Source organism: Streptomyces abyssomicinicus (assembly GCF_008974245.1).
Taxonomy (GTDB): domain Bacteria; phylum Actinomycetota; class Actinomycetes; order Streptomycetales; family Streptomycetaceae; genus Streptomyces; species Streptomyces abyssomicinicus.
This window is the reverse complement of record NZ_BBZI01000005.1, coordinates 789,501-847,171: the sequence shown is the minus strand read 5'-3', so window position 1 is coordinate 847,171 and position 57,671 is coordinate 789,501. Positions and strand designations below refer to the sequence as shown.

Sequence of the window (57,671 nt, the reverse complement as noted above, 5' to 3'; positions counted from 1 at the left end):
GGCCCCGCGGGTGCGGTCCGTCAGCCGGCGGGCCGCACCACCATGGCGGATCCGCCGCCGCGGCGTACGGTCTCGGCCGCCGCGGTCCAGCGGCCGTCGGGCAGCCGGTGCACGCCGGTGGCGGCGCCGATCTCCGGGTTGCGGCTGAACACGTGGCCGAGGGCCTCGAGCCGCCCGCGCAGCGCGCTGTCGTACAGGCCGGGTTCCAGTTCGGTGCGGGCCGCGTTGCGCTGGCTGGCGCGGGGCGCGGCGATGGCGTCGACCAGCGGCAGGCCCCGGTCGACCACGCCGGTGAGGGTCTGCAGCACCGTGGTGATGATGGTCGCGCCGCCCGGTGAGCCGAGTGCCAGTACCGGCCTGCCCTTGCCGTCGAGCACGATCGTCGGGGACATCGAGGACCGCGGCCGCTTCCCCGGACCGGGCAGGTTCGGGTCGTGGACGGCCGGGTTCGCGGGGGCGAAGGAGAAGTCGGTCAGCTCGTTGTTGAGCAGGAAGCCGCGGCCCGGGACGGTGATGCCGCTGCCGCCGGTCTGCTCGATGGTGAGCGTGTAGGCGACGACGTTGCCCCACTTGTCGGCGACCGTCAGGTGGGTGGTGCTCTCTCCCTCGTAGGTGGTCGGCGCCGCCTCGCCGCCGCTCGCGCAGGCCTGCGGATCGCGCGGGTCGCCGGGGGCGACGGGGCTGGTGAGCACCGCGTCGTCCTTGATCAGGCAGGCGCGGGAGTCCGCGAACTCCTGGGAGAGCAGTTCCTCGGTGGGCACGTCCTCGAAGGCGGGGTCGCCGACCCAGCGGCCGCGGTCGGCGAAGGCGATCCGGCTCGCCTCGACGAAGCGGTGGAGGTACTGCTCCTCGGTCGCCCTGGAGAGGTCGGTGCTCTCCAGGATGTTGAGGGCCTCGCCGACGGTGGTGCCGCCGGAGGACGACGGGGCCATGCCGTAGACCTTCAGGCCCCGGTAGCGGACCTCGGTGGGCGCCTGCGCCCTGACCCGGTACCGCGCGAGGTCACGCCCGGTCAGGTCGCCGGGCCGTGCCCGGTGGGCCGAACCGGGGTCCACCGGCGGGTGGTTGACCGTCTCGACGATGTCCTCGGCGATCGGCCCGCGGTACATGACGCCGGCGCCCTCCCGGGCCATCCGGGCGTAGGTGCGGGCCAGGTCCGGGTTCTTCAGCGTCGAGCCGACCACGGGGAGCTGTCCGCCGGGGAGGAACAGGTCCACGGTGTCGGGGAAGTTGCGGAACCGGGCCTCGTTGGCGGCGGTCTGCGCGCGGAAGGTCTCGTCGACGGTGAAGCCGTCGCGGGCCAGCCGTTCGGCGGGCGCCAGCACGGATCCGAGCCGCTTGCTGCCCCACTTGTCCAGGACGGTCTGCCAGGTGGCGGGGGTGCCGGGGGTGCCGACGCTCAGGCCGCTGGTGACGGCCTCGGCGAACGGGATCGGCTTGCCGTCCTCCAGGAACAGGTCGCTGCCGGCGCTCAGCGGCGCGGTCTCGCGGCCGTCGACGGTCTGCACGGTACGCGTCCGCGCGTCGTAGTGGACGAAGTAGCCGCCTCCGCCGACACCGGCCGAGTAGGGCTCGGTGACGCCGAGCGCGGCGGCGGTGGCGACGGCCGCGTCGACCGCGTTGCCGCCCTTCCTCAGGATCTCCAGCCCGGCCGCGGTCGCGTCCGCGTCGACGCTGGAGACGGCCCCGCCGTACCCGGTGGCGACCGGCGTCTTGACGGGGGTCTCACCGGGGCGGCCGGCCGGCGAGCCCTGCGCCGGGGCGGCGACGGTGAGGGTGGAGAGCAGGGCGGCCGTAACGGCCAGGACCGCCGGCCTCGTCGCCCGGCGCCCTGCCGGCGCCCGGGTCGTGTTCCGTGTGACGGGCAGGGGTGTGGCGGAATGACGCACCTTTACCTCCGGTCATCGGTAATCGCCGCAGCCTAGCCCAAATTGCCGTGCACATTTCAGAGGCGCGCTCGAACGCCGAGGCGGGCGTCGACCAGGAGTTCACCACAGAACGGCTGGAGTTTCGGCGGAGGGACGGACGAGCGGGGCCGCAGCACGCACGGGGCCACGCCGACGGTTCCGGACATCCTCACGGACGGCGGCACTCCGCATGCCGGGACACCCCTGCGGCCTGCCGCTCGTCCGTCCTGGCGCCGCGCCGGGCCGGTGACCAGTGGGCGCGGCCCGGGCGGTGCGGCCCGGGCATCCGCGAGCGCGTTCCCGCCCGTATCGGGAAAACGCTTACTACGTTCCCCGAAGGCCCGTTCGCGCGGGCGCGGGCGGTGTGGCCGGAATGAATCACCGGCCCGTGAGGCGTCCTTGTCGGCCACTGATGATCATGTGAAGGTTCGTAAGGTTTTCGGCCATGCCGGGCCAGGACGGTCGTCGCGGCCACGGGGAGGGAGGCGTACCTGGCCGCGGCCGGCACGGCGGCGGAGCCCGTGGTCCGTCGTCAGGCCGCCGACGTCCCGCCCGCAGCCGCCTCTGGACTCCTCACCGGCATCCGCCCGAGCCGACGCCGCCCGCACCGCAGTGGAGAAGGAGATTCATGGACGCCACCGCTCTAGCGTCATCCGCATCCGACGTCCTGCGCGACGCCCTGTCCGGCAGGGCACTGACGTTCTGGCAGGACCATACACCCCTGCAGCAGTTGGTGTCCCTGGGGCTGCTCCGCAGAACCGCCGGCGGCTTCGTCCCGGTCGCCGAACGCATAGCCCACCACGCGGTCGCCGACGCGCTCTCCCACGACCTGGAGGAGCGGGCGCTCGCCATCCTCTCGCTGGTGCGCTCGCAGCCCGACCCGCCGGGGCCGGCGACCGTGTCCTCCCAGGCCGTGCTGCGCGAGATCGCCCGGGCCCGGCGGGACGTGCTCATCGCGCTGCCGGGCGCCGTCCCCCCGGACCCCTACCTGCAGAACCTGGCGGAGGTCAGCAGGGCCGTCCTGGCCCGCCGCGCCCGGGTGAAGGTCCTCTGCCAGCATCCGGCCCGTTACAACGAGTCGGTCAAGAGCTTCGTCCGGCGGATCGACGCCCCGGGCGGCGAGATCCGCACGCTCGACGACTTCTTCAACCAGCTCGTGGTGGTCGACGGCCAGGCCGCCTTCCTGCTGACGCCCGATCTCCGGACGAGGAACACCGTGGTCACCGACCCGGTGACCGTCTCGTTCCTGGTGGACCTGTACGAGCGTCACTGGACCCGCGCGGCGGGCCACCCCTTCCGTCCGACGCACGCGGCACGCGCCGCCGGGGACGTCAGCACGCCGTTCCGGAAGGCGCTGATCCAGATGCTGATCGACGGGCACCCGGACAAGCACATCTCCAAGAAGCTGGGGCTCTCGCAGCGCAGCACGGCGGAACACGTGGCCCGTCTGAAGGCCGAGCTGGGGGCGAAGAACCGCACGGAGATGGGCTATCTGCTCGCCAAGAGGGAGCTGGGGGCGTCCTTCCCGCCCGCCGAGGCGCTCGGTCCTCCCGTGCGGCTTCCGGCCTGAGGTGACCTGCCGGCGGGCGCCCGCGCCCGCCGGGGCCCGGCCGCCCGGCCGGCTCACCGGCCGTGCCAGGACCGCCAGAGGGCGGCGTAGGTGCCGCCCCGCGCGATCAGCCGGTCGTGTCCGCCGTACTCGGTGATGCGGCCGTCCTCGACGACGGCGACCAGGTCGGCGTCGCGGGCGGTGTTCAGGCGGTGGGCGATGGCCACCACGGTCCTGCCCTCCAGCACCGCGGCGAGCGAGCGCTCCAGCTCCCGGGCGGCCTGCGGGTCGAGCAGCGACGTGGCCTCGTCGAGGACGAGGGTGTGCGGGTCTGCCAGGACGAGGCGGGCGAGGGCGATCTGCTGGGCCCGGGCGGGGACGGGGGTGAGGCCGCCGGCGCCGAGTTCGGTGTCCAGTCCCCCCGGCAGGGCGCGCGCCCAGTCCGCCGCGCCCACGGCGTGGAGCGCGTCCCACAGGGCGTCGTCCGCCGCCGCGGGGCGGGCGAGCAGGAGGTTGTCGCGCAGGGTGCCGACGAACAGGTGGTGCTCCTGGCTGACCGCCACCACGTGTTCCCTGATCCGCTCGGCCGGCATCTCCGCCAGCCGGGCGCCGCCGAGCGTGACCTCGCCCGTCCTCGGGGTGTGGATCCCCGCCAGCAGCCGGCCCAGGGTCGACTTGCCGGCCCCCGAGGGGCCCACCAGCGCGACGCGCGTGCCGGGCCGGATCCGCAGCGACACCTCGTGCAGCACGTCCCTGCCCGGCGTGTAGCCGAAGCGGACCCGTTCGGCGGCCATCTCCCGTCCGCGGGGCGCCAGGCCGCCGGGGCCCTGGCCGGCCTCGATCTCGTGGACCCCGATCAGCCGGGCGAGCGACACCTGGGCCACCTGGAGGTCCGCGTACCAGCGCAGGATCATGTCGACGGGGTTGACCAGCATCTGCACCAGCAGTGCCCCGGTGGTCAGTTCGCCGACGGTGAGCCGGCCCCGCAGGGTCAGCCAGCCGCCGATCAGCAGGACGAGGGTGAGGATCAGGGTGTGGGTGGCGTGGACCGCGAGGAAGAACACGGTGCGCAGCCACATCGTGTACCGCTGCCAGCCCGTCCAGACCCGCAGGCGCCCGTCGGACCGTGCCACCCGGCGGCTTCCGAGCCGGTGGGCCTCGATGGTCCGGCCGGCGTCGATCGACTCCGCCAGCGTTCCGCACACGTCGGCGTATCCCGCGGTCTCCGAGCGGTAGGCGCCGGGCGCCAGGCGGAAGTACCAGCGGCAGGCGACCAGCAGCAGCGGGAGGACGAGCAGCGTCACCAGCGCGAACACCGGTGACGTCACCGCCAGTCCGCCGAGCAGCAGACCGGCCCACATCACCGAGATGACCAGCTGGGGCACGGCCTCGCGCATGGCGCCGGACAGCCGGTCGACGTCGGTGGTGACCCGGGACAGCAGCTCCCCGGTGCCGGCGCCCTCCAGCACCTCCGGGGGCAGTCCCACGGCGCGCACCAGGAATTCCTCCCGCAGCTCGGCCAGCATGCGCTCGCCGAGGACCGCCCCCCGCAGGCGCACCTGCCAGGTGAACAGCCCCTGGACCGCCACCGCGGCAAGGAACAGGCCGACGGTGGGCGCGAGGTCCACCTCGCGCCCCGCCGCGACGGACCCGACCGTGCGGCCGAGCAGGAAGGGACCCGCCATGGAGGCGCCGACGGCCACCGCGTTCACGGCGACCAGCAGGGCGAACTCCCTGCGGTGGCGCCGCAGCAGCGTGCCGATGTGGCGCCGGACGGCCGCTGGGGAGGCGACGGGCAGGGACGTCGCCCGCCGGGAGGCCGCCGGGTCGTCGTGCGGGGGACGGACGCCTCTCACGCCGGTTCCTCCAGTTCCCTCTCGCCGGCGGTGCGGCGGGGCCGCTCGTCCGCCGTCCGGCCGACCGCCGCCCGGTAGGCGGGTTCGGTGCGCAGCAGTTCGCGGTGGGTTCCGGCGGCGACGGCCGTCGCGCCGGCCAGGTACACCACGCGGTCGGCGCGGTCCAGCAGCAGCGGGCTGGAGGTGAGCACCACGGTGGTACGGCCCTTCCTGAGTTCCCTGAGGCCGTCGGCGATCCGGGCCTCGGTGTGGGAGTCGACGGCGCTGGTCGGCTCGTCCAGCACCAGGACGCCGGGGTCGGCCACGAGGGAGCGGGCCAGTGCCAGGCGCTGGCGCTGGCCTCCGGAGAGCGACCGGCCGCGTTCGGTGACGGCCGCGGCCATCGGGTCGTCACGGGGGCCGGGCAGGTCGCGGCGGGGCGCGGGCAGGGACTTGCGCAGGGCCTCCAGGACGTCCGCGCACTGCGCCGCCTCGAGTGCCCGGCGCGCCGTCACGGCTCCGGAACGGGGCACGTCCAGCAGTTCGGCGAGGGTGCCCGACAGCAGCGTCGTCTCCTTGTCCTGGACGAGCACCGCCGTGCGGGCGTCGTCGAGGCGGAGCGCGTCGAGGGGGACGCCGGCCAGGAGGGCGGGCGGCTCCCCGGCGGCGCGGGCGACCGGGTCGTGCCCGCCGAGCCGGTCGGCCAGGCGCCCGGCGGCGTCGGGGTCGCCGCACACCACGGCGGTCAGCAGGCCCGCGGGGGCCAGCGTCCCGGTGACCGGGTCGAACAGATCGCCGTCCGGCAGTACGTCGTACCCGGGGGCCGCCGGCTCGGACTGCCGCCGCATGGCGAGGAGCCGGGCGGCCCGGCGCGCGGAGGGGCGGGAGAACGACCAGGCCATGGCCATCTCCTCGAAGCTCCTGAGCGGTGTGACGAGGAAGGCGGCGAAGCCGTAGCAGGCGATCAGCTCACCGACGGGCATGCTCCCGTCGAGTGCGAGACGCGCCCCGCGCCAGACGACGGCGGTCAGGAAGAGGCCCGGCAGCACCACCTGCACGGCGGCGATCAGCGCCCACATGCGCGCGCTGTGCACGGCGGCACCGCGCACCTCCTGGGAGGCGTGGCGGTAGCGCCGCAGGAACAGCTCCTCGCCCCCGATGCCGCGCAGCACCCGCAGGCCGGCGACGGTGTCGGAGACCAGGACGGTGGCCCGGCCCGCCCTGGCCCGCTGCACGTCGGCGCGCCGGGTCGCGTACGGCAGCAGCGGCAGCGAGGACAGCGTCATCAGCGGGCATCCGACGGCCACGATCCACGCCATCTCCGGCTGCGTGACGGCCATCGTGACCGCCACCCCCGTGACCGCGGCCAGGGCCGAGGAGAAGCGGGCCGTGGTCTCCACGAACCACCCGATCTTCTCCACGTCGTTGGTGCTCACGGTCGCCACCTCGCCCGCCGCCACCCGCCGCCCGAGCACCGTGCCGAGTTCGGCGGCCTTGCGGGAGAGCAGCTGCTGGAGACGGGTGGCGGCGGTGATCCAGTTGGTGACGGCGGCGCGTTGCAGCATCGTGTCGGCGACGGCGGCCACCGCTCCCGTCACGACGAGCCATCCGGCGGCCGCGGCGAGCGCGCCCGTCGACCGGTCGGCCACCGCCTGGACGGCGCGTCCCACCGCCACGGGCAGCGCCGCCAGGGACGCGAGGTGGAGCAGGCCCCACAGTCCGGCCGCGAGCTGTCCGCGCCACTGACGCCTCTCCAGCCACAGGAGGAGACGCGGACCGGACCGGACGTCGGGGACGCCGGGATCGGCATGGGGCAGTGCGCGCAGCGACATGGCATCCCGATGGGTCTCGAGGGCGGGCGGGGCACGGGGGTGACGGGGCACGAGGGGTGACGGGCCGGGCTGTGTCCACCCTGCCTCCTCGGCGTGTCCTTCCACGGCGGTCGGCAGGAAGTTGCACCGCAGCTTTGTGGGGGGTCCCTGCCCGGGCGCCGTCCCGCATTCTTGCCACGAGCCGTGGAGCGCCGCTCCTCGGCGTGTCCGCCCCCGCTGGGATGCCCTACCGACAGGAGCCTTCCGTGCACAGTGTCCACGTCCCCCTGGAATCCGTCGTCACCACCACCGGCACCCCGCCGGCCCACGCGTCGCCGCAGACCACGGTCGCGTTCAGCGCGGACGGGAAGAGCTACGCCACCGGCAGCTACGACGGCAGGGTCGTCGTCTGGGAGCGCGACACCCGCAGGATCCGATGGGTGCGCCATCACCAACGGCTGGTCAACACGGTCCGCTTCTCCCCGTCGGGCGAGCTGCTGGCCAGCGCCGGGGCGGACAAGGTCTGCCGGGTGTGGCGGACCGCCGACGGCGGTCTGGTCAACGTGCTCTCCCGGCAGCCCGACGACGTCAACGCGGTGGCCTGGATCGACGAGAACCGCCTGGTGACGGTGTCGCAGGACGGGACCGGCCGGGTGTGGGACATCGCGACGGGAACGCTCGCGGAGGTCACCCTCACCCATGCCGACCACTGCATGTCGGTCGACGCCGGTGGACCGGACGCGCTGGCGACCTGCGGCGAGGACGCCAGGATCCGCATCTGGTCCGGTGACGGCACGCTGGTGCGCACCCTGGACCAGAGCGGTCACGCCGAGATGTGCCGCTGGTCGCCCGACGGCGAACTGCTCGCCGCCGCCTGCGACGACGGCTACGTCCACATCCTGCGCCCGGACGGCGAGCTGGTGTCCAAGCTCGGCCCCTACGACGCGGCGGTCAAGTCGGTCGCGTGGTCCCCGGGCGGCGAACGGGTCGCGGTCGGCGCGTACGACAGCACGGTGCGCATCTGGAACCGTGCCGACGGCCGGGAGCTGTCGCGGTGGTACGGGCCGCACCTGTGGCCGCGCTCGCTCGACTGGTCGCCGGACGGCGCGTCGCTGATCGTCGGCACGATCAGCTCCGCCGCCGAGCTGCTCACGGTGCCCGAGCAGGCGCCGGACGAGGCCGGCCTCACCTTCGAGGTGACGCCCACCTCGACCACGGCGGGGGTCAACCACCTGGTGACGGCGGGCGCCCTGCTGGCCTCCGGCGGGGACGACGGCCGGGTGTCCGTCTGGGCCGCGGCCGACGGCGCGGGCGCTCCGCTCCGGGTGCCCGTGGGCGACGGCAGCCTGGTCAACGCGGTCTCGCTCACGGCCTCGGGCGACCTGTGCGCCTACGGCACGTTCCGCGGCCGGGTCGGTGTCCTCTCCCTCTCCGACGCCGACCGGGACGACCGGGAGCTGGCCGCCGAGGAGTTCGGCCACCCGGTCAACCGGGTCGGCTGGTCCGCCGACGGCACCCGGCTCGCGGTCGCCGACTACAGCGGCGCCCTGGGCATCCACCGGTGGGACGGCACACGCCTGACCCCGGTGCTCAGGTACCACGGCCACGACGGGTCCATCAAGGACTTCAGCTGGCTCGGCGACGACCGCCTGGTCACCGTCTCCACCGACCGCACCGCGCACCTGATCACCGCGGACGGGGAGCTGATCCGCTCCTTCACCGGTCACGGCGAACTCGTCAACTCGGGCTCGGTCACCACCGTCGGCTCCACCCACGTGCTCGCCACCGCCTCACGGGACCGCACGATCCGCCTGTACGACCTGGAGTCGGGCGCGCTGCTCGGTGTGCTCACCGGGCACGACGAGTCGGTCAAGGCCGTGGCGTGGCAGCCGGGCGGCGCGCCCGTCCTGCTCAGCGGCGGCTACGACTTCACCGCGCGGCTGTGGACCGTCGATCCCGGGACCTGGCAGGCGCGGTCGGTGGAGACGCTGGCCGGCCACACCAACGCCGTCAGCACCGTCGCCTGGCTCGGGGACACCCCGGTGACCGGCGGCTGGGACAACCGTGTGCTGCTGTGGGGGTCCGGACCCGACGGCGGCCGGACGCCCCGCACGCCGGCCGGTGTCCCGCAGCTCACCGCGCCGGACGGGGTGCGCCCGTGACGGCCCGGGCCGGGGCGGCGGTCGAGCCGCAGGCGCCGGGGCTCACGGCCGCGGGCGGGGGCGACCGCGCCACCGCCGCCGCGGGACTGCGCGTGGTGGGCCGGGCCGCGGTACGCCGCCGCGTCGCCCTCCCCCGGCAGTCCCTGCCGGGGACGCGCCCCGCCGAGTTGGTCACCTTCGACGGCCTCGTCGACGGGCGTGAACACGTCGCGCTGGTGTGGCGGCCGGACACGGCGAGGCCGCTGGTGCGCATCCACTCCGAGTGCCTGACCGGCGACGTGTTCGGCTCGGCCCGCTGCGACTGCGGTCCGCAGCTCTCGGAGACGCTCGGCCTGATGGAGCGAAGGGGTGGCGTGCTGCTCTACCTCAGGCAGGAGGGGCGGGGGATCGGGCTCTACAACAAGATCGACGCCTACGCGCTCCAGGAGGCCGGGGCGGACACGGTGGACGCCAACGTGCGGCTGGGCTTCCCCGCCGACGGCCGCTCCTACGAGGTGGCCGGCCAGATGCTGGACGCCCTCGGCCACCGCGACGTCGCGCTGGTGACGAACAACGCCGAGAAGGTCAAGGGCCTGCGGGCCTGCGGGATCGAGGTGTCGGAGCAGGTGCCCACCGGGGTGTTCGTCCGCCCCGAGAACGTCGACTACCTGGAGACGAAACGGATCAGGATGGGGCACGCCATCACGGTGGACCGCCCTACGTCCTCGATCGCGCCGAGTGCCTGAGGAGAGGACCGCAGTGCTCAAGCAGTTCGGGATGGCAGGGACGGACCTGGCGCGCCGCGCCGCCGACAGCGTCGTCCTGCTCGCCGACGACGCGGCGGGCGACGCCAACCGTTTCTACATGCACCGCGCCAGGCCCGGGCTGACCGCCGTGGCCGGCCTGCTCGACCCCGGGCCGGACGCGGCGGTCACCGACGCCACCCGCGCGCTGCGCGGTGCGCCCCGTGACGCGGGGGCCCACCGGCGGCTGCGGGAGGCCGTCGCCCGCGCCCTGGAGGCCGGCCCGGCGTTCCGCGACGCCCTGGAACGGGCCGTCGGCGAGGTCAACGCCACCTCGCGCATCGGCTACCACCTGGGCGACGACCACACGGGCCACCCGGAGCCGGCCGGCCCCCGGCGGGCCGTGCCGCCCCGGGACGGCGCGCCGGGCACGGCGGGGGGCGCCGTCGTCCAGGTGGTCATCCCCTTCCGGGACACCAGTGCCACCGGGGAACGCCTCGGCAACCTGCTGGCGTGTCTGGACGCGCTGCGCGACCAGTCGGCGCCGTCGGCGGACTACGCGGTGACCGTCATCGAGTGCGACACCGAGCAGCGGTGGCGGGCGAAGATCGAACCGCGCGCCGACGAGTACCTCCACGCGTACAAGGCGGGTCCCTTCAACCGGTCCTGGGCCGTCAACGCGGCGGTGGTCAACTCCGTCTCGGGCGCCTCCTTCGTCTGCGTGCTGGACGCGGACGCCCTGGTGGACCGGCACTTCGTCGAGCGCAACGCCCGGCGGTTCTCCGGCCCGTCGGTGGGGGCGTTCCTGCCCTTCACCGACCTGCTCTACCTCGACACGTGGTCCACCCGCTGGGCGGTCGAACAGCGGCTGTCGCACGGTGCGGCGAGCGTCGACCTCGGCCGGGTGCGCGGCTTCCTGGTCCACCGGGCCTCGGGCATGTGCGTGTGGCTGCGCCGCGAGGTGTTCGACGCCGTCGCCGGTTACGACGAGCGGTACGAGGGCTGGGGCGGCGAGGACCTGGACCTCGTCCTGCGGCTGCAGCGCGCGACCGCGTTCCGCTACTTCGACGACCCGCTGCTCCACATGGAGCACCCGGTGACCCCGGGGATCGTCGACGCCCAGGGCAACACCACCGGGGTGCATCCGCCGATGCTCACCTGGCGGCCCGAGGCGCCGATCGGCAGCCTCACCGCCTTCGGCCCTCCCCCCGTCCGTTGACGAACGTCCGGATCACCCGGTCAGCAGGGAAGTGATCATGCGTCTGTCCTTGGTAGCGGTCATCGGCGCGGTGGAGGACGAACTCCTCCGCGAGTTCGCCGCGCACTACACGAAGCTCGGAGTGGGCGAGTTCTTCGTCGGCTTCCACTTTCCCGACCACGTGCCCGAGGAGGAACGGGAGCGCACGCTCGGCACCTGGCGGCGCCTGGCGGGCCCGCCGGCGCTCGTGAGCACCGGCCCCTGGCACGAGCACCTGCACGGCGAACTGCGCGACCGGCTGCGGGCCGCCGCGGGCGAGGGGTGGCACCTGATCGCCGACTCCGACGAGTTCCACGCCTACCCGCTGTCCCTGGAGGAGACCGTCGCGCGCGCGGAGGCCGCCGGGCATCCGCTGGTCAACGGCGTCCTGCTGGACCGGCTGGCCGCCGACGGCGGGCTGGCGGGCGCCGGGGACGCCCCGGACCTGGACACGCGCTATCCCGTGGGCGGCTTCCTCACCGCCCGGCTCACGCGGGGCAATCCGCGCAAGGTCGTCCTGGCGCGGTCCGACGTCCAGCTGGCCCTGGGCAGCCACTACTCGCCCACGGTCAGGATCGACGTGGACGAGGTCCGGGACATCCCGGTGGTGCACCACTTCAAGTGGCGGCCTCCCGTGCTGGACGACCTCCGGCGCCGCATCGAGATGCACCGCAGCGGTGCGTGGACGGAGGTGACCGACACCCTCCCCGAGGAGGCCGAGAGGTACCTCGACCACCTTCTCGCCCACGGCGGCCGGGTCGACGGCGACGCGCTGGGCATCGCGTTCCGGCCGGTGTCGCTGGCCCGCGTGCCCGACTGGTGGGAGGCGGAGGCCCGGCAGATCCTGCGCGAGCGGATGGCGTCGGCGCCCCGTGGCTGAGCCGCCGGGTGCGGCCCGGACGGCGGGGGCGCGTTCACGCGGAGCGCGCCTCCCCCGCCTCATTCCGGTCCGCCCGTGCGACCCCTGTGTTCTGACGGACGTACGAAAGGTTTGTTGTGCCGCGGGAGATACGCGCCTTCGACAGCAGGCGTCCGATGCTGAGCGTCGTGGTGCCCTGTTACAACGAGAGGGAAGTGCTCGCCCACACCCATGCCCGCCTCACCGAGGTCCTGGGCGCGCTGGAGGAGTTCGACTGCGAGCAGATCTTCGTGGACGACGGGAGTTCGGACGGCACCTGGGAGGTCGTCAAGGCGCTCGCCAAGGACTCGGACGGGGTCCGCGCCCTGCGGCTGGGCCGCAACTTCGGCCACCAGGCGGCCTGCCTGGCCGGCCTCCGGGACGCCGCGGGTGACGCCGTCGTCGTCATCGACGCCGACCTCCAGGACCCGCCGGAGCTGATCGCGGAGATGGCCGCCCTGTGGCGCGACGGCTGGTCCGTCGTCTCCGCACGGCGGCGCAGCCGGGCGGGCGAGAGCGTCTTCAAGAAGGCCAGCGCCTACGCGTTCTACCGGCTGGTGTCCGCGCTCTCCGAGCAGCCGCCCGCGCTGGACACCGGCGACTTCCGCCTGCTGGACCGCGCGCTGGTCCGGCTGCTGGCCGAGTCCCGCGACCGGAACCTGTACCTGCGCGGCGCGGTGAGCTGGTTCGGTTTCCCCGAGACGCACATCGACTACGACCGGGCCCCGCGGCACGCGGGGACCTCGCAGTACACCCTGCGCAAGATGCTCGCCCTGTCCCGGCGGGGCCTGCTGTCCGACTCCGCGGTCCCGCTGCGCCTGACCACCTACCTGGGCACCGCAGTGCTGGTCGGCGGCGCGGCCACGGCCGCCTTCCGGCGCGACCTCGGGGTCCTGACCGGATCCGCCGCCTTCGGCTCCCAGGCGCTCGCGCTGGGCATCGTCGGCGAGTACCTGCACGCGGTCTTCCGGCAGGTGCAGGGCCGCCCGGACTACACCGTCGCGGAGCGTCTCGGCCCGCTGTCCCCGTCCCATCCCGAAGAGGAGCGTGTGAACCTGTGAGCACGGAAGCAGCCGAAGCGGCGGGCAGCGCCGCCGGCCCGGTGGACGTCGTCGTGGTCGGCGCCGGTTTCACCGGCCTGTCCGCGGCGCTCGAACTCGCCTCGCGGGGGCGCAGCGTGCGCGTCCTGGAGAGCGAGCCGGTCATCGGCGGGCTCGCCGCGAGCTTCGACACCGGGGACGGCGTACGGCTGGAGCGGTTCTACCACCACTGGTTCTCCTCCGACGAGGAGATGCTCCGGCTGTGCGAACTCCTCGGCATCTCCGACCTGTTGGAGGCCCACGAGACGCGCACGGGCGTGTACTTCGCCAATTCCGTCTACCGCCTCTCCGCCCCGCTGGACCTGCTGCGCTTCGCGCCGCTGCCGTTCGCCGACCGGATCCGCCTGGGGCTGCTGGCCCTTCGGGCCCGGCGGGTGCGGCACTGGCGTGAGCTGGAGTCGCTCACCGCCGAGGAGTGGCTGGTGTCGCTGGGCGGCCGGCGGGTGTACGAGGTGGTCTGGCGGCCGCTGCTGGAGGGCAAGTTCGGGAAGTACGCGGAGCACGTCGGCGCGACCTGGATGTGGACCAAGCTGCATCTGCGCGGCGGCAGCCGCACCCGTTCCGGCAAGGAGACGCTGTACTACGTCAGGGGCGGCTGCGAGGCCCTGCTCACCGCGCTGGGCAGGCACCTGGAATCCCTGGGCGTGGAGATCGTCACCGGTGCGAGGGTCGCGGCGGTGCACGCCGGCGACGCGGGGGTGACCGGGGTGACGGCCGACGGCGTGTTCCACCCGGCCGGCCAGGTCCTTCTGACCACCGCGCCCTCCCTGGCGGCCTCGCTGCTCGGCGAGGAGGCGGACCACCCGGCGGTGGCGGGAGTGCGCCGGAGCTGGTCGGGCGTCGACTACCTGGGCAACGTCTGCCTGGTGCTGGAGAACGACCGTCGGCTGTCGGACACCTACTGGCTCAACGTCAACGACCCGGACTTCCCCTACGTCGGCGTCATCGAGCACACCAACCTCGACCACCCCGACCGCTACGACGGCAAGCACGTCGTGTACCTGTCGAAGTACCTGCCCACCGACGCGGAGCTGTACCGGATGTCCGACGAGGAGGTCTTCGAGTACAGCCTGCCCCACGTCAAGCGCATGTTCCCCGCCTTCGACCGCCACTGGGTGCAGCGCTTCCACGTGTGGCGCGCCGAGTACGCCCAGCCGGTGATCACCCCGGACTACTCCCGGACGATGCCGCCGGTGGAGTCCGGGGTGCCGGGCCTGTACCTGGCGGGCATGGCCCAGGTGTTCCCCGAGGACCGCGGCACCAACTACGCCGTGCGCGACGGACGCCGGGCCGGGCGCCTGATCGCCGACCGTCTGCGCGCGAGGGCCGGGAGGGACCATGGCTGACCTGATCGGGCTGGACCAGGCGGAGGCGATGACCACCGAGGAGGTGCACGACCTGTACCGCCGGTTCGTCAGCCGCAGCCAGGTGTCGCTCATCGGTTCCTTCGGCTTCGGCCGGGACCTGGTCGACCACGCCGAGGGGGCCTGGATCCATCTGCGGGACGGCCGCCGGGTGCTGGACTTCACCGGCGGGGTCGGTGTCCTCAGCCACGGCCACAACCATCCGCGTGTCCTCGCCGCGCGGCGGCGCTTCCAGGAGGCGCGCCGCATGGAGGTCCACAAGAACTACTTCTCGCCCTACGTGGCCGCGCTGAGCCACAACCTCGCCCAGCTGCTGCCCGGCGACCTGAACATCAGCTACTTCCCCAACTCCGGCGCGGAGGCCGTGGAGGGGGCGGTGAAGCTGGCCTACAAGTACCACCGGGGCCGGCGGGGCACCGTCCTGCACACGGACATCGCCTTCCACGGCAAACTTCTGGGCGCGGGCAGCCTCACCGCCTCGCCCGAGGTGCACTTCCCCTACCCGCGGATCCCCGGCACCGACGCGTTCGCCTACGACGACCTGGAGTCCTTCCGGCTGGCCCTGGAGCGGCACACCGACTCCGCCGGCGACTGCGACGTGTACGCCGTCGTCCTCGAGCCGTTCAGTGCCTCCAGTCTGCGCGAGTGCTCGGGCGCGTTCCTGCGCGAGGTGCGCCGCGTGTGCACCGAACTCGACATCGTGCTGATCTTCGACGAGGTGTACACCGGCTGGGGGAAGACCGGGGCGCTGTTCCACTTCATGCACCACCGCGGGCTCGTGCCCGACGTCGTGACCACCTCCAAGTCCTTCGGCGGCGGCAAGTCCTCGATCTCCGGCTACATCGCGCGCGAACCGGTCTTCCGCGCCGCCTACGACAACCTGTCCGACGCCACCCTGCACAGCACGACGTACTACGGGTTCGGCGAGGAGACCGCGACCGCGCTGGAGGCCGTGGCGGTCGCCGTCGAGGAGGACTTCCCCGCCCGCGCCCGCGAACTCGGCGAGCGACTGGAGAAGGGGCTCGCCGGTGTGGCCGCCCGGCATCCGCGCCTGGTGCGCGAGGTCAAGGGGCGCGGCGCCCTGCACGGGGTGTTCCTCACCCCCGGGCCCGCCCTCCCGGCCGGGCTGCGCGAACGGCTGCCCTCGGCGATGGCCCGGGACCCGCAGGCGGTGTCGAAGCTGCTGACCGGCGCCGTGATCGCCGCCCTGTACCGGGACCACGGGATCCTCACGTTCTTCGGCTCCAACCGGCTGATCGCCCTGATCGTCTCGCCGCCCCTGGTGACCGAGCCCGACGAGGCCGATCTGTTCGTCGACGCCCTCGACGAGGTGCTGAGCCGGGGCGCCACCCGGCTCCTGGCCGGATTCGTGCGGGAGAAGGTGGCGGGATGAGGCTCACCGAGCGCGACCTGTACCGGTCCGGGCTGCCGGCCTGCTGGGCCGCCGCGTACGGGGTGCTGGGCCCCGCGCCCGCCCTGCGGCAGGCGGTGCGGCACACGGTGGGCACCCTGAACCGGATGCCGGCCGGCTACCGGTGGGCGACGGCCGTGGCCCTGCGGCTGTTCCCGGCCGCCTTCCGCGCCGTCACCCGTTCGGGGCCGCACACCGCGCCGCCCGGCACGGCGCGGCGGGGACTGGCCCGGCTGCGCGGTCTGCCCGGTTACGCGGAGCTGCTGCGCGCGCTGACGGCACTGGCCCTGTACGGCGCGCTGGACTCCGGCCCCTCGCGGACCGGCCTCGCGCGGACCGGGGAGGCCGTGACGTGAGAGCCCTCACGCGGCCTGCCCGGGGCGTCCGGGAGGTCGACTGCGACGCGCTGGTGGTCGGGTCCGGCGCGGGCGGCAGCGTGGCCGCCCTCGAACTGGCCCGCGCGGGGCGGTCGGTGACCGTCCTGGAGGAGGGTCCCCGGGTCTCCACCGCCGACCTCGCCGGGAGGAGCCCGGCCGAGTCGATGCGCCGCCTGTACCGCAACGGCGGCGCCACGGCGGTGCTGGGCACCCCGGCCATCGCCTACGGCGAGGCCAGCGTGGTCGGGGGGACCACCGTGGTCAACGGCGGTCTGCTGTGGGAACCCTCGGCGACGGTGCTGAACCGCTGGGCGGCCCTGTCCGGGTACGGCGGTTACCGCGAGCCGGTCGTCGGCGCGCGCTTCGCGGAGGTCGCCCGTCGCCTCGGCATGATCGTGCAGGAGCACGGTGACGGCAACGAGGACTCCCGGCTGCTGGCCCGGGCGGCCGAGTCCCTCGGCTGGCGCTGGCAGCACCCGCAACGGGTGGTGCGCGGCTGCCTGCACCGCAACCAGTGCGCCACCGGCTGTCCGAGCGGCGCCAAGCAGAGCATGGCGCTGAGCTATCTGCCGCAGGCCGAACTGCACGGGGCCCGTATCAGCCCGGGTGTGCGGGCGGAGCGCATCGTCCACGACCGGGGCGTGGTCCGCGCCGTCGAGGCGACGGACACCGAGGGGCGGCGCACGCGGTACCGGCCCCGCAGCGTCTTCGTCGCCGCGGGACCCATCGGCACGCCGGTGCTGCTGCGCCGCAGCGGCATCCACCGGCGCGTGGCCGGGCGGCGGCTGGAGCTGCACCTGAACCTGCGGACCGTCGCCCGGTTCCCGCGGGTCGTGGACGCCGTCCGAGGCACCATGTTCACCGCCCAGGTCCAGGAGCACTCGGCGCTGGGCATCCTCGTCATGCCGTCCAACCTGACGCCCGGCGGTCTCGGCGCCGCGCTCGCGGGCCGGGCCCCGCACGAGGTCGACGAACTCCTCTCCGCCCGGGCCCACCTGGGCATGTTCACCACGCAGGTGCGGATGCAGGGTGCCGCCCGGATCACCACGCTGGCCGGGCGGGCCCCGTTGCTGCGGCACGGCATGACCCCCGCCGACCACCACACGCTGCGGCTGGCCTTCCGCAGGACCGCCCGGCTGCTGTTCGCCGCGGGGGCGGTGGAGCTGCTGCCGCCGACCAGTTCCGCCGGGCCGCTGCGCTCGGAGGCGGACGTGGCGGCCTACTGCGAGCGGGTCCGCTCCGCCGACTGGGAACTGGTGTCGGTGCACGGCATGGCGAGCTGCCCGATGGCGCTGCCGGAGCGCGGCGGGGTCTGCGACGAGACGGGCCGGCCGCACGGCTTCTCCAACCTGCACCTGTGCGACGCCAGCGTCCTGCCGGGCGCCCCGGGCATCAGCCCGCAGGGAACGATCATGTCCTTCGCCCATGAGATCGTCAGCCGTCACCTGGAGGCGACATGACCGACCCGTCCACGGCCGCGCACCCCGCCGCGCCGCCGGCGAAGCCGGACGCCCCGTTGTTCAGCCCGTCCGCCGTGGTCGCCTCCTGTGTGGCCTTCGTGCTCATCGGCGCGCTCCAGGCGCTGTACGGTCCCGCCATCCCCGCCTTCCGCGACCGGTTCGGGCTGTCCCCGGGGGCGGCCGGACTGGGACTGAGCGCGCACTTCGTCGGCGGGGTGGCCGGCGTGCTGCTGTTCGACCGCCTCCTCGGCAGGATCGGCAACCGCCGGATCCTCGGCTCCTCGTACCTGCTGATGGCCGTCGGCGCGGCGGGCTTCGCGCTGGCGCCGAGCTGGCCGGCGGGCCTGGCCGCGGCGCTGCTGGCCGGCCTGGGCTTCGGCGGCATCGACTACGGGCTCAACCAGTTGTTCGCCGTCGGTTTCGGGCACCGCTCGACCGCCATGCTGAACATCCTCAACGCGCACTTCGGCGTGGGGGCGATCCTCGGCCCCGCGCTGGTCGGCCTGGCCGGCGCGGACCGCTACCCGGCGGTCTTCGTCGGCTTCGCGCTCGCCAACCTGCCGCTCCTGCTGTGCCTGAAGGGCGTCCGCGACCAGGCGCCGCCGCCGGCCGCCGACGACGACGGCCGGGGGCGGCGGACACCGGTGGTGGCACGCAGCCTCGGTTCGGTGCTCGCCGTGTTCGTCGCGCTCTACGTCCTGCACGTGGGTATCGAGGCCGGCGTCGGCGGCTGGGAGCCCACGCATCTGGAGACGGTCGGGTACGGGGCCGGGGTCGCCGCCACCGCCACCTCCGTCTACTGGCTGATGATGACGGTGGGCCGTTTCCTGGTCGCGCCGGTCGCGCTGCGCTTCTCCCCGCAGGCCATCATCACGGTGTCCTGCGCGGGCATGACGGTGTGCCTGCTGCTGGCGAGCGTGCCGGCGCTCGCCCCGTACGCCTACGCCGGTGTCGGGCTGTTCATCGCGCCGATCTTCCCGACCGGTCTGCCCTGGCTGCACAGGGCCGCACCGCGGGCCCGGCGGGCCGGGGCGCTCGTCATCGCCGCCTCCATGGGCGGCGGTATCGTGGCGGGCCCGGCGCTGGGCAAGGCGATCGAGTGGTCCGGGGTCCGCGTGGTGCCGCTGCTGCTGGGCGCGGTCTCGGCACTGTGCCTGGCGGCCACGCTCTGGCTGGTCCGGGCCACGCGTGCCCCGGACGCGCCGCGCCCGGACGCCCGGCCGCCGGCCCGCCCGTCCACCCGCCCCGAACCGAAAGCCGGACCGCTCCCATGACCATGTCCCTGCGCCTCGAACTGTTCGTCGAGGACCTCGACGCGTTCGTCGGCTTCTACACCACCGTCCTCGGCTTCTCCCTGACCGAGGACCGCCGTTCGCGGCCCGAGCCGTACGCGGCCGTCGCCCGGGACGGCGTCCGGATCGGCGCCGCTCCCCAGTGGGCCGACGTGGACCGGGCGGCCCGCCGGGTGCCCACGGGGTTGGAGATCGTCCTGGAGGTGGACGACGTGCGGGCGGAGTACGAGCGGGTGGTCGCCACGGGTCACCCGGTCGCCGAACACCTCGAGGGCCGGCCGTGGGGCCTGACCGACTTCCGCCTCCACGACGCCGACGGCCACTACCTGCGGGTCACGGAGCGCGGTCAGGACCCGTCGTCCGGGGCGTCCTAGGGGGTCCGGGAGCCGGATGACGATTTGCCGTGCACATTTCAGAGGGGCGGTCGAACGCCCGAGGGGTGCCCGATAGGCTGCGCGCCCATGAATACCGTCGCACTGTTCATCGCTCTCTCCGTGGCCGCCCTGTGCGCGGGCGCGGCACTGGGCTGGCTGCTCCGCGGCCGCCTCGCCGACCGCCGGCTCCGCCGCAAGCAGGCCTTCTTCGGGCTGCCCGACAACGCGGAGTCGCTGCTGGTCGTCAACCGTGACCCGGGCGCCGGCCCGGAGCTCACCGTGGTGCGGCACGACGCCTTCGCGCTGCTGGAGCTGGCCGGGGTCGTCAAGGAGTGCAACGCCCACGCCCAGCTGGTGGCGCACGACGCGGCGCAGCAGAGCTTCGGCGAGCGCACCGAGTTCTGCGTGGGCGGCCCCGGCGCCAACCGGCGGCTGGCTGCGCACCTGCACTCGCTGCTGCCGGGCGTGCGGATCAACACCGAGCCGGACGCGGGCCCGGACCGCGGGGCGTACCAGATCGGTTCCGAGCGGTACCGGATGGAGCCCGGCACGGAGGAGTACGTGCTGCTGGCCCGGCTGACGGCGGGCCAGGGCAGAGCGGCGCGTCCGGTGTTCCTCTTCTGCGGACAGCGCGCCATCACCAACCAGGCGGCCACCCGCTACCTCGCCCGCAACCACGAGAAGCTGGCGCGCAAGTACGACGGCGGGTCGTTCGTCCTGCTGCTCAAGGTGGTCAACTCGGCGGCCTACGGCGCGGACGTGGTCGAACTGGTGGGCGATGTGACCAAGGCGGCGCAGTCGGCACCTCCGGTGAAGCCGCTCCAGACGCAGCCCAAGCACCGGGCGGGTTCCTGAGGCGGAGCCGCTCCGCACGGGGCCGGTGCCGGGCGGCCGGGCCCGGGCCCGGCCGGCCCGCAGCTGACCTTCTCCCCGTCCGGGACCGACCGTCCTGCGGACGGTCCGCCACCGCGCGAGCAGTGATCTCCGGCTGCTGCCGGGCGGATCCAGGGGAGCCCTGTGAGCCGCCGCTCCCTACGGCCTGTCGGCCGTGGGCGGGGCCTCGCCCGGCAGCAGCGGTCCCGGTCCGGCCGGGGCCACGTCGATGGCCTCGGTCTTGGGATTGCGCCGCTGGCGCCGGGCGACCCACCCGGCGAACCAGGAGAGCAACATGCACATCCCGATGTAGATCGGCGAAATCACCATGACCACGGGGATGAAAGGCAAATCATAGTCAAGGTTCGACGCGATGAGTTTCCCGGCATGGAGAAACTCCTCGTAGGTGATCAGGAAGCCCAGTGAGGTGTCCTTCAGGGCGACCACCAGCTGACTGATGATCGAGGGCAGCATGGCCCGCGCCGCCTGGGGCGCGAGGACGTAGGTCATCACCTGGGTCTTGCGCATGCCGAGCGCGTAGGCGGCCTCCCGCTGGCCGCGGTCCACCGAGTTGACGCCCGAGCGGAAGACCTCGGCCAGCACCGAGCCGTTGTACAGGGTGAGGCCCGCGACCAGGGCGGGCAGCGGCTGCACCTCGAGCGCCACGAAGACGAAGAAGATCATCACCAGCACGGGCATCGCCCGGAAGAACTCCACCACCAGGGTGGAGACCCAGCGCAGGACCCGGTGCTCGGAGAGCCGTCCGACGGCGAGCAGGCAGCCCAGCACGAGCGAGAGGACCGCGGCGATCGCGAACGCCTTGAGGGTGTTGCCGAGCCCTCGCAGCAGCAGTTCCTGGATGCCCTTGTACTGGAACGGCGCCCACTTGGCTGCCTCGAACTGACCCGTGTCCACCAGCAGGTACACCAGCCAGCCGAGCAGCGCCACGATCACCAGGGAGGCCCCCACGCCGTAGAGGCGGTGGCGGGCGCGGGCCTTCGGGCCGGGGATGTCGTAGAGGGCGGTGGTCGTGGGCGCGTTCGCGGTCATCGGGGCACTCCCCACTTGCGCTCCAGCACGTTGAAGACCGCGCTGATGGCGAGGGTGATGATCAGGTAGCCGACGGCGATCCAGACGAAGGTCCAGATCACGTCGTAGCCGAGTTCGCCCAGCGTCTTGTAGGTGCCGAGCAGTTCGGTGACGCTGAAGGCGCCCGCGATGGCGGAGTTCTTGGCCAGCGCGATCAGGGTGGAGCCGATCGGCGGGATGACGGTGCGGAAGGCCTGCGGCAGCACCACGTTCGACAGGGTCTGGCTGAACGTCATGCCGAGGCTGCGGGCCGCCTCGCCCTGCCCGCGCGGCACCGTGTTGATGCCCGAGCGCAGCGCCTCGCAGATGAAGGCCGAGGTGTAGCAGCCGAGGGCGAGCACCGCGAACACGTTGAAGGGCAGCACCAGGCCGAAGCGCGGCAGGCCCAGCAGGACGGCGAAGAACAGCAGGGTCAACGGCGTGTTGCGCAGCACCGTCACCCAGACCGTGCCGATGACTCTCAGCGATCCGACCGGGGCGACCCGGAAGGAGGCCATCACGAAGCCCAGCGCCAGGGCGAGCAGGGAGGCGAAGAAGGTGAGCTCGACGGTGCCGAGGAACCCTTCGCCGTAGACGGAGAAGTTGTCGGTCAGTACGTTCACGTCAGGTTCCGGTCCTCGCTCAGCCCGCCGGGTAACGGTCGATGGGAGGGGGTTCGGGCGCCGGCACCCCGGACAGGCCGAGAGTGGCCTCGTAGGCCCGCTGCCAGTCGCCGTTCCTCTCCCGCTCCTCCAGGGCGTCGTCCAGGGCGAGCCGCAACGCGTTGTCCTCCCTCGGGACGCCGATGCCGTAGGGCTCCTCGGAGAAGGGCCTGCCCACCACCTTCAGTTCCTCGGGCACCTTGGCGGCGTAGCCGATGAGGATGGCGTCGTCGGTGGTCACGGCGTCGACCTGATAGGTCAGCAGGTTGTCCACGCAGATCGAGTAGGAGTCGTAGGCGACCAGCTCGGCCTCCGGGAACTCGTCCCTGATCCGCTGGTAGGGCGTGGACCCGGACGCCGAACAGACCCGCTTGCCGGCCAGGTCCTCGGGGCCCCGGATGTCCTCCTCGTCCTTGCGGACCAGAAGCCCCTGGCCTGCCAGGTAGTACGGCCCGGCGAAGCCGACCAGGTTCTTGCGGTTGTCGTTGATGGTGTATGTGCCGACGTAGAAATCGATCTGCCCGTTCTGGAGCGCCGTCTCGCGGTTGGCGGAGGCGATGGTCTTGAACCGGATCCGGTCCGGGTCGAGGCCCAGCGAGGCCGACATCATGCGGGCGATCTCGATGTCGAAGCCGGTGAACTCGCCGGAGGCCGGGTCCCTCTCCCCCAGGAACGGCTGGTCCTCCTTGGCCCCGACGACGAAGTACCCGCGGCGCTCGGCGCGCCGCCACGTCGGCGACTCGGGCAGCCGGAAGTCCTCGTTCACCTGGTAGGTGGGCAGCTCGTCCTGGGACGGGCCCTTCACCGGCGGGCTGCCGTCCTTGCCGCAGGCGGCCGCGGTGAGGACGAGGGCGGCGGCGAGGAGCGCGCGGACGGCGCGGGAGGCTCGGGTACGGGAGCGGGCGGGTGCGGGGGTGCGGGTGGATGGGGAGGTCCGGGTGCGGCGGGCGGGGTTCTTCACGGCGCGCCCCCGGTCAGTGCTTGAGGATCTTGGAGAGGAAGTCCTTGGCCCGCTCGCTGCGCGGGTCGGTGAAGAACTCCTCGGGCGGGCGGTCCTCGACGATCCTGCCGTCGGCCATGAAGATCACGCGGTTGGCCGCGGACCGGGCGAATCCCATCTCGTGGGTGACCACCACCATGGTCATCCCCTCGCGGGCGAGCTGCCTCATGACCTCCAGGACCTCGTTGATCATCTCCGGGTCGAGCGCGGAGGTCGGTTCGTCGAAGAGCAGGGCGGTGGGCTCCATCGCCAGGGCGCGGGCGATCGCCACGCGCTGCTGCTGCCCTCCGGAGAGCTGCGCCGGGTACTTGTCGGCATGGGCGGCGAGCCCGACCCGCTCCAGCAGTTCGCGCGAGCGGCGGTCGGCGTCCTCGCGCTTGCGGCGGCGTACCTTGATCTGGGCCAGCGAGACGTTCTGCAGGACCGTCTTGTGGGCGAAGAGGTTGAAGGACTGGAACACCATCCCGACCTCGGCGCGCAGTTCGGCGAGCGCCCTGCCCTCCTCGGGCAGCGGCCGCCCCTCGAGGTGGATGGCTCCCGACTCGATGCTCTCCAGCCGGTTGATCGCCCTGCACAGGGTCGACTTGCCGGACCCGGACGGTCCGATCACCACGACCACCTCCCCGCGGGAGACGGTCAGGTTGATGCCCTGGAGGACATGCAGGTCGCCGTAGTGTTTGTTGACGTCGCGCAGTTCGATCAAAGGCTCGATCAGAGGATCGAAGGCCATGCCCAGCCCCATTGCTCATCGCCGTGTCGTAGGCTCCGTAAACTATCCGGGACCGCCCGATATGTGACGCAGACACGCACTTCGGGCACGGCGCTCCGGGCACCGGCGACAGCGCCCTCCACCTGCGGGCGGCGGCGTCCGCGCCGGCCCGTGCGGGGCTCAGGACTCGGCGGCCTCCGCGTAGACATGGCAGAGTTCCGGCGCACCGTCCGCCGCCCATCCCCGCCCCGCCGTGACGACGTCGATCTCCCGCCCGGACGCCAGCCGCACCACCGGCCGCCCGTCGGGCCAGATCTCCCACACGGCGCCCGGCACGGTGCGCACCACCACGGTGCCCAGGTACAGCCCCGCGTCGTTGCCCAGCCGCAGGACGGTCTCCTCGTCGTCCCGCCAGCGGGGCGCGAGCTGGTCGAGCGCCTCGAGCGACGCCGGGGAGTCGTCCAGTCCGACGCCCTCCCCGGCGGCGTGGGCCCGCAGCAGCTCGCACTCGCCGAGCAGTTCCGCGACCGCGCCGGCCGCCGCCGGGTCGTCCCCGGCGCCGGTGGCCGGTCCGCTCCCCACCAGGACCGCCGCGCCCCGGGCAGGACCGTGCCTCTTGCGCCAGTGGTCCAGGAAGGGGATGTTCATGCCTTCCAGACTGACACCGGCCCCGCCCCCTGACCATGGGGCGCGCGGACGCGGCCCCGCCGGGGCGTCAGACGTCGAGGTCGACGACGACCGGGGCGTGGTCGGACGCGCCCTTGCCCTTGCGCTCCTCACGGTCGACGTACGCGTCCTCGGTCGCCTTGGCGAACGCCTGGTTGCCGAAGACCAGGTCGATCCGCATGCCCCGGTTCTTGGGGAAGCAGAGCTGGCGGTAGTCCCAGTAGGTGAAGGGCCGGTCGTACTTCAGCGGACGGGGCACCACGTCCTCCAGCCCCGTCTCCCGCAGCGAGGCCAGCGCCGCCCGCTCGGCGGGGGTGACGTGGGTGAGCCCCTCGAACGCCGCGACGTCGTGCACGTCCTCGTCGGTCGGGGCCACGTTGTAGTCGCCCAGTACGGCGAACGGCCGGCTCCCCTGCGCGTCCCCGGCCACCGCGGCCCGCAGCGCCTCGAACCACTCCAGCTTGTAGGCGTAGTGCGGATGGCCGACCTCGCGGCCGTTGGGCACGTACACCGACCAGACGCGAACCGGCCCGCAGGTCGCCGAGATCGCCCGCGGCTCCTGGACGCCCTCGTACCCCGGGTCGCCCGGCAGGCCCTTGACGACGTCCTCCAGGCCGGCCCGGGAGAGGATCGCCACGCCGTTCCAGCGGCCCGTGGCGTTGACCGCCGCCTCGTAGCCCAGCTCACGCAGCGGCTCGAAGGGGAACTGCTCCTCGGCGACCTTGGCCTCCTGGAGGCACAGCACGTCCGTGCCGCTGCTCTCCAGCCAGGCCAGCAGCCTCGGCAGGCGGGCGGTGATCGAGTTCACGTTCCAGGTGGCGATGCGCATGGCTCCACGCTACCCGCTGGGTACGACAGTCCCGCGTGGGGCGGCCCGGCCGGGTCGCCCCACGCGGTGCGGTCACAGCCGGGCCGAGTCGCCCGGGGCGATCCGCAGGTGCTCGGCGCCGCCGAGGGCGCCGATCTGCCGGTCGTAGATCGGCCGGGCGAGGTCGGTCAGCAGGGCGTCGTGCACGTCGTAGGCGCGCTGCGGCTTGACCTCGCGGACGTAGTCGATCACCTCGGAGAGCTTGCTCCAGGGCGCCTGCACCGGCAGCAGCAGTGTCTCCACCGAGGCGCCCTCCGGGACGGTGAGCGCGTCGCCGGGGTGGAAGACCCGGCCGTCGACCAGGTAGCCGACGTTGGTGACCCGCGGGATGTCCGGATGGATCACCGCGTGCAGTTCGCCGTGTACCTGGACGTCGAATCCGGCGGCCGTGAAGGCGTCGCCGTCGCCGACCGTGTGCACCCGGCCGGGGAAGGCCGCGGAGATCTTGTCGGCGACGGCGGCCAGGGTCCAGATCTCCGCGGCCGGGTTCCCCTCCAGCGCGGCGCGCAGCCGGCCCTCGTCGAAGTGGTCGGGGTGCTCGTGGGTGACCAGGACGGCGTCCGCCCCGACGACGGCGTCCTCCTCGGAGAAGGAGCCGGGGTCGATGACGAGGACGCCCCCCTCCTTCTCCAGGCGTACGCAGGAGTGGGTCTTCTTGATGAACTTCATGGCCCCATCCTGCCTCGCCGCGGCGCGCCGGTCCGCTCATTCCTGCGGCATGGTCTCCTCCCGCACCACCCGCTGGGCGATCGTGAACGCCCGGTTGGCGGCGGGGAGTCCGCAGTGGACGGCGGTCTGGAGGAGCACCTCGCGGATCTCGGCGGGCGTGAGGCCGTTGCGCAGGGCGGCGCGGGTGTGGGCGGCGAACTCCTCCCAGTGGCCGCCGGCGACCAGGGCGCCGAGGGCGACACAGCTGCGGGAGCGCCGGTCCAGGCCGGGGCGGTTCCACACCTCGCCCCAGGCGTAGCGGGTGGCGAACTCCTGGAAGTCGCCGGAGAAGTCGTCGGCGCCGTCCAGCGCGCGGTCCACGTAGGCGTCGCCGAGGACCTCCCGGCGGATCTTGAGGCCGGTGTCGTGGAGGTCCCCGAGATCACCGGGGCCGGGCCGGGCGGGCGCGGCGGCCAGCTCGGCGATGGGCATCGCGCGGGGGCGCGCCACGCCCTGGGTGACCGAGGCGGAGGCCGGTCCGGCGGATCCGGCAGGGCCTGCGGGCCCGGCCGCCCAGGCGCTGGAGAAGTGCCGGACCAGCAGGTCGGTGACGGCGGCGGGCTGCTCCACCGGTACCAGGTGGGAGGCGCCGGGCACCACGGCGAGGCGGGCGTCGGGGATGCCGGCGACGAGGGTGCGGGCCTCGGCGGGGCCGGTGATCCGGTCGTCGGAGCCGGCCAGGACCAGCGTGGGCACGCCGATCCGGCCGAGTTCGGCGCGCACGTCGAACCCGGCGAGCGCCTCGCAGGCGGCGATGTAGCAGCCGGGGTCCGTCGTGCGGACCATCTGCACGGCCCATTCGGTGATGGCCGGCTGGGCGGCCGCGAACCCGCCGGTGAACCAGCGCTCCGGGGACGAGCGGGCGATCTGCTCCAGCCCGTTGCTGCGGACGACCACGCCGCGCTGGCGGAACTCGTCGGGGGTGCCGAAGCGGGGCGAGGCGGCGATCAGCGCCAGCGAGGCGACCCGCTCGGGGTGGCGCAGCGCCAGCTCCAGCCCGACCGCGCCGCCGAGGGCACAGCCGGCGTAGCCGAAGCGGTGCACGCCGAGACCGTCGAGGGTGGCCAGCAGCCGGGCCGCCAGCTCGGCGACCGAGCCGGCGGGGTAGGCGGGTGCGCCGCCGTGCCCGGGCAGGTCCCAGCGCAGCACGCGCCACTGCCGGGCCAGCTCCGGAACCTGGCGGTCCCACATGTGCCATGTAGTACCAAGGGACGGTCCCAAGATCAGCACTGGAGCGTGTTCTGGCCCGTCAAAGCGGAATTGGAGGGCCGGCGTCTTCGTCTCACTCACCCTCCGAGCCTCTCATCTCTCACAGCTGCCCCTATCACGTGGGGGTGAAGCTCCCCCGTTGACCTGGACACGTGGACACTGGGACGGATGGGTCTCAGGGGAAGTAGTTCAGGTTGAGCAAGAGCAACCGCAGTAAGCGGTACACGGAGGAGTTCAAGCGCGACGCGGTCGAGTTGGCGCTGGCCTCCGACAAGACGGTCACCGAGGTCGCCCGTGACCTCGGCGTGAGTGCGGAGGGCCTGCGGGGCTGGGTGAAGCAGGCCAAGGCCGACCGCGGCCAGGGCCGGCCCGGCGAGCTGACCTCGGACGAGCGTGACGAGCTCAAGCAGCTGCGCAAACAGAACGCCGAGCAGGCCAAGACCATCGAGGTCCTGCGAAAAGCGGCGGTCTTCTTCGCGAAGGAGAGCGATCGATGACCGACGTCTACCGGTTCATCGAGGCGGAGAAGACCACCTTCGGCATCGCTCTTTTGTGCCGGCTGCTGAACGTCGCACGCTCCTCCTTCTACGCCTGGGCCAGGGGCGAAGCCGCCCGCCGGCGCCGCCAGGACGCCGACGACGCCCTGGCCCACGAGATCACGGTGCTGCACGTCGCCTCCAGGCACACCTACGGCGTCCCACGCATCCACGCGGAACTGGCCCGGCTCGGACGCCGCGTGAACCGCAAGCGGGTGGAGCGGATCATGCGGGAGCGCGGCATCGCCGGCGTCACGCGCCGCAGGCGCCGGTCTCTCACCAGGCCCGCGAAGCGGGCGGTGCCCGCGCCGGACCTGATCGGCCGCGACTTCACCGCACCGGCGCCAGGCATGCGGCTGGTCGGTGACATCACCTTCATCCCCACCGAGCAGGGCTGGCTCTACCTGGCGACCTGGCTGGACCTGGCCACCCGTGAGGTCGTCGGCTACGCGATGGCCGACCACCACCGGGCCTCACTGGTTGTCGACGCTCTCACCATGGCCGCGGGCCAGGGAGCCCTCCAGCCCGGCTGCATAGCCCACTCGGACCGCGGCAGCGAGTACACCTCCGACGAACTCCGCCGCCACATCAGCGGGTTGGGCCTGCGGCAGAGCATGGGCCGAACCGGATCGTGTTACGACAATGCCGCAGCTGAGAGCTTCTTCGCCGTTCTCAAGGAAGAGATCGGCACCCGCGTCTGGCCGGACCGGGCCACCGCACGGGCGGCGATCTTCGCCTACATCGAGACCTTCTATAACCGCCAGCGGCTACGCAAGCACCCACGGTGGGGCTACCTCACCCCGCACGAGATCCGGCAGCGACACCAAGGTCACTCCCTGGCAGCGTAAGCAACGAGTGTTCAAGGTCATGGGGGAACTTCAGGGTGACTGCGTCGGCCTGACCAGGTGGAAGACCTCTCGGGCCGCGTAGCGTTTGAGGGATCGGACAATCTCGCGGCGGGTCTTGCCCTCCTTGGTGCGGCGTTCGAAGTAGTCCTGGGTGCGCGGGTCGACGCGGAGGCGGGTCTGCACGATCCGGTGCAGGGCGGCGTTGGCCTGCCGGTCGCCGCCGCGGTTGAGGCGACGGTACTGCCGGCTGCCGGAAGACCGCTCGACAGGACTGACTCCGCAGAGCGCTGCGAAGGAAGCGTCGCTGCCGAGGCGTTCCGGGTTGTCCCCGACCGTGATCAGCAAGGTGACCGCCGTGTCCGGTCCGATACCCACCACCGTGAGCAGATGTGGGAAGTGACACTCGACAACCCGGGCCATGCGGTGCTGCAGTTCCTGGATCTGTTGGGTGAGCTGTTCAATCCGCTGGGCCAGCAGGGACAGGGTGACGCGGGTGGCCTGCAGCACCGCCTCCTCACCGCCCGCCTCGGCCTGGTCGTCGGCGAGCCGTGCGCAGATACGGAAGAGTTCTGCATTCTTCAGCCCGGCCAGCTCTTCCCGCAAGTTCGGGTCGGCGCTGACGAGGACGGCCTTGAGTTGATTGATCGCCTGGGTGCGCGCCTTGACCGCCGACGCCTTGGCGAGTTTGTACAGGCGCGCGACCTCCACCGGCCCGTCGCCTGACTTTGCCCGGGCACGGGCCCGGCAGCTCAGCACCGAGCGGGCCGCGTTCTGGGCGTCGAGCGGGTCCGTCTTGCCGCGCCGACGGCGGTCGGTCCGGTCGGGCCGGTTCACATCGAGCACTTCCACGCCCTGGGCCAGCAGGTAGCGGGAGAGGGCCGCCCCGAAGGAGCCTGTCCCCTCCACTCCGGCCCGTCGCACGCGGCCCAGCCGTCTGGCCCACTTCAGCAAGTCGCGGTATCCGGCCGCGGTGGCCGGGAACACCTCCGTGCCGAGGAGTTCCCCGACCGGCGAGAGCACTGCGGCCACATGAGCGTCCCGGTGGGTGTCCACCCCCAGGACCACCTCTCCGTTCGGTCGGCGCCGACCGGCACGTGGCCCTGCGAATGTATCGGTCATGTCCTCCCGCCTCTCGGTCCGGGACTCCCGCCACCTCACCGGCACCGGACAGCGCGGACGGTCAGAACTGTGACGACGCCCTGATCGGCAAGCCCCTATCGAGACACGCCCCGCCTTGCCGGTCACCGGCGACGCGCCGTCCCTGCCCGACCGGATCGACGCAGCGTGATCCAGACACCCAGGTCAAAGCTCTCAGGAGTCAGACCCGGCCGGAAGACGGCACTTTTCAATTCTCCCGTCAGGCGGAACACTCAACCCCGGGGGTGCTGAAGATGCTCGCTTTCAGTTCGTCAAGGCTCTGAAGTCGACTTAGTACGCCCGTAATGGATCGTGCGTGGCCACCGCACGTCTGCCCACCTCATCGCCTGCGGGGTCGACTCGCGACCGGCTCTCCGCGGAGCCATCTGAACGGCTGCGATGCTTGCACAGCCACAGCAAGCCTCCGGCCAGGCCGGCCAGCCTCAGGGCGCGGCCCTTGGCCGCCCCTTGACTGCCAGCGCACCCAAGTTTTCAGGACCCGGACCAGCCGAGCCACCACAGCAGATCTGCGGCCCCAAGTGCGGCCACGACCTCGACTGCGGCCGATATCGGGCCGCGTTGCTTGTCGCGTGCGATGCTCTGCCTCGGGAGCCACTCGTTGGACACACCCGCCCCAGTGGGAGTACCTGCCCCATAGGCTTTGCTTCGACTCTGGGAATGACGTGCTGGCGGGGCTCACCGCCTGAAACGAGGCCGGCACCCAGCAGAGCTCCCTCAAGTTCCGTGAGTGTGGCGGTTGTTGGTGATGCCCAGGATCGCGAGTGCCCGTTCGGGGTCGTAGCGGACGACACGGGTGGTCTTGACTATGTTGTCGGCTCCGAGGATCTTCAGGGTGCCGATGGCGAGGTTACGGAAGCTGGCCATGGTGCGGGGCGTGCTCCCGGCGTGAACGGTTGAGGCGTCCTCGGCGAAGGTGACATCTCTGATGCGGTGGGAGGAATGTTCGATTCTCCAATGTCCGCAGATGGCAGCGGCGAGGTCGGCGGGGGCGACCTGGTGGCTGTCGAGGCTGGTGACGGCGTAGACGCTCTCGCGGCTCTCGGGCTTGCCGGTGGGCTTGCGGCGGCGGTGGACGCGGATGGCCAGGGCAGCGTGCGGGAAGGAGATCCCGCTGAGGTTGCCGGCGATGGAACAGGTCTTGATCGACCGGGACTCGCGCCGTCCGTGAGCGGTGCGGGAGGCGGTGTGCTGAATGGCGATCGGCGTCCATGGCAGGGCGCGGAGCTGGGCGTATGCGAGGGGCTGGTTGGTCTTGATGACGCCGATGTAGTGGGCTTCCTTTGTCTCGACCAGCCAGGTGATGTTGGCCTTCACCGAGTGCAGGGCATCGAAGGTGACCACGGCGTCCGCGAGGTCTAGGGGCGCCAGCAGCGGCTTAAAGTGCCGCGTCTCATTTGTCTTCGCCCCGACCTCCACCTGGGCGAGCGTGGCGACGGGTGCGTGCTTACGGCCGAGAGCAGGTGACGGCGCGGCGCGTCCAGGCGGGCCGAGCCCTTCAGCGCCTTGCCGTCCACGGCGATGACCCACCGGGTGCGGGTCGAGGGTGTGTCGGCCGACGCTGCTTCGCGGTGCCGGTCGGTGAGATAGGCACCCACCGCTCGGTCCAAGGCATCGCCGTCCAGCGCCTGAAGGACGCGCCCGATCGTGACCGGCTTCGGGCTGCGCCGCCAGCCCAGCAGATGACGGCGGATCCCGAGGGCTGTCAGCAGCGTGATCGTGGCCCGCTCGCCGGCCTCGGCGATCTCGTGGATGCTCTTCGCGCCCCCGATCACCGCGTAGGCACACACCAGCAAGACTGCGGTCAGCGAGTACCAGCGGCCCCGGCGTGAGCGCGGATCGGGTACCGACTCGAGGTAAGGGCGCAGGTCAGCGATCCGGTCCGCGTCTACAAGACTGGTGAAGATCTTGGGTTCTGGCCCCGCCGCGTCAGCGGCGGGGCCAGACTCGTGTGGTGGTTCAAGGGGAGTGGGCCGGGGAGCTGGTCGGTCCGGATGTGTGGGAGTCCTGCCGGGAGTTGATTCCGGCTGGGAGTGTCTTCGCGTTCCTGGCGGAGCATCGTGCGGTGCTGTTCCCCGCGGAGATGTTCGCGGACATGTATCTGTCAGCGAAGGGGCGGCCGAGCATGCCGCCGCAGATTCTGGCCGCGGCAGTCGTGCTGCAGTCCCTGCACGGTCTGTCGGACTTCGAGACCGTTCAGGAATTGCGGTGTGACCTGCGATGGAAGGCCGCATGCGGGCTGGGCCTGCACGACACGGCGTTCGATCCGTCGCTGCTGTCGTACTTCCGGCGGCGACTGGCCCGCTCGGCCCGCCCGCACCGGATCTTCGACGCGGTGCGCGAGGTCGTGCAAGCGACCGGCGTGCTCAAGGGCAAGCAGCGCAGGGTTCTGGATTCCACCGTGCTGGACGATGCGGTGGCGACCCAGGACACCCTCACCCAGCTGGTGTCCGCGATCCGGGCGGTGATCCCTGAGGTCCCTCAAGCGGCCGGCATCGCGGCGGATCAGTGCACCGCGCACGACTACTCCTCGCCGGGCAAACCGCGGATCGCCTGGAGTGACGAGGAGGCCCGGGCCGCCCTGGTCGACGCTCTCGTCGGTGACGCGTTACGCCTGCTGGGCTCTCTCCCCGAGCAGAACCTCGGGGAGAAGGCGGCGAACGCCGTCGGACTGCTGGCTCTGGTCGCGGGCCAGGACGTCGAGCCCGCGGACGGCTCCGACGGGCGGGACGGGCGCTGGAGGATCAGCCGGGGCACCGCGTCCGAGCGGGTCGTCTCCACCGTCGATCCCGACAGCCGGCACGTCCACAAGACCCGTTCCCACTACCAGGACGGCTTCAAGGCCCACCTGGCCATGGAGCCGGAGACCGGGCTGATCACCGCCGTCGAGCTCACTCCCGGAGCAGGGCAGGCCAACCACGAGGCGGTCGTCGGCCTCGGTCTGCTGGCCGAGGAGGACGGTCCGCTCGACGTCCTGGGTGACACCGCCTACTGCACCAAAGAGGCCCGGGCCGCTCTCACGGCGGCCGGGCACCGGCTGTTCCTCAACCCCGCTCGCTGCGGGCGGTCGTTCCCGGCGGCTTTACCCTGGACGACTTCGTCATCGACACCGCCGGAAACACGGTGGTCTGCCCGCGGGGAACAACCGCGGAACTGCGGCCGCCTCCGGCATGCACCAGCAGCGGAAGGCCGTCTTCGCAGCGGAGCAGTGCACGGGCTGCGAACTGAGAGAGCGGTGCACCAAGGCCAAAGGCGACCGCATCGTCACCATTCGCCCGCACCATGATCTGCAGGCCGAGGCCCGCCGCCAGGCCGCCACCGACACCGACACCGACACCGACACCGAATGGCAGGACACCTACCGCCGCTGGCGGCCACCCCGTCGAACGGGCTGTCGCCTGGCTCGTCCATCAGGGCAACCGGCGCCTGCGCTATCGCGGCACCCTTCCGAACAACACCTGGCTCCACCACCGGGCCGCCGCCCTCAACCTCCGCCGCCTGATCAACCTCGGCCTCACCCGCACCAACAACACCTGGCACCTCACAACGGCCACCGGATGACCAGAGGGGCTGCCCGGCCTCCGGCCGGGCAGCCCCTCCACCAAGATCTTCATCAGTCTTCTACGGACTCAGCTTCACCAGCACGGCAGGGATAGGAGAAGATACAACGGCAGGCACGGGACGTCCTCGTGATCATCTGGCTTAGTCACGATGGCGAGCATCTGGGTTCTCACTCAGACACGGGAGTTGCACCGCGACTTGCGCTGGCGCAACCAGAACGCCCGGCATCCCGACGTCCTGACCGCCCAACGACGCGAACGCGCCCGAATCCGCCACGAAAAGCCCTACTCTGGGCGATGAAGGTGTGCGGGAGCTTAGGGGGACGTCTGATGCAGGAAGTCGGTTCCGTCAGGCAGCTGTTCTTCGGGCGGGACGACGCCGAGAACGATCTCACCGACGGACTGCTAAGCGGCGCCGTCTTCCGGCCCAACTACGCATACCGGGAGGTCCTCTCGGGGCGGAAGTCCCTGGTCATCGGCCGCAAGGGCTCGGGCAAGAGCGCCATCTGCCGACGGTTGGCCGCTCCAGACGGCCACCCGGGGGCCTGCGTCCTGATCACCCCCGACGACGCCGCAGGCGACGAAATCAGGCGCTTCGAACTCCAGGGCGTCACCGCCGACACCGCCAAGTCCCTGATCTGGCGGTACGTCCTCGCCGTCCACGCGGCCCGCCATCTCACCCTGCACGCGCGCGTCGCGCACGGCCGTCGCCCGCCGCCGGCCGTCCGCGCCCTGCGCATCTTCCTTCGCGCGAACGGCGAGTCGGACGACGCCCGCCTCTACGACCGACTCCGGCGCGGCGCAAGCGGGCTTCAGACGGCCAACCTCTCCCTGAAGGCGTTCGGCGTCGAGGCGGCTCTGGGGGTCAACGGAGCTTCCGAAGGAGCCCGGGCCAGCCGCCAGTTAGAGGTGCTAGAGGACGGGGTGGCCGACGCCTTCGCCGCACTCGGCTGCGCAGACGCCCACCCCCCCCTGCTCTACCTCGTCGACCAACTCGAACAGGTGTGGACCGTCGACGCCGACAGCCACGCCCTGGTCACGGGGCTGCTGCTCGCCGCCAAGCACGTGACGGACCGGTACGGCCGGGCCGTGCGGACCGCCCTGTTCATCCGCGCCGACATCTACGACACCCTCAACTTCAGCGACGGCGACAAGTTCCACAGCGACGAGATCCGCATCACCTGGACCCACGACGGCCTCAGGGATGTCGCCCTGGCCCGGGCCCGCGCCTCGCTCAGCGCGGAGCTCACCGCCGATCAGCTATGGGGGCAGATGTTCCCGCCGAGCGTACGGGGCGAGCCGACCGCTGAGTTCCTCTTCGGGCGCGCCCTGCCGCGCCCCAGGGACGCGATCCAGTTCCTCAACGCCTGCCGGAGCGTGGCCGACGAGCGCGGCGGGCCCGTCATCACGGAGGAGGACGTGCTCGCGGCCACCGAGCGCTTCTCTCGCTGGAAGCTCCAAGATCTCGCCAAGGAGTACCTGGTCAACCATCCCTTCCTACGAGCGTTGTTCGCGATGTTCGAGAACAGTGGGTACTTCGTCACGCGCGAGATGATCGAGACCCGGTTCGAAGTGCGCAGGGAGGCGCTTCACCAGGACTTTCCCGCCTACACCGATAGCTTGACCCCGGAAGGGGTGATCGACGTGCTGTACGAGGCAGGCTTCCTCGGGGTGTGGCGAGGCGACGACGTCGTCTACTCGGGGGGCATCCAGGCGCCGCCGGGGCCGGGGGAAGACGAGTTTCACGTGCATCCATGTTTCCGACCCGCCCTCAACAGCCTAGGCTCCGAGCGGATCGCGGCGGTCCAGCGGGGCGTCTTGCTGAGGAGCGACGTGGATGGGGCCTGCGAGCGCCTGCGGCGCCTGCTGGATCGGGCGCCCCTGCCGACGCCGACGCACGTTGAGACACTGGGGGAGATCCTGTCCATCGAGACGGAAGCCCTCCGGCGGAGAACGCAGGGCCGCGCTCCTACATCAGCTCAACTCGCCATTGTCGCAGGGCGGTTCGAGACCCTCGCCGACGACCTTGGCCGGAGCGGACACGTCGGCCATGCCGTGACCCGGCGGCTGCTGGACGAGGCGAGGGCCCTGACCCGCACGTCCGGTGGTGCGATCGGCAGCGGCCAAGGATCGAACTCGGGGGGCTAACCACGCCCCTTAGTACATCCGCGTCACCGCCCCCGAAACCTCCCCCGACGGCGGAGTGCGCCGCTGCCACTCCCGCGCCAACTCTGTGGGGAAACGGCGTCCGCTGCGGGCCAGCACGACTCCCTCAGTCAGTTCCAGTTGGTCACCGCCGCGGAAATCCCGCCGCGCCCCCTTGTCGAGGTCACGCCAGGGCCCGGGGCCCGTCTTCCCGGCGGTAGCCCGCCAACGGGTGCCGTAACTGCTCACGTCCTCAACGCGCACGACACCTCCCGTGACCAGGAGTTCCACGTGCACGCGGCTGATGCGGGCGGCGCGCTCATCGGGCACCAGACCGTGCAGGGCGATGCCGTCTGGTCCCGGTCGGCGGCCGATCCGTACCGTCGAGCCGTCCTCCAACGTGAAGCGCGCCACGCAGGCGCCGTCGAGCATCAGCTTCACCTGCGCGGTAGCGGTGCGCGGCCCGTCGTCGACCAGTTCAAGGCTGTGCAGGTCGCAGGTCGGTGCGCCGCCGCGCATGCGGGGCAGCATGACGGACGATCCCTTGCGGGTGTCGTAGAGCGTGCAACGCGGTTCAGGGCAGCGCCAGTTACGCCGCACCACCTCGGAGCGGGGGTTGCGCTGTGGCCCGAGCAAGCCCTGCTTCTTCAGGACCGTTTCCTCCGACTTGCGGGAGATCTGTGCGTCGCTCGCCACGCCCATGTCCATGGGCATGAGCCGGACCGTGCCGCCCGGACCGGGAACCGGTTGCAGGAAGTCGTCCGTGTTGCCTTGGAGAAAGGGGAACTCCACGCGGGCGTCCCGGTAGTAGTCGTACGTGATGACGGGGATGCCGGTCATCTCGCACAGCTCCAGGACGCGCCCGTCGGCGTCCTCAAGCTCCTCGACCAGGCCCCGCCGCACCCAGTCTCGCAGCAGGCGCACGTCCGCTGAATCGTTAAACTCTTCGCGGGCCCCCGCACGCAGACTGCGGTCGGCCACCAGGAACAGCTTGACGTCCGGGTCGCGGGCCAGCTCCACGGCCGCGTCGACGACCAGCGCTAGTCGGCGTAGCGAGCGCAGACCGGGCTCGCCGATGTCCCTCCGGCGTACGACGGGCGACAGGTCGACAAGGAAGCACGCCTCCGCGAAGTCTGCCGTCAAGTGCCTGTCCACAAGATTCCCCCAGCTTCCCCGAAAGTGCCCCACGGCGGGCTGATGTGATGTTATTTACCTTGCAGGGCTACAGTATTGGCGTTCCTCGTTACGCACGGGCACCCGCCGGAAGGGCGGGTACGCATGCTGGCGAGCAGGACTGGAAACGTGGGGGCGTTTGTGGGCGAGTGGGGTTCGTTCGTAGACGAGACGCCGTCATCTGGTGGGCACTCGTCGTCGCCCCCGCCCCGGTCGGACACAGACGACGGGTGGGGGATCTTCGAACCCGAGCCCGGTACCGGCCCGTCCCCCTCGCCCTCATCCCCACCCAGGCCCGCACCCACTGCGGACACGGATACCAACTGGGGTGTCTTCTCCCCGGCTCCTGCCGAGGGCATACCGTCGCTGCCCCCGCCCTCCCCTCCGGCGGGCATCCCGACCCCCTCCCCCGAGGTCGTCGCGTCCCTGCTGACCGCCGGCGAGACGCTGTGGGCCCACGTCGACGGCCCCGTCGCCGTCCTCGGGTCCGGGTGTGGCGTCACCGCCGTGTACGACGGCGAGCCCGACGGGTTCACCGGCTGGCGCCCCGTCACGGTCGTGGACCCGGCCAGGCTAACCGTGCGCCCGGTACCGCTGTCGCTGGCCGAACCACCCGTGGGTGCCGCCACCTCCGTCGCCGAGCTCTACTCCGACACCGAGCCGCAGTCCGCTACCGAGCCCCGCCGGGGGGCGCCCTTCCCGGTCGGCCAGGGGCCTGACCTGGGTGCCGTGCTGAACCGGGCGGTGGCGGAAGAACGCGAGCAAGTGCGTGCCGAGGCCGCTGCGGCGGCGCACCGGGCCGAGGTCCAGCTCAACATGGCCAAACGGGAGTTGGCCGAGCGGGCGGAGCTCGCCGAACGGCAAGCCCGCATGCGCGAGGAGCAGGCACAGAACGAGGAGCGGCGCACACAACAGGAAGCCGCGCAGCAGATCGCCGCCGCCCAGGCGGAGGCCCAGCGGCAGATCACCGCAGCCCGTGACCAGGCCGCCCAAGCCGTCCAGCACTGGCAGTTCCGGGCCCAGCAGGCGGAAGGCGAACGGGCCCGGTTGGCGGGGGAGCTGGACCGGGCGAACCGCAGGGGCATACAGCGTCTCGTGCTCGTTGGCGTGCTCGCCGTGATCGCGGTCGCCCTGACCGTCGTACTCAAGGGGGCGTGAGCGCGATGGAGTCGCCGCTGAGCGAAACCTCGGCCGACGAGGACACGGCCGCGCCGCAGGACAGGGCAACAGAGGAACAGGAGGCGGAGGGCGAGGGGGACACGCCCGAGTTCACGACCGTCGCCGTCCCCGAGATCGTCGTGCGCTGGACCCAGGAGCTAGCACCGACCCTGCGGGACGGCATCGTTGAGCACGGCAGCCTCGACCGGGCCGAACTCCTCAACGAACTGCCCTCGCTGTGGCCGACGGTGGACGCCGCGCTGGCCCGGGTCGGGCCCGGTACCTTGGTTACCGAGTCCGTACGGCATGACTCGTACGAGGGCTGGCAGGTGGCCGCGCTGCCGCGCTACGACCTCGACGGCGGCATCGAGCCCCGCGACCGGCGCGACGGAGCACCTCAGCCACGAGACCGGCGCGCCCTCGTGCAGGCGCTCGTGGACGCCGTCGCCGAGAGGCCCTGCCTCGATCTGCGGGACGCCTTGAACATGCTCGACGTGTTCGCAGGCTCCTTCCCGCCCGGCCTAGACGCCGTCTGCCGCCGGCTGCTCGCCCACAACCTGCGGCACGGGCTGGCCGCTGGTATGGCGCCGCTGCACGACGCCCTGGAGCGCCGCGCGGCGGGCCGCGTCTCGGCCACCTGCTACCAGGAGAGCGCGGTGGGCTCCCGCAAGGCCAAGGGCGATCCGGCCACCGACAACGAGGACGCGGCCGGTGCCCTGCGCGGCCCGTCCGGCACCGTGCGCTGTGCCGTTTTCGACGGCGTGACCGGCGACGGCGACGGATCCGGCGGCAAGGCTTCCCGCGCCGCGCTGGAACAGGCCAGGCGGCGCTGGCTGATAGACGAAGACTTGCCCCCGGGTGAGCTGGTCGCCGAACTCGACGCGGCCGTCGGCCGGGCCACCGAGGGCAGCGCCGCGGCCGTCCTAGCGACCGTGCGCCCGAATGGTACGGCATCCGTGGTGTCCGTTGGCGACGCAGAGGCTTGGCTCGTACGACCGCTGCGCACATCACAGCGCGGCGACGAGCCGCACGGGCCGGTACAGGGCCGAGAGCTGCCGTACGCAGCCTGGAAACTGACCCCAGCCCACACCGGCTACGCCGAGCTGCTGCGGGTCAACCCGGACGCCGAGGGCGAGGAGTCCTCACTGGTCAACTTCCTGGGCAGGGGACCTGGCCGCTGGACGCACAGCACCGTCGCACTGGCCCCGGGCGACCTACTGCTGCTCGCCACGGACGGGGCGACGCATCCGGAGCGGGAGCGATGGTTCGGCGCCGTACTGGCCGAACTGGCCACGCAACTCGATGCGTCGGGGCGCCCACCCGCCCCCGCGCTCGCCGCCGCCCTCGTCCAGCGGGCGGAGTCACTGGGCGGCTGGGACAACGCCACAGCACTCGTGTGCGCGATCGGAGAGGTGAAGGACGTATGAGCGAGGACATCAAGATCGCGGCCGACCGTCACGAGGCCCATATAGGCGAAGAGTTCGTGGTGTCGATCGCCCCGCCGGTACTGCGCCGCACCGACCGGGTGGCTGGCGGCGTCGCCTACGTTCTCGCCGTGGACGACAGCTGGTCGATGGGCATCAGGGCCGACTCGACGACCGACGAGTTCGCCGATCCGGCCGACCCGAACGACATCAGCCGCAAGGACGTGGCGGAGTCCGGCGTGCGCGAACTGGCGGCCGCGCTGCCCCAGGGCGCCCGGGTCGACGTCATCACCTTCGCCCAGGACTCCGGGCTGCGCTTCTCCGGCACCGCGGGAGAGCTGCGACGCAAGGGCGCCTGGGACGGCAACCCCGAGAATGAGCGCCGCTGGACCAATATCGAGGGCGCCCTGCAGCGCGCGTACGCCCAGCTGGGCCAGCAGCGGGCGGGCTCCCGCCGGGTCGTGCTGCTCAGCGACGGGCTGCCCAATTCCGGCGAGAGGGACCCGAGGCGGCTGGCAGCCCTCGCCCAAAACGCCGCCAGCCGGGAACTGCACACCGATGTCATCGGCATCGGCGCTGGCGCCGACTATGACCTCTTGGTGCAGCTCGCACCCACTGGGATGACCGAGCATGTGGCCTCGCGGTCCACCGCCGCCGACGCGATGAAACAGATCACGGCGCGCCTCGCGGCGTACGGCAGGGACGTGGTGGCCGGCAGCGGCGAACTATCCCTGGAGATCAACCCGCACTTCCAGGTGCTCGGCGTCTACCAGATCGACCCCACCCGCCGTCGGCTCGACGGCGTCTTGGCCGACGGGGGCGGCCGGCGCCCCAGCGAGGTCCGCCTTAACCTGGGCGCCATCGCTGAGGGACACGACGGCCAGCCGCGCTACGCGCTAAGACTCCGGGCGCCCGAACGGGTCAGTGCCGGACCAGTCCCGGTCCTCAAAGCGACCGGACGCATCGGATCCGGACCCGACGCACGGCAGTTGTCCCCGGAGAAGTTCGAACTGCGCACGGTGAACAACCCGCTGGCACAGAACATCCGGCCCGATTACGCCCGCGAGATCGCTGCAGCTGACCTGGAGCGGGATATCAACGACCGTGCCGCCGCAGCCGGTTCGGACGGCGAACGAGAGCGGATCTTCGAAGAGGGCGTGAGGCGCGCCCGTGACATTCCGGACCCCGATCTCGCGGCCACCTTCCAGCAGGCGAGCGGCGGGCTGCGGGAGGGCCTCCAGACGAAGGACGTGCTCAACGAGTCCCGCGCGACGTCCAGCCGCAGCTCCACCAGGAACAAGCGCGACTGGTTCCAGGACATTCCGGTGGAGATGCCGGACGAGATCCGGGCCCGGCGGCGGCAGCGCAGCCTGGACGACGAAGACGATGACGACTCCATTTCGTACGGGGGGAGTTCATACGGCGGCGGTTCGTACCGGGATGGGGCCTACCGGGACGGGGCCTACCGGGACGGGGCGTACGGCGACGACTCGTACGGCAGCGGTTCCGGCAGCTCGTACGGTGCCGACGCGCCCACCCGGCCGCCGGCGCCCGGGCAGGGTCCGGCATGAGCGCTCCTGGCGTGATCATTGACGCCTCCAACGTCGCCGCGACCAGGAAGCGGCCCTGGCCGTTCTCGCGGGTCGTCGACGTACGGGAGGCATGGCTGCGCGACCACCCCGGTACCGACGCCGTGGCCGTCCTCGACGCCAGTGTCCGGCCCGTCCTCGACGACCAGCACCTCGTCGAACAGGCCGAGCGCGCCCACTGGCTGGAGGTTCACCAGGGTGACGCTGACGACCGGATCCTCGCGCTGGCCGAGCAGTTCGACGCGGCCATCGTCTCTAGCGACAACTTCCGCTATGCGCGCCGCGAGCACTCTTGGCTCCAGGGCAACGGGTCGCGGGTGTGGAGCGTGCGCAGGATGCGCGGGCAGATCATGTTCAGCCCGCGCCAGCTCGGCGTGGCCAGCGACGAGGAGATTGAGCGCGACCGACAGAAGAAGCTCACCAAGGCGGGCCTGCTGCGCAAGGACGCCGAGGAACGGTTCCGCTGCACCTCGACGCCGGGCGACTGTCTGCGCGGCGGGGAGGTGCTGCTGCCCCGGCAGGTCAACAAGGACGGTGCCCGCTGGTACTGCCTCTCCTGCGGCTACGAGGCTGTCGAGCTCATCGCCGAACCGCCCCTGCCGGACGACTTCGACGACGGTCCCGTCCAGGTGACGGTCCAGCACGGCTACACGGTCCGTCGCACGATCACCGTACCGGCCAACGGCCTGTCCCTGGGCCGGGCTTCGCACAGCCGCCCCAGTGTCACCGACATCACGGAGGGGCTCGGCCGCGACGAGGGCGACGAGATATCCCGCACCCATCTGCGGATCTTCCTCGACGACGATGGGAAGCCACTGGTCGAGCACGTGCCCGAGCAGCACCTGAATGTCTCGTTCCTCAACCCGGAGCTGGACTTCGCGGGCCGCCCCCAGTCCGGCCGGCTCGCCACCGCGCTGCCGTACGCGCTGGAGGACGGCGACGAACTGCACCTCGGGCCGGGCACGGTCCGGCTGCGCATCCGATTTGGGGGCGAGCTGTGAGTTCCGGGCGAAGCCTGGGGTGTGGCCGACCTGTGAGTGAGGATGTGTGAGCGAGTTCGTACCGCGCTGGGAGCACGCCGACACCGCCGACGAGAAAGGCTCGCCGCGGCGAGCCTGGATACCCGCCGACTTCGGGGCGGACGGCAGGTTCGTCACGCGCCGACTGCTCGCCAAAGCCGGTCAGGGATACATCGTGCTCGCTGAGGACCGCTGGTCCGGCGGCGAGGTCGTGATCAAGGGCATGTGGTGGCCGGGGACGGCCCTGGACGACCCCCGCCTAGTCCAGAACGCGCTGTCCACCCAGCAGACCCAACGCCAGCAGGGGCTGCGCGCCGTTCGCCAGGCCACCCAGCTCACCCAACAGTGCCCGGTCGTCATCAGCGTGGAGTCCCAGCCCTCTCCGTCCCTGACCGCCACCGGCCGGCACCCGGATCCGCTCCCGCCCGAGAGCTTCCTGGTTCAGCAGTTCATCGGCCAGCAGGGCGGGGCCTCGCGCACCCTGCAAGACGAGATCGAGGCCAGGGCCAAGGAGAAGCGTCGGTTCAAGGAGGACGAACTCCTTGATCTCGCAGAGCAGTTGTGCAACACTCTCGCCGCACTGCACACCGAGCGCCACAACGGGAAGACCTCGTCCAAGGGCTGGATCCACGCTGACCTGAAGCCGGAGAACATTCTCGTCCTCGGCCCGCCGGCCCGCTATGTGCTGATCGACTACGACGCCGCTGTGCAGGTCGGCGACTACATCTCCACCACGACCCAGGCGTACGCGCCCCCTGGCCCCGAAGGCTCCGACGAGCCCGGTGAGCGGGGTGAGGCGAATGTGCGGTTCGACATCTACATGCTCGGCGCCACCCTCGCGCACGCAGCTGCGTTGAGGAGGCTCGATCCGCAGCAGTACCGCCAGCTGTATGCGGAGGACTTCGAGGCGAGTGCCCCCGGCCGGAGGTACCTCACTTCCCTCAACTACGGGCCGGTACTCACCAACGCCCTGGCCACCTGCCTGTCGGCGCGGAAGTTCCGGCTGGCCACCGTCGATCGGGTCCGCATCGACCTCGCCCGCGCCCGCAGCGCCACCGTCCTTCAGTCCGCTCTCCGCGCGCTGGGAGGCAGTCGCCGATGACCGCCAACGCCACCCTCGGTCGGCTCCTGCCCCGGATCCCCGGCCGCTCCGGACGCTTCTGGGAGCCGCACACCGTGCAGCTGCGCCCCGGACACCTGCGCTCGGCGGGTGCCGCCGCGATCCGGGCCACCCGTATGGTCAAGGACGAGGAGGCCGACGTCTACGGCGCCCTGCGCGTCTTCCCCAACCGCAGACAGCGCGGCCAGGCCGCCGCCCTGCTCGCCGCCGGCAACCCCGTCACTCCCGCGCTCCTCGACCTCGTCGACCACCCCGGTCTGCCGCCCGCTCTGATCACGGCCTGGGCGCCGGGCGCTTCGTCCGTGCCGCTGCGAGCCCTGCGCGAACGCGACGACCTCAATGCGATGCTGACTGCTGGGCACCGCTGGACACCGTCCGGGGCGCTGCGCACGCTGGTGCCGCTCGGCCGCGCCTTGGACGACATGGCGCGCGCCGGGTTCGTCCCGATCGAACTGTCCCCCGACCACCTCGTCGTGAACTCCGGCTCAATGATGCTGGTCGGCATCGGCCGACACGGCTACATCCCCTCCGAGGGCCGCATGCCCGGCGCCCAGGGCATGTCCCTGCCGACCGCGCTGCTGCTCGGCAGCGACCTGCCGACCGCGGCCACCGGGAGCGAGGCGTTCGTCCGCTGGCGGGAGGTCCAGGTCCGCGCCCTGACCCGGCTGGCGGGCTGGATGGCCTGCGGACTGCCGCCCGCCGCCTGGGGCTCAGTGGACGGCCCTGCCGACCTCGGCTCCTATCTGCGGGCGGCCGGCTTCCGCCGCGTCCCCGCGCTGCGGCCCGGACAGCTCGCCGACACCCTCGCCCAGGAGGCGCGCGAGGAGGAACAGGCCCGCGCCCACGCCGACATCGCCGAGGCGGAGGCCCTGCTGGTCTACGACGACGTCGCGCAGTACAACGGCGGCTCCCGCCGGGAGATCAACCCCGAGGCGCTGCGCTTGGGCCTGCTGCACGACCACGGACCTAAGGTGATCGCGCTGGCCGCCTTCGATGGCCGACGGCTCAACACGCGCGTCGCGACCCTGCTATCCGGGGCAGGCTGGGTGCTGGTGCGGCCGGACGAACTGCTAGACCGGGTCTGCCTAGCAGCGTCGGCGGCACCGCACGCCCGTGTGGTGATCGCCGGCCGGATCGGCGGCACCGACCTGCGCCGCCTGCAGCGGGAGCGTGCCGGGAGCGTCGACCAAGTCGACCCCGAGGACCTCTCCCTGACCGCACCAAGGATCGCGGGCCTGCCAGCAGACCAGCTGCCGTATCTCACGGACCCAGCCCTGGAGCAGTACACGGAGGAACTCCTCCAGGACCCGAACATTCCGGCAGCCCGCCGGCGCAGCACCGGTCAGGCGATCCGCCGGCGCACCTTCGCAGCGGGCTGGACCCTCAAGCTCGGCGGCGCCGACCGGATGCGGCCACGCGAGCGCGGCATGCTGCTGGACCGAATGGCCGACTGCTTCGGCACCAATACCGAACTGCTGGTGGCGGTACGGGCCCGGCAGAACGCGCCCGGCCTGCGCAAACGCAACCGCCAGCTGGACGAGGCCGGCATGCGCCGCCTGGTGACGGCCCTGTCTGGCGTGCCTCGTTCGGTGTTCCGCGACTGCCTGATGTCGGCGCTGCTCGGCCCCGCCGAAGAGGACCTGTATGGAGAGGCCGCGCGCCGTCTGCTGCCCGTGGCCGGCCGACTCGCCGACGTCTTCGACGCACGCCAGCCGGTAGGCGCGGACGGGCTTTCGATGGACGACGCGCTGCGGGAGCGGCCGGGCATCCGCCGCGTCGGCCTCTACGGACGGCTGTGCACGGCCGTACCAGAGGTGGAGCCAGAGCGGCTCGCCGCCGCCGTCACCCAGATGGACGACACTCTGGTCTCGCTGCTCTCCCAAATCCCCGCCCCAAGCCTCCAGTTCCTCGCCGGCCGGTTGGAGGACCCCGAGCTGCTCGACATGCTGCGGCCCCACCTCCAGGGCGACGACCTAGACCTGCTGTCCCGCTATACCCCGCAGATGTGGCGGCGGTTGCTGGATGGGCTGCGCCAGCCCGAGCACCTGGGCGTGCTCGGCCTCGGCTGGGTACAGGTCGTAGAGCAGGATGCCACCGGAGCGGTGGACGCCCGGGTGCTGTCGCAGATCGCTGTCGACGCAGACGTTCTCGGGCACGACGCGGTGCGCGCCCTGCTGGGCACGGCACCCGCCGACTGGCCGGTCGTCTGCGCCCACCCTGCCCTCGCCGCCCGCTGGCTGGCCGAACAGGGCGACCTGGACATCGCCGAGATCGTCGCGGGCTTCCCCGACACCGAGGCGGCCCTCGCGGAGTACGGCACCGAAGGCCTGCGGCACGCCATCGAACTTGGCCTGGATCAGCGGTCCATGAGCCGGATCAAGGGGTACGCCGACGGGATCGGCCGCACGGCGGACGAGGTTCTGACCGCCTTCCAGGAACGCGGCTACGAACGCGCGGAGCACACCGAGCCGCTGGACACCGCAGCCGCGGTCGCCTGGTCGCGCTGGCAGCTGGCGCGCGGCGAGGAGCTGGACTGGGTCCTCGGCAACGTCATCTCCCGCCCCGGCAAGATCCGTACCTGGGCCGTGCACGGCCCCGGGCTGGATCAGCGGGTCGCAGCCGCCGTTATGGGCCCGGGAGCGCCCCCCGGCACGACCGACGCGCTGGCCGCCGACCCGGTCCTGCTGCCCCTGCTGGCCACCTTGAGCAGCCCCGAACAGCGCACCGCCCTGCTGCGGCTGTACGCCGCCGAGCCCAAGGCCACCCTCGACCCCCGGGCGCGCCGCGAGCTGCCACTGGTCCTCTACGCCGCCGACCCCGCGCAGGCGCTTCGCACGCTGCTATGCGACGGACTGGGCGTGGTGGCACAGCAGTTCGCCGAGCGGCACCGCCTCAGCCCCGAGCAGCGCCGTATGCTCGCCGAACTGGCCCCGCTGACCAGTGAGCTGGCCGCCCGCTCCCTGGAGGCCGTGCTCAATGTGGGTGCGCGGTTCGGCCTGCGGGCTGCGGTCACCGCGGCGGTCGTCGAGCAGCGCCTGCCGGGCATCGCTGAGGCGGTGACGGTGTGGGGCCCGCGCTGGCTGCCGCTACTCGCGGGCGGCTCAGGCCCGCGCGTACTGCGGCTGCTGGTGGAGCAGCGAGAGAAGCACAGGGCCCGCGCCGGAGTCCTCACGCCGTGGCTGCTGGCGGCGGGGGAGGACGGGCTGGCGCTGGTCGAACGGTTCGGCTCCGACGCGCTGGACCTCGTCCTGGCGACCGAGGCGGCACCGGCCGAGGCCCGCCTGCTGGGCGAACTGCTGATGCTGCCGGGCCCAGGACCCACCCTCTACCGCCTAGTCACGGACTACGCCCTGCCCCCGGAGACCTGGCCGCGCACGGCCCGCATGCTGTCCGGCGGTGAGCAGCCGGAACGGGTCATGCTCAGACTGTGGAGCAGCACGCCCGCCGACTGACGCCCGTGCCGGGCCCGGGAACTGCACACGCAGGGCATGCGGTTGTCGGAGACTGGCGAACGAAAGCTAGCACCCGGCGCGGCTCCAGGGGCAGTGCCAGGTCACGAACAGCACCGCGCCCCGGTCCTTGAAGGAGAGCGTGGGCATCAGGAAGTCCAGCTTGGCGGAGATGCCGTCCGTCAGCGGGACCAGCGGGGTGCGGCCCTCGCCGAGCGGGGACCGTCGGCGCGGCGAGCGGCAGTGTATCGGCGTACCCCCGAGGACGTTCTGGACCTCGGCGACCAGCCGGTCGCCGTGGAGGGTCGCTGAGCCGTCGGTGGGGCTGGTGAGGGGGAGAGTGGTGAGGGAGGGCGGTGTCCGGTGCCCGGCCGCTGCGGGTTCGGAGGTGGTGGCCGTCTCCTGGCCTTCGACGGTCGTCATGGACGATCACCGGATTTGGCGGTGGGACCGGCCGGGCGGCTGGTCTCGGGCCGGGTAGCCGCGGCCAGGTATCGGTCCAGGACGACGGGGCGAGTTCCCATGTCGGGTACTGCGGGTCGGCCGCGCGACCCGAGTCGTCACCGCCTCCCTGCTCCGCGTCCTCGAGAGCGGCGAGCCGGAGTACAACGGTGCAGCGGCAGTCAGCTCGAACCTCGGTAGACAGCCATACGCAGACGCCGTCTCGGCATGCCGAGACGGCGTCTGCGTATCACGTGCGCTATCACACAGATGTCACCAACTGCGTCGACCGTGAGGGACAAATACACCCTGGCCGGACAACAGGCCCCCGAGATCGACCCGCTGGACCCTCTCGGACGGCTTTTCCCACTTGTGCCATGTGGTGCCGAGGGAGGGGCCCACGATCAGCACGGGAGCGTGTTCTGGCCCGTCGAAGCGGAACTGCAGGGCCGGAGTCTTCGTCTCACTCACCCTCCGAGCCTCTCATCCGTCACAAAATGTCACCTCGCCGGGTCACGCCTCACCCGATGGACGACCCGGTGACCCGCTCCCGGCGTCCGCGCGCAGCCCGTCCCCTGCGGTGGCGGCTGCCCGAAGGTCCTGGACATGCCCATCACCCGACCGGTGGCCGGCTCGAAGAAGCTCACTCGTCGGTGCGGGCGGCCCGCCGCCTCGAGGCGGCGAAGCGCACGCGGGGCAGTCTCTCGACGATGAAGGCCCGCAGGTGCGGGTCGTCGCTCACGCCGTGGAACACGTAGGAGCGTTCCGGAAGCCGGTCCACCAGTTGCCGCGCGAGCTTCCCCGCGTCGCTGAAGGAGAAGATGCGGTCGGTGTCAGGGACGTGGACGTGCACCTCGGCGCATCCCTCCACGCGGGTGAAGTCGGCGCCCTGTCCGATGTTCCGGGTCAGCCGCAGCGCGCAGGGATGGTTGTTCAGGCCCCTGCTCAGGTCGACGACGCTCCATTCGTTCACGCCGTCCCGGTGCCGGTAGGTGAGTTCCATGATGCCGTCGCACTGGTCCTTGAAGGACCGGAGCGCTGCCGCGCCACCGTCACCCTCGGCCTTCTCCAGATCGAGGGGCCCGAACTCAGGCGCCTCGTACGACAGGAACAGACAGCCCTTCTCCGTCCTCACCCCGAGGCTCTCCGCCCCGCCGTGGTCGAAGGCGTTCAGCGCCGTCTCGTAGGCCAGGAATTTCGTCGCCTCGAACACCACCGGCCCCCACGCCTCCAGCGCGCCGACATCGTCGAGGAAGTGGGCAAGAGCCCGGCTCTCGTCACCCTTGGGGATGACCACCGCGTGGTCGAGCAGCAGGCTGGGCACGCGGGAGTCGGCGGGACGTCCGACCCGTACACGGGCGTTGCGTTCGGCGTTCTCCTTCCAGGTGCGCAGGAGGCTCACCGGGTAGCGGTCCTCGTTGTCGTCGATCAGCTTCGCGTGGATCGCGCACAGCCATATCCCGTTGCCGTACCCGGCTCGTTCCCCGCGGGAGAGGCTGCCGTCGTAGCGCGGGCCGCCTTCGGCCGCCGCGGTGATGTGGGCGCCGACGCCGACGTTGGTCACCCTGCCCTTCCGGACGTCGGAGGGACCGATCGTCGCGGCTCCGCACGACGGCGCGGAGCACGTGTGGGCGACACGGTGGGCGAGCTCGTTCTTCGTGGCCGGACCGAAGTCGTCGCGGTTGCTCACAGGAGGCTCCTGCCGGGGAGAAGAGGTCGCCGGTCGCACCCGGCCGGCGTGTTCAGCACGACGGACGCCTCCGGCTCCGGTACCCGGCCAGGGTCTCCTCGTCCTCCAGCGTCCAGGGATGCGTGGGGCCCAGCATCCGCACCCGTCCCTCCACCACCGTCTCCATCGTCGGGATCGCCTCGTCGTACCGCCCGAGCAGTCCCAGGGCGATGGCGAACGTCCTGCGCGCGCTGAGCGCCCACGGGTGCTGCTCGGTGAGGCGTGCCCCGTAGACGGCGAGCGCGTGCCGGATGGGGGGCAGGGCCTCCTCCGCCCTGCCCACGCTGTTCAGGACGTACGCGTGGTTGAGTTCCGCTCCGAGAGTGACGGGATGCTCGGGCCCGAGCGCGGCGTGGCAGTCGGCGATCAGGGCCGGCCCGGTGGCGATCAGCTCGTCCCGCTCGGGGAGTCCGGCCAGTTCCGGGGCGGCGGCGAGTTCCAGGAGGATCACCCGCGCGAGGAGGCTGAGCGGATGGGACGCCCCCAGGCTCTCCTCCCGCCCCCGCACCGCCCGCTTCGCCAGCGGAATCGCGTCCTGGGTCCGGCCACGGACGAAGAGCGGGAGTGCCAGGCGCAGGCAGGTCTCCAGCGTGTCCGGCGCGTCGGGTCCCAGGGCCCGCTCGCAGTCCTCGAGCAGCCGCCGGTAGAGGGCCTCGGACTCTTCGAACCGTCCGAGGCGGAAGACGGCGCGAGCGGCCCGCTGACGGAGCCGGACGACGAACACGTTGTCGGCGCCGAGCGCGGGGACGCAGAGGCCGAGGGCCTCCTCGGCCAGGGAGAGCGCCGAGGCGTAGTCGCCCGACCGGTGAACGGCGGTCACCAGCCGCACGGCGCGGTCGGCCGCGGCCTCCACGACGGACCGGCCGGCCCGCCGGCCCGTCACCCGGCGGAGCAACGCCATCACGTGCGGCGTGAGCTGGATGACCGCGGGGTCCTGCGCACCGCGCTCCGGCACCTCGGGGAGTACCGCGGCGAGCAGCCCGGCGGCGGTGGCGGCGAGGCGCTCCCGCTCTTCGTCCGGGACGGTGCGCGCGACGCTGTCGAGGAGGATCCCGTGGGTGCGAAGGCCGCGTACCTCGCCGGTGAGGAGGTCGGTGAGGGAGTGGTCGAGCAGTCCCCGCAGGGCGGACTCGACGCGGGAGGGGTGCAGCCCCGGCTCGATCGCGGCGCCGGCGAGCACCTTCACGGGCAGGGGGTCGCTCGCCCAGCAGGTGAGCAGACGCAGCAGAGTGGTGGCCTCGGGGAGGCCCTGGGCGGTGAGGGCGTCGAGGGAGAGCTGCCAGGTGCCGCTGAGCAGGCGCCGGGAGTCGGAGCCCGGTTCGGCGCCCTGGTCCAGCAGCTCGATGGGGTGCGCTCCGGTGTCCCCCTCGTCGAGCCGGTGCCGGTAATCGGCGAGGGTCCACGGGTCGATGACCTGATGCGCGAGGAACCCGCCGGCCAGGGTGAGGGCCAGTGGGAGACGCCCGAGACGGTCGGCGACCTCCGCCGCCTCCTCGAGGCTTCCCGCGTCGGGCGCCAGGTCCTGGAGGACCCGGGCGGCGTCCTCACGGGGGAGGACGCCGAACTGGAGCAGCTCGGCCCCGGGCCACCACCGGCGGGCCGCCTGGCGGGTGGTGACCAGGACGACGCCGCAGGGGCTGGTGCGCAGCCACCCGCCGTCGCGGAGGACGGCGGGGGTGTCGGCGTTGTCGAGGACGAGCAGCCAGGGCTGCTCGGAGCGGTCGAGGTACTCCCACACCAGATCGGCGGCGGGCCGCAACCCGGCTTGTGCGCCCGCGAGTTCGGCGTCGCCGGCTCCCCGGTCGGCGGCGACGGCGAGCATCCCGGCGCGCAGGGAGGCCGGGTCGGAGGCGTTCACCCACAGCCCGGCCCGGCCCGCGTGGCGGGTGGCGTGCTGGAACAGCGTGTAGGCGACGGCCGTCTTGCCGCAGCCGCCGAGACCGTGCAGCACGTAGACGCCGTTGCCGACGCCCGGTCCGACGGTGGCCCGCAGCCGCTCCATCTCGACGGTGCGGTCGCGGAGCACCACGGGCGGGCGTCCGACGGCGGGGTGACGTACGGAGTCGGGCCCCGACCACTCGGGAGCGTGGTGATGGTGCTCGATGATGTACTGGTCGCCCGACGCCTGGTAGACGCGCCCGTGCCCGTCGGCCCGCGCGTCGTTGCCACCGTTCACGGGGTCCCGAAGCGCTGGTCCCGGCCCGCCTGGTAGACACGGGCGTGCCCGGAGGCGGTGGCGTGCTGGGTCACCGTCGGACCTGCGGGAGCGTGCGGCCGCAGCTCGTCGAGCAGCGTCCGGAGCTCCTCCGCCTGCTCGGGGTGCGCCGCCAGCAGCCTCCTGATGCGGCCCTGCCACTCGGTGCTCAGCTCACCCGGCGACTCGGTGTCGCCGCCCTCCCTGGCCGTCAGCAACTCGGTCCGGGTCACGTCGAGTTCGTCCGAGATCGCCTCGGCACGCCCGGGGTCGGCGCGGCGCCACAGCGCGGCGATGCCGTCCCTGGCGCGCTCCCACACCTCCGTCGTCAACAGGGCGACCAGCGTCGTCCCCGCCGTCCCCGCCAGCACGGCCATCTCCGGATCCATGGACCTCTCCCCCTCCAGCCCTTCGCGGTCTGCTGTCACACAGTAACCAGTGGGCCACTGCTCCCGCACGGCCCGGCCGCGGACGCCGACCCGGACACGCCAGGTGCGGGTGACGCGTTCCGCCGCCGGGCACGGGCCGGTCACGGTTCACGGTCGCCGCGCGTCCTTGAGTACCGGCATCGGGGGCCGAGCGGCCCTGACGGGATTCCGGGTGCGGGGGGCGGCGCCGGCTGCCACATTGGAAGTGACGGATGGGGGCGAAGGGAGCGGAAGGAGGCAGGCTGCGTGTCTCCCGTGTCGGAAGGTGACCCGGGATGCGTCGGCACGGCAGCAGCTCCCGGCTGTCGGACGGACCGGCGGTCATGCCCTTGCGCGGCCACCGCAAGGCCGCACGGGCGGCTCTTGCCGTACGGGAAGGCGATGGTGATGACGTCGACACCTGACAAGACGCAGCGGGGGCACGGGGCTCCCGCCGAGGGCCGGTCGTTGGACTCGGAGTCGTTGGCCGCCGCCGCGATCCTGATGCTCAGCGGACCGCTCAGCATCCTCATGGGTGCTTCCGCCATCGCGAACGACAGTCTGTTCGCCCTCTCGTCCCACTACGCCTACCGCTTCGGTCTGACGGCGTGGGGGGTGATCCACATCGTCGTCGGTGCGGCGCTGGTGGTCGTGGGCCTCGGCGTCGTGGCGGACAGGAAGTGGGCCCGTTCGGTCGGGGTCGTGGCGGCGGGGATCAGTCTCGTCACCCAGTTCATGTTCGTCCCGTACTACCCGGCCTGGGCCATCCCGGTGATGGTCCTCGATCTGCTGATCGTCCTGTTGCTGACGCGCTACTTCTTCAAGGTCCGGCGCACCGTGTGATGCGTCGCTGCCGCGTCACAGGACACGGGGTCCGCCCTCATCCTCCCCCGTGCGAACCGTCGGTTCGCCCGCGCATGGGCGGCTGCTGCGCGGCGGCCGGGGGAAGGCGGGTGTTCGTGCCGGTCCAGCGCAGGAGGCCGTACAGGAGCTGGGTCGCGCCCGGCATGAAGCGGGAGCCGTGGTGGTGGACCGGGTCCATCGTGGTGACGATCAGGCGGCCCGGGGTGGAGACGCGGTCCTCGTAGAGGAGGACCTGGCGGGTGGCGGGGTCGCCCTCGCGCTCCAGATCGGTGCAGGCGAGGACGGTGGCGCCGGCCGGGGGCTCGAGCAGGCCGTGGTAGTGCCAGCGGACGGCGCGTTCCGTGAGGTGGTCCCATGCCTCGTGGCCTTCGGCCGCGCGGCGGACGCCGTTGTCGCCGCCGGTGCGCCACCACCAGAAGTTGGTCTCGGCGGGGCGCAGGGCACGCATGCCGGGCAGCCAGCCCTCGACGTCGTTCTCGCCGAGGACCACCACCGTGCCGCCGCGTTCGGCGACCCGCAGCAGCAGCGGGGCGGTGCGGGCCAGCAGGCCGGGGTGGAGGCGGTCGGAGACGATCAGGGTGTCGAGGTCCTCGAAGTCCGCGGCGTCCGCCTCGGGGAGGTAGATCTCGCGGGGGCGCCAGACCCGGACGGCCGGATCGGCGAGGGTGGCGAGCTGGTGGAAGGCGCCGCCGTGCAGGAAGCCGAGGGTGGGCATCAGAGGGTTCCTTCCAGCCAGGCGAGCAGGCGCGGGCCGAGGGTGCGGGTGGTGCGGTCGGGGTCGCTGAAGCCGTGCAGGTCGTTGCCGGCGTGGGCCATGACCTGGCCGTCGCCGAGCGGGTAGACGATGTCCAGCGGGAGGCGGTACGGGCCGATGCCGTTGACCACCGTGCCGCCCTCGGGCACCCGCGCGTGGTGGCCGCGGCCGTAGAACCCGGCCACGCCGACCCGGGTCAGCTCCTCGCCCGTCGGGGTGCCGGGGACGCCGGTGCGGTAGAGGAGTTCGTGGAAGTCGACTCCCTCCCACACCGGGTGCGGGGTCACCGGGGTGACGCGCAGGTCGGACGGGCCGTGGTGGTCGACGGCCCGCCAGGGGGCGAGTCCGGGCAGGAACGGGCGCACGACGTGGCCGTTGACCAGGACCCGGCCCCCGGAGCGGACGAAACGTTCCAGCAGCGGGGCCTGGCGCTCCAGGAAGACCTGGTCGCAGTTGAGCGAGAACATCAGCCCCTTGACCTCGCCGCCGAGCAGCAGGTCCTCGCCGGCGGCGAAGAGGTCGTAGAGGTCGACGGTGGCGTAGGGCGCGGGCGGGGCCATGGGTGAGGACCCGCCCCCGCCCATCACGACGTACTGGACGGGTGCCGTTGCGGCTGCGGTCACGCGGGGGCCTCCTGACGGCCGGACGTGGGGGCGGGGTCGGGTGCGAGGGCGGGGGCGGGGGCGGGAGCGCGGTCGGCCGCAGGGTCGGACGCGAGGTCGGACGGCGGTTCTGACGCGAGGGCGGTGCGGGCGGGGCCGAGGTCGGGGACGACGGTGACGCGGGGGCCGCGCGGGCCGTCGACCACGGCGGTCGAGACGGGCAGGCCGTACAGCTCGCCCAGCGCCCCGGCGTCGAGGAGTTCGGCGGCCGGCCCGACGCGGACGTCGTCCGGGCCGAGGACCAGGACCGCGTCGTCGGCGAGGTGCAGGGCGTGGTCGGGGTGGTGGGTGGTGAGGACGATGCCGAGGCCGGAGGCGGCCAGTTCCTGGAGCAGCGTCAGCACCCGTGCCTGGTTGCGCAGGTCGAGCGCGGAGACCGGCTCGTCCAGGACCATCACCCGGCACTGCGCGGCCAGCGCCCGCGCGATCAGCGTCATCTGCTGCTCGCCGCCGGAGAGTTCGGCGTAGGAACGGTCCGCCATGTGCGTGATGCCGACCCGTTCCAGCGCCTCGGCGGCCAGCTCGCGGTCACGGCGGCCGGGCGTGGCGTACGCCTTGAGGTGCCGGGAGCGGCCCATCAGCACCATGTCGGCGACCGAGTAGGCGAACGCCGCGGAGTGCGACTGCGGGACGTACGCCACCGGGGCGGAGGCGGTCACCGTGCCCTCGGTCGGGGCGGCGAGGCCGGCGAGCAGACGCAGCAAGGTCGACTTGCCGCGCCCGTTGGGGCCGAGGACGGCCAGCACGCGGCCCTCGGCGGCGGTGACGTCGACGCCCCGGAAGATCCACCGGTCCTTGGTGTAGCGGTGGCCGAGACCGCGGGCTTCGATCACTGGGACCACATCCGGTCGCGGGACCTGGCGAGCAGGGCGATGAAGAACGGGGCGCCGATGACCGCGGTGAGGATGCCGAGCGGCATCTCCGCGGCGGTCACGGTGCGGGACAGCGTGTCGATCACGGTCAGGTACGCGCCGCCGAGGAGGAAGGCGGCGGGCAGCTGCACCCGGTGGTCGCTGCCGGCCCACAGCCGGGCCAGGTGCGGCACCACCAGGCCGACCCAGCCGACCAGTCCGGCGACCGCCACCGAACCCGCGGTCATCAGGGCGACCGCGCAGAGCAGCAGGCCGCGGGTGAGGCGGGGCGGGACGCCGAGCGCGGTGGCGTCGTCGTCGCCGAGGGAGAGCACGTTGAGCCGCCAGCGCAGGGCGAGCACCACGGCCGCGCCGAGCAGGATCGGCACGGCGGCGGTCAGCGCCTTGGCGTAGGTGGCGGTGGCGAGCGAGCCGAGCAGCCAGAAGACGATCGACGGCAGCTCCGACTCGGGGTCGGCGACGTACTTGGCGAAGGAGACCAGCGCGGTGAAGAACGCGCCGGTGACGGTGCCGCCGAGGACGATCATCAGGATCGGGCTGCCGCTGTTCAGCCGCCCGATCAGCATCACCACGGCCAGGGCGAGCAGACCGAAGCCGAACGCGCCGCCGACCACCGCGAAGGAGCCGAGGCCGAGCAGCAGCGCGAGGACGCCGCCGAAGGAGGCGCCGGAGGCCACGCCGATGACGTCGGGGCTGACCAGCGGATTGCGGAAGACGCCCTGCAGGGCCGCGCCGCCGAGCGCCAGCGCGCCGCCGACCAGGAGGGAGAGGAGGACGCGGGGCAGGCGGACGTCGAGGACGACGGTCTCCTCCTGCGCGGTCCAGGTCTCGCCGACCGGCAGGAACTGCCCGGCCAGCAGGCGCACCATCTCGTTGGGCGGGACCGTGTAGCGGCCCAGTGCCAGCGCGGCGAGGGCGACCAGGAGCGTGCCGGCGACGAGCAGCGGCAGGCGGGGAAGGCGGCGCGCGGCTTTCTCCGGCGCCGCCGTCTCAGCCGTCTCCGCCGTCTCCGCCGCGAGGTCAGGCGCGGAAACCGTCATAGCCGGCGCTCCTGGCGTTGAGGTCCGTGCGCAGCACCTCGTCGGTCTCGGCGGCGGAGATGCCGTAGCCGTAGAGGCGGGTGAAGGTCTCCTCGATGCGGGCGCGCAGGCCGACGCGGGTGGCCAGTTCCGGGTGGAGGATCTGGGCGGCCCAGCGCCACATCAGCGGCGACTCGCAGCACGGCGGGTCCCAGCGGTAGCCGCCCAGCGGCACCTTGTAGACCCGGCGGTCGCGGACCGCGCGGACGCCGGACAGCTTCTTGTTGCCGTAGACGTCGGCCGGGGTGGCCTCGTCGAAGGCGGAGAGGAGGATCACCTCGGGGTCCCAGGCGAGGACCTGCTCGACGGAGACCTGCGGCGAGTCGGCGGACACGTCGTGGGCGACGTTGGTCCCGCCCGCGATCTCCGTCCAGTGGGTGACGTAGTCGGCGCCCGTGGCGGTGGTCCAGCCGTCGGCGGCGGTACGCAGGTAGAGGAGCTTCTGCTTCGTCTTCGCGGACGGCGCGACCAGTGCGCGCACCGCCTTGTCCTCGGCGTGCATCCAGTCGACCAGTTCGGCGGAGCGGTCCTGCTTGCCGAGCAGGGTGCCGAAGATCTCCAGCCAGGTCTCCATCTGCTCCTGGGTGCCGTAGGTCAGGCCGATCACCTTGAAGCCGGCGTTCTCCAGCGGCGCGATGACCTCGTCGCCCATGTCGCCCCACTGGATCACCACGTCCGGCTTCAGGCTGACGATCGTCTCCACGTTCGGGACGAAGTCGGCGCCGGCGATGGTGGTGGTCCTCTTCGACGCCGGGAAGAGCGTGCCGAAGATGCCCTGCTTGTTGGCGGTGAGGGTGGACTCGTTGATACCGACGATGCGGTCGTGGGAGCCGTCCACGGCGGCGAGCATCGAGGGCGACGGGATGATCGCCGTGGCGATCCGCTCCACCGGGCCGTCGAAGGAGACCTTCTTGCCGCGCTGGTCGGTGATGGTGAAGCCGTTCCCGGCGCCGCCGCCGGTGGCGGGCTTGCCGGCCGCGGCCTCGCGGGAGGAGCAAGCGCCGAGCGCGCCCGCTCCGGCGAGGACGGCGACACCGGCGCCCAGACCACGGAGCACGGTGCGGCGGGGGGTTGGCGGGGACGGGAAGGCAGCGGACATGGTCCACCTCCGGACGACTGACGGGCGAGGTTACTTAGGTTTGCCTAACCTAACCTATTCGGAGGCGGTGGTTCCGTCGGGGGTCGCCCGGCTCTGTCCGGCCTCCTCGCCGTCCGTCTCGCGTCCGTGCTCTACCGGCGCGAATCTGCCCGCCGGACGGCACTTTCCTGCAGACGGCGGTGCAGCCTCCTGCCAAGCGCCGGCCTTCAGTTCGCGTGGCGGCCAAGGCATCGTGATGAGCGGTTACGGAGTGCCGGCCGAACCGCGTGCCGTACCTGCGCGGCGATGTCTCCCGCCTCCGGCCGCGCCCGTACGGCACAACCCGCAGAGGAGGCATCCATGCACCAGGTCGGCAGGCCTTCGTGGGCCGGCATCTCCGGTCCGCTCGACGAGGGCGCGCAGGGGCGGGTGAACGCGAGTGCGGCTCCGGTCGCCGCCACTCCGGTCATCGTTTCCGTCGCCGCCGCGGTGGTCGTCGCCTACGCCGCCGGGGCGCTCGTGGGCGGACACGAGACCCAGTAGGCCGGCACGGCGCCGCCGGCCGCACCACGTCCGACCGGCCCCGACCCCGCCCCCGCCCCCGCTCCCGACCGCCGTCGAGCAACCGCGGCCGGGAGCGGAAACATCGCAGACCAGGAGACCGTTCATGAACAACCATCGGCTGCCCGGCACCCGGCACATCGACCGTGAGCTGCGTGAGAGCGACCGTGGCCATGTCGCGTACGCGACGGCTCCGGTCACCGCGACCCCCGCGCTCTTCGTCGCGGGCATCGCGGTCGGCTTCGCCCTCGCCGAAGCGATCGGCGAGAAGCAACCGCAGTAGTCACTCGCGCTTCCCGTCGCTCCGCACACCCCTTCAAGGAGCTCTTGTGGACAACGTTTCGTTCCTTCATCGCCCGGGCGCCCTCACGGACATCCGGGCCGACGACCCCGACGGCCGGGTCTCGCCCACCCATCTGCCTGTTGCCAGTACGCCTGCCGTGGTGGTCGGTGTGGCCATCGGCTACGCCCTGCTGAACGCATTCCAGGCGGGCCGTGACGGGGGCCCGATCGACCCGCGCTGACGCGAGGGCCGGACATCTCGGCGGACGAGGAGATCACACATGCACGACATGCTGTCGCCCGGTGCCCC

General features: G+C 72.4%; 50 protein-coding genes and 3 pseudogenes (1 of these 53 only partly in view). 28 read left to right on the top strand and 25 right to left on the bottom strand.

All coding sequences use genetic code 11. From position 1 onward, the window contains the following. Positions 1–20: 20 nt before the first annotated feature. Positions 21–1,805, bottom strand: a complete 1,785-nt coding sequence (ggt, locus tag GBN72_RS03440) for a gamma-glutamyltransferase (RefSeq protein WP_151770917.1) — start codon at positions 1,803–1,805, stop codon at positions 21–23. Positions 1,806–2,535: 730 nt separating this feature from the next. On the opposite strand from ggt, the gene GBN72_RS03435 reads away from it, so the two are divergent. Further along, positions 2,536–3,477, top strand: coding sequence for a LuxR C-terminal-related transcriptional regulator (locus tag GBN72_RS03435; protein WP_151770111.1), 942 nt, complete (start codon positions 2,536–2,538; stop codon positions 3,475–3,477). 53 nt (positions 3,478–3,530) lie between these two features. On the opposite strand, the gene GBN72_RS03430 is transcribed toward GBN72_RS03435, so the two are convergent. Continuing rightward, positions 3,531–5,312, bottom strand: coding sequence for an ABC transporter ATP-binding protein (locus GBN72_RS03430; protein ID WP_151770110.1), 1,782 nt, complete (start codon positions 5,310–5,312; stop codon positions 3,531–3,533). Beyond that, on the bottom strand, positions 5,309–7,123 hold the full coding sequence (locus tag GBN72_RS03425; protein WP_151770109.1) for an ABC transporter transmembrane domain-containing protein: 1,815 nt from the start codon (positions 7,121–7,123) through the stop codon (positions 5,309–5,311). The genes GBN72_RS03430 and GBN72_RS03425 overlap by 4 nt, the downstream gene beginning before the upstream one ends. A 245-nt stretch (positions 7,124–7,368) precedes the next feature. On the opposite strand from GBN72_RS03425, the gene GBN72_RS03420 reads away from it, so the two are divergent. From GBN72_RS03420 to GBN72_RS03365, 12 genes are all read left to right on the top strand, one after another. Beyond that, the gene (locus GBN72_RS03420) at positions 7,369–9,264 is read left to right on the top strand and encodes a WD40 repeat domain-containing protein (protein WP_246212232.1); all 1,896 of its coding nucleotides are present in this window, start codon (positions 7,369–7,371) and stop codon (positions 9,262–9,264) included. Next, positions 9,261–9,989: a GTP cyclohydrolase II gene (locus tag GBN72_RS03415; protein ID WP_439959728.1), complete on the top strand. Its 729-nt coding sequence runs from the start codon at positions 9,261–9,263 to the stop codon at positions 9,987–9,989. Before GBN72_RS03420 ends, GBN72_RS03415 begins: the two co-directional genes overlap by 4 nt. A 13-nt stretch (positions 9,990–10,002) precedes the next feature. Continuing rightward, the gene (locus tag GBN72_RS03410) at positions 10,003–11,205 is read left to right on the top strand and encodes a glycosyltransferase family 2 protein (protein ID WP_151770107.1); all 1,203 of its coding nucleotides are present in this window, start codon (positions 10,003–10,005) and stop codon (positions 11,203–11,205) included. Positions 11,206–11,242: 37 nt separating this feature from the next. After that, a complete protein-coding gene (locus GBN72_RS03405) occupies positions 11,243–12,103 on the top strand; it encodes a glycosyltransferase family protein (protein ID WP_151770106.1) in 861 nt (286 codons plus the stop codon). 116 nt (positions 12,104–12,219) lie between these two features. After that, positions 12,220–13,182: a glycosyltransferase family 2 protein gene (locus GBN72_RS03400; protein WP_151770105.1), complete on the top strand. Its 963-nt coding sequence runs from the start codon at positions 12,220–12,222 to the stop codon at positions 13,180–13,182. Then, complete coding sequence (locus GBN72_RS03395; protein ID WP_151770104.1) at positions 13,179–14,567, top strand: NAD(P)/FAD-dependent oxidoreductase; 1,389 nt, start codon at positions 13,179–13,181, stop codon at positions 14,565–14,567. Before GBN72_RS03400 ends, GBN72_RS03395 begins: the two co-directional genes overlap by 4 nt. Continuing rightward, complete coding sequence (locus GBN72_RS03390; RefSeq protein WP_218042014.1) at positions 14,560–15,978, top strand: aspartate aminotransferase family protein; 1,419 nt, start codon at positions 14,560–14,562, stop codon at positions 15,976–15,978. Before GBN72_RS03395 ends, GBN72_RS03390 begins: the two co-directional genes overlap by 8 nt. After that, positions 15,975–16,352: a hypothetical protein gene (locus tag GBN72_RS03385; RefSeq protein ID WP_151770103.1), complete on the top strand. Its 378-nt coding sequence runs from the start codon at positions 15,975–15,977 to the stop codon at positions 16,350–16,352. Before GBN72_RS03390 ends, GBN72_RS03385 begins: the two co-directional genes overlap by 4 nt. Next, entirely contained in the window at positions 16,349–17,833 is a 1,485-nt protein-coding gene (locus tag GBN72_RS03380) for a GMC family oxidoreductase (protein ID WP_151770102.1), read from the top strand. Before GBN72_RS03385 ends, GBN72_RS03380 begins: the two co-directional genes overlap by 4 nt. After that, entirely contained in the window at positions 17,830–19,107 is a 1,278-nt protein-coding gene (locus GBN72_RS03375) for an MFS transporter (RefSeq protein ID WP_174887060.1), read from the top strand. Before GBN72_RS03380 ends, GBN72_RS03375 begins: the two co-directional genes overlap by 4 nt. Then, positions 19,104–19,499 carry a VOC family protein gene (locus GBN72_RS03370; RefSeq protein WP_151770101.1) on the top strand — a complete coding sequence of 132 codons (396 nt, stop codon included), beginning with the start codon at positions 19,104–19,106 and terminating at the stop codon, positions 19,497–19,499. Before GBN72_RS03375 ends, GBN72_RS03370 begins: the two co-directional genes overlap by 4 nt. An 87-nt stretch (positions 19,500–19,586) precedes the next feature. After that, complete coding sequence (locus GBN72_RS03365) at positions 19,587–20,354, top strand: hypothetical protein (protein ID WP_151770100.1); 768 nt, start codon at positions 19,587–19,589, stop codon at positions 20,352–20,354. Between the two features lie 177 nt (positions 20,355–20,531). On the opposite strand, the gene GBN72_RS03360 is transcribed toward GBN72_RS03365, so the two are convergent. From GBN72_RS03360 to pcaDC, 8 genes are all read right to left on the bottom strand, one after another. Continuing rightward, positions 20,532–21,422, bottom strand: a complete 891-nt coding sequence (locus tag GBN72_RS03360) for an amino acid ABC transporter permease (RefSeq protein ID WP_151770099.1) — start codon at positions 21,420–21,422, stop codon at positions 20,532–20,534. After that, positions 21,419–22,063, bottom strand: a complete 645-nt coding sequence (locus GBN72_RS03355) for an amino acid ABC transporter permease (RefSeq protein ID WP_151770098.1) — start codon at positions 22,061–22,063, stop codon at positions 21,419–21,421. Before GBN72_RS03355 ends, GBN72_RS03360 begins: the two co-directional genes overlap by 4 nt. Before the next feature lie 19 nt (positions 22,064–22,082). Beyond that, the gene (locus tag GBN72_RS03350) at positions 22,083–23,063 is read right to left on the bottom strand and encodes a glutamate ABC transporter substrate-binding protein (RefSeq protein ID WP_151770097.1); all 981 of its coding nucleotides are present in this window, start codon (positions 23,061–23,063) and stop codon (positions 22,083–22,085) included. 13 nt (positions 23,064–23,076) lie between these two features. After that, on the bottom strand, positions 23,077–23,832 hold the full coding sequence (locus GBN72_RS03345; RefSeq protein WP_151770096.1) for an amino acid ABC transporter ATP-binding protein: 756 nt from the start codon (positions 23,830–23,832) through the stop codon (positions 23,077–23,079). Positions 23,833–23,991: 159 nt separating this feature from the next. After that, positions 23,992–24,459: a DUF6278 family protein gene (locus GBN72_RS03340; RefSeq protein WP_151770095.1), complete on the bottom strand. Its 468-nt coding sequence runs from the start codon at positions 24,457–24,459 to the stop codon at positions 23,992–23,994. Between the two features lie 67 nt (positions 24,460–24,526). Next, on the bottom strand, positions 24,527–25,306 hold the full coding sequence (locus GBN72_RS03335; protein WP_151770094.1) for an exodeoxyribonuclease III: 780 nt from the start codon (positions 25,304–25,306) through the stop codon (positions 24,527–24,529). Positions 25,307–25,378: 72 nt separating this feature from the next. Continuing rightward, on the bottom strand, positions 25,379–26,014 hold the full coding sequence (locus GBN72_RS03330) for an MBL fold metallo-hydrolase (protein ID WP_151770093.1): 636 nt from the start codon (positions 26,012–26,014) through the stop codon (positions 25,379–25,381). Positions 26,015–26,050: 36 nt separating this feature from the next. Then, on the bottom strand, positions 26,051–27,343 hold the full coding sequence (pcaDC, locus tag GBN72_RS03325; protein WP_151770092.1) for a bifunctional 3-oxoadipate enol-lactonase/4-carboxymuconolactone decarboxylase PcaDC: 1,293 nt from the start codon (positions 27,341–27,343) through the stop codon (positions 26,051–26,053). A gap of 113 nt (positions 27,344–27,456) precedes the next feature. Between pcaDC and GBN72_RS03320 the strand changes: the two genes are divergently transcribed. Beyond that, positions 27,457–27,759 carry a transposase gene (locus GBN72_RS03320; RefSeq protein ID WP_151770091.1) on the top strand — a complete coding sequence of 101 codons (303 nt, stop codon included), beginning with the start codon at positions 27,457–27,459 and terminating at the stop codon, positions 27,757–27,759. Next, positions 27,756–28,646, top strand: coding sequence for an IS3 family transposase (locus GBN72_RS03315; RefSeq protein ID WP_151770090.1), 891 nt, complete (start codon positions 27,756–27,758; stop codon positions 28,644–28,646). The genes GBN72_RS03320 and GBN72_RS03315 overlap by 4 nt, the downstream gene beginning before the upstream one ends. A 30-nt stretch (positions 28,647–28,676) precedes the next feature. Here GBN72_RS03315 and GBN72_RS03310 read toward each other — a convergent pair whose 3' ends face one another. The 3 genes from GBN72_RS03310 to GBN72_RS35000 form a co-directional block, all read right to left on the bottom strand. Then, positions 28,677–29,765, bottom strand: a complete 1,089-nt coding sequence (locus tag GBN72_RS03310; protein ID WP_151770089.1) for an IS110 family RNA-guided transposase — start codon at positions 29,763–29,765, stop codon at positions 28,677–28,679. 753 nt (positions 29,766–30,518) lie between these two features. Then, a complete protein-coding gene (locus GBN72_RS35005) occupies positions 30,519–31,220 on the bottom strand; it encodes an ISAs1 family transposase (RefSeq protein ID WP_246212231.1) in 702 nt (233 codons plus the stop codon). Next, positions 31,160–31,609, bottom strand: a complete 450-nt coding sequence (locus GBN72_RS35000; RefSeq protein ID WP_246212335.1) for a transposase family protein — start codon at positions 31,607–31,609, stop codon at positions 31,160–31,162. The genes GBN72_RS35005 and GBN72_RS35000 overlap by 61 nt, the downstream gene beginning before the upstream one ends. A gap of 173 nt (positions 31,610–31,782) precedes the next feature. Between GBN72_RS35000 and GBN72_RS03300 the strand changes: the two are divergent. Beyond that, positions 31,783–33,362: pseudogene (locus GBN72_RS03300) on the top strand (IS1182 family transposase). 329 nt (positions 33,363–33,691) lie between these two features. Further along, the gene (locus GBN72_RS03295; protein WP_151770088.1) at positions 33,692–35,509 is read left to right on the top strand and encodes a P-loop ATPase, Sll1717 family; all 1,818 of its coding nucleotides are present in this window, start codon (positions 33,692–33,694) and stop codon (positions 35,507–35,509) included. A gap of 9 nt (positions 35,510–35,518) precedes the next feature. On the opposite strand, the gene GBN72_RS03290 is transcribed toward GBN72_RS03295, so the two are convergent. Then, a complete protein-coding gene (locus GBN72_RS03290; protein ID WP_246212230.1) occupies positions 35,519–36,649 on the bottom strand; it encodes an FHA domain-containing protein in 1,131 nt (376 codons plus the stop codon). Positions 36,650–37,186: 537 nt separating this feature from the next. On the opposite strand from GBN72_RS03290, the gene GBN72_RS03285 reads away from it, so the two are divergent. Genes GBN72_RS03285 through GBN72_RS03260 form a run of 6 tightly spaced genes read left to right on the top strand, consistent with a single transcriptional unit; the run spans position 37,187 to position 46,441 of the window. Beyond that, complete coding sequence (locus tag GBN72_RS03285) at positions 37,187–37,837, top strand: hypothetical protein (RefSeq protein ID WP_151770086.1); 651 nt, start codon at positions 37,187–37,189, stop codon at positions 37,835–37,837. Further along, positions 37,834–39,264, top strand: a complete 1,431-nt coding sequence (locus GBN72_RS03280) for a SpoIIE family protein phosphatase (protein WP_151770085.1) — start codon at positions 37,834–37,836, stop codon at positions 39,262–39,264. Before GBN72_RS03285 ends, GBN72_RS03280 begins: the two co-directional genes overlap by 4 nt. Then, a complete protein-coding gene (locus GBN72_RS03275) occupies positions 39,261–40,832 on the top strand; it encodes a VWA domain-containing protein (RefSeq protein WP_164540345.1) in 1,572 nt (523 codons plus the stop codon). Before GBN72_RS03280 ends, GBN72_RS03275 begins: the two co-directional genes overlap by 4 nt. Beyond that, positions 40,829–41,851, top strand: a complete 1,023-nt coding sequence (locus GBN72_RS03270; RefSeq protein WP_151770083.1) for an NYN domain-containing protein — start codon at positions 40,829–40,831, stop codon at positions 41,849–41,851. Before GBN72_RS03275 ends, GBN72_RS03270 begins: the two co-directional genes overlap by 4 nt. Positions 41,852–41,897: 46 nt before the next feature. Further along, positions 41,898–42,971: a protein kinase family protein gene (locus tag GBN72_RS03265; RefSeq protein WP_151770082.1), complete on the top strand. Its 1,074-nt coding sequence runs from the start codon at positions 41,898–41,900 to the stop codon at positions 42,969–42,971. Beyond that, positions 42,968–46,441, top strand: a complete 3,474-nt coding sequence (locus tag GBN72_RS03260; protein WP_151770081.1) for a hypothetical protein — start codon at positions 42,968–42,970, stop codon at positions 46,439–46,441. The genes GBN72_RS03265 and GBN72_RS03260 overlap by 4 nt, the downstream gene beginning before the upstream one ends. 16 nt (positions 46,442–46,457) lie before the next feature. Here the strand turns inward: GBN72_RS03260 and GBN72_RS03255 are convergent. The 5 genes and pseudogenes from GBN72_RS03255 to GBN72_RS03235 form a co-directional block, all read right to left on the bottom strand. Further along, positions 46,458–46,682, bottom strand: a pseudogene (locus GBN72_RS03255) (threonine synthase); the annotation flags it as partial. A 521-nt stretch (positions 46,683–47,203) separates the two neighbouring features. Further along, a pseudogene (locus GBN72_RS36155) lies at positions 47,204–47,350 on the bottom strand (bifunctional 3-oxoadipate enol-lactonase/4-carboxymuconolactone decarboxylase PcaDC); the annotation flags it as partial. Between the two features lie 172 nt (positions 47,351–47,522). Next, positions 47,523–48,569 (bottom strand): hypothetical protein, encoded by a 1,047-nt coding sequence (locus GBN72_RS03245; protein WP_151770080.1) that lies wholly within the window; start codon positions 48,567–48,569, stop codon positions 47,523–47,525. Positions 48,570–48,621: 52 nt separating this feature from the next. Then, entirely contained in the window at positions 48,622–50,784 is a 2,163-nt protein-coding gene (locus tag GBN72_RS03240) for a tetratricopeptide repeat protein (protein ID WP_151770079.1), read from the bottom strand. Beyond that, complete coding sequence (locus GBN72_RS03235; protein ID WP_151770078.1) at positions 50,781–51,191, bottom strand: hypothetical protein; 411 nt, start codon at positions 51,189–51,191, stop codon at positions 50,781–50,783. Before GBN72_RS03235 ends, GBN72_RS03240 begins: the two co-directional genes overlap by 4 nt. 426 nt (positions 51,192–51,617) lie before the next feature. On the opposite strand from GBN72_RS03235, the gene GBN72_RS03230 reads away from it, so the two are divergent. Then, the gene (locus tag GBN72_RS03230; RefSeq protein WP_246212229.1) at positions 51,618–52,052 is read left to right on the top strand and encodes a DUF7144 family membrane protein; all 435 of its coding nucleotides are present in this window, start codon (positions 51,618–51,620) and stop codon (positions 52,050–52,052) included. Between the two features lie 37 nt (positions 52,053–52,089). Here GBN72_RS03230 and GBN72_RS03225 read toward each other — a convergent pair whose 3' ends face one another. Genes GBN72_RS03225 through GBN72_RS03205 form a run of 5 tightly spaced genes read right to left on the bottom strand, consistent with a single transcriptional unit; the run spans position 52,090 to position 56,539 of the window. Further along, positions 52,090–52,788: a hypothetical protein gene (locus GBN72_RS03225; RefSeq protein ID WP_246212228.1), complete on the bottom strand. Its 699-nt coding sequence runs from the start codon at positions 52,786–52,788 to the stop codon at positions 52,090–52,092. Beyond that, positions 52,788–53,450 (bottom strand): hypothetical protein, encoded by a 663-nt coding sequence (locus tag GBN72_RS03220; protein ID WP_246212227.1) that lies wholly within the window; start codon positions 53,448–53,450, stop codon positions 52,788–52,790. The genes GBN72_RS03225 and GBN72_RS03220 overlap by 1 nt, the downstream gene beginning before the upstream one ends. After that, positions 53,447–54,322 carry an ABC transporter ATP-binding protein gene (locus GBN72_RS03215; RefSeq protein ID WP_151770077.1) on the bottom strand — a complete coding sequence of 292 codons (876 nt, stop codon included), beginning with the start codon at positions 54,320–54,322 and terminating at the stop codon, positions 53,447–53,449. Before GBN72_RS03215 ends, GBN72_RS03220 begins: the two co-directional genes overlap by 4 nt. Next, entirely contained in the window at positions 54,319–55,401 is a 1,083-nt protein-coding gene (locus tag GBN72_RS03210) for a FecCD family ABC transporter permease (RefSeq protein WP_151770076.1), read from the bottom strand. The genes GBN72_RS03215 and GBN72_RS03210 overlap by 4 nt, the downstream gene beginning before the upstream one ends. Then, entirely contained in the window at positions 55,382–56,539 is a 1,158-nt protein-coding gene (locus tag GBN72_RS03205) for an ABC transporter substrate-binding protein (protein ID WP_151770075.1), read from the bottom strand. Before GBN72_RS03205 ends, GBN72_RS03210 begins: the two co-directional genes overlap by 20 nt. Before the next feature lie 339 nt (positions 56,540–56,878). Between GBN72_RS03205 and GBN72_RS03200 the strand changes: the two genes are divergently transcribed. The 4 genes from GBN72_RS03200 to GBN72_RS03190 all read left to right on the top strand — a co-directional run. Then, on the top strand, positions 56,879–57,061 hold the full coding sequence (locus GBN72_RS03200) for a hypothetical protein (protein ID WP_151770074.1): 183 nt from the start codon (positions 56,879–56,881) through the stop codon (positions 57,059–57,061). A gap of 124 nt (positions 57,062–57,185) precedes the next feature. After that, on the top strand, positions 57,186–57,362 hold the full coding sequence (locus tag GBN72_RS33955; RefSeq protein ID WP_164540343.1) for a hypothetical protein: 177 nt from the start codon (positions 57,186–57,188) through the stop codon (positions 57,360–57,362). 46 nt (positions 57,363–57,408) lie between these two features. Then, complete coding sequence (locus GBN72_RS03195) at positions 57,409–57,603, top strand: hypothetical protein (RefSeq protein ID WP_151770073.1); 195 nt, start codon at positions 57,409–57,411, stop codon at positions 57,601–57,603. Between the two features lie 39 nt (positions 57,604–57,642). Next, positions 57,643–57,671, top strand: the start of a protein-coding gene (locus GBN72_RS03190) for a hypothetical protein (RefSeq protein WP_151770072.1). It continues 160 nt past the right edge of the window; the window shows 29 of its 189 coding nt (coding positions 1–29); the start codon lies at positions 57,643–57,645; its stop codon lies off the right edge, out of view.

Coding starts and splice junctions, on each gene's coding strand:
- GBN72_RS03335 (WP_151770094.1), bottom strand. CDS start 25,306: ATGCGCATCGCCACCTGGAACGTGAACTCGATCACCGCCCGCCTGCCG.
- GBN72_RS33955 (WP_164540343.1), top strand. CDS start 57,186: ATGAACAACCATCGGCTGCCCGGCACCCGGCACATCGACCGTGAGCTG.
- GBN72_RS03200 (WP_151770074.1), top strand. CDS start 56,879: ATGCACCAGGTCGGCAGGCCTTCGTGGGCCGGCATCTCCGGTCCGCTC.
- GBN72_RS03310 (WP_151770089.1), bottom strand. CDS start 29,765: ATGACCGATACATTCGCAGGGCCACGTGCCGGTCGGCGCCGACCGAAC.
- GBN72_RS03375 (WP_174887060.1), top strand. CDS start 17,830: ATGACCGACCCGTCCACGGCCGCGCACCCCGCCGCGCCGCCGGCGAAG.
- GBN72_RS03315 (WP_151770090.1), top strand. CDS start 27,756: ATGACCGACGTCTACCGGTTCATCGAGGCGGAGAAGACCACCTTCGGC.
- GBN72_RS03330 (WP_151770093.1), bottom strand. CDS start 26,014: ATGAAGTTCATCAAGAAGACCCACTCCTGCGTACGCCTGGAGAAGGAG.
- GBN72_RS03295 (WP_151770088.1), top strand. CDS start 33,692: ATGCAGGAAGTCGGTTCCGTCAGGCAGCTGTTCTTCGGGCGGGACGAC.
- GBN72_RS03235 (WP_151770078.1), bottom strand. CDS start 51,191: ATGGATCCGGAGATGGCCGTGCTGGCGGGGACGGCGGGGACGACGCTG.
- GBN72_RS03385 (WP_151770103.1), top strand. CDS start 15,975: ATGAGGCTCACCGAGCGCGACCTGTACCGGTCCGGGCTGCCGGCCTGC.
- GBN72_RS03340 (WP_151770095.1), bottom strand. CDS start 24,459: ATGAACATCCCCTTCCTGGACCACTGGCGCAAGAGGCACGGTCCTGCC.
- GBN72_RS03425 (WP_151770109.1), bottom strand. CDS start 7,123: ATGTCGCTGCGCGCACTGCCCCATGCCGATCCCGGCGTCCCCGACGTC.
- GBN72_RS03360 (WP_151770099.1), bottom strand. CDS start 21,422: ATGACCGCGAACGCGCCCACGACCACCGCCCTCTACGACATCCCCGGC.
- GBN72_RS03370 (WP_151770101.1), top strand. CDS start 19,104: ATGACCATGTCCCTGCGCCTCGAACTGTTCGTCGAGGACCTCGACGCG.
- GBN72_RS03270 (WP_151770083.1), top strand. CDS start 40,829: ATGAGCGCTCCTGGCGTGATCATTGACGCCTCCAACGTCGCCGCGACC.
- GBN72_RS03345 (WP_151770096.1), bottom strand. CDS start 23,832: ATGGCCTTCGATCCTCTGATCGAGCCTTTGATCGAACTGCGCGACGTC.
- GBN72_RS03225 (WP_246212228.1), bottom strand. CDS start 52,788: ATGCCCACCCTCGGCTTCCTGCACGGCGGCGCCTTCCACCAGCTCGCC.
- GBN72_RS03205 (WP_151770075.1), bottom strand. CDS start 56,539: ATGTCCGCTGCCTTCCCGTCCCCGCCAACCCCCCGCCGCACCGTGCTC.
- GBN72_RS03260 (WP_151770081.1), top strand. CDS start 42,968: ATGACCGCCAACGCCACCCTCGGTCGGCTCCTGCCCCGGATCCCCGGC.
- GBN72_RS03230 (WP_246212229.1), top strand. CDS start 51,618: ATGACGTCGACACCTGACAAGACGCAGCGGGGGCACGGGGCTCCCGCC.
- GBN72_RS03405 (WP_151770106.1), top strand. CDS start 11,243: ATGCGTCTGTCCTTGGTAGCGGTCATCGGCGCGGTGGAGGACGAACTC.
- GBN72_RS03210 (WP_151770076.1), bottom strand. CDS start 55,401: ATGACGGTTTCCGCGCCTGACCTCGCGGCGGAGACGGCGGAGACGGCT.
- GBN72_RS03365 (WP_151770100.1), top strand. CDS start 19,587: ATGAATACCGTCGCACTGTTCATCGCTCTCTCCGTGGCCGCCCTGTGC.
- GBN72_RS03275 (WP_164540345.1), top strand. CDS start 39,261: ATGAGCGAGGACATCAAGATCGCGGCCGACCGTCACGAGGCCCATATA.
- GBN72_RS03435 (WP_151770111.1), top strand. CDS start 2,536: ATGGACGCCACCGCTCTAGCGTCATCCGCATCCGACGTCCTGCGCGAC.
- GBN72_RS03390 (WP_218042014.1), top strand. CDS start 14,560: ATGGCTGACCTGATCGGGCTGGACCAGGCGGAGGCGATGACCACCGAG.